At 68.2% G+C, this 53,077-nt stretch carries 63 protein-coding genes, 1 tRNA gene and 1 pseudogene (2 of these 65 running past the window's edge); 36 read left to right on the forward strand and 29 right to left on the reverse strand.

From position 1 onward, the window contains the following. Together K5880_RS13065 and K5880_RS13070 are read left to right on the forward strand one after the other, a co-directional pair. Positions 1–29: the 3' end of a F0F1 ATP synthase subunit epsilon gene (locus K5880_RS13065; protein WP_297652812.1), read on the forward strand. 388 nt of this gene lie to the left of the window's left edge; the window shows 29 of its 417 coding nt (coding positions 389–417); the start codon falls outside the window, past its left edge; its stop codon occupies positions 27–29. Positions 30–155: 126 nt separating this feature from the next. Next, complete coding sequence (locus K5880_RS13070) at positions 156–731, forward strand: cyclic nucleotide-binding domain-containing protein (protein WP_297652815.1); 576 nt, start codon at positions 156–158, stop codon at positions 729–731. Between the two features lie 4 nt (positions 732–735). Here K5880_RS13070 and K5880_RS13075 read toward each other — a convergent pair whose 3' ends face one another. The 3 genes from K5880_RS13075 to K5880_RS13085 are packed head-to-tail and all read right to left on the reverse strand — an operon-like array spanning position 736 to position 2,808. Beyond that, positions 736–1,263, reverse strand: coding sequence for a TPM domain-containing protein (locus K5880_RS13075; RefSeq protein ID WP_297652818.1), 528 nt, complete (start codon positions 1,261–1,263; stop codon positions 736–738). Positions 1,264–1,279: 16 nt separating this feature from the next. Next, positions 1,280–2,200 (reverse strand): TPM domain-containing protein, encoded by a 921-nt coding sequence (locus tag K5880_RS13080; RefSeq protein ID WP_297652821.1) that lies wholly within the window; start codon positions 2,198–2,200, stop codon positions 1,280–1,282. Beyond that, positions 2,197–2,808 (reverse strand): LemA family protein, encoded by a 612-nt coding sequence (locus K5880_RS13085; RefSeq protein WP_297652824.1) that lies wholly within the window; start codon positions 2,806–2,808, stop codon positions 2,197–2,199. The genes K5880_RS13080 and K5880_RS13085 overlap by 4 nt, the downstream gene beginning before the upstream one ends. A gap of 124 nt (positions 2,809–2,932) precedes the next feature. Between K5880_RS13085 and K5880_RS13090 the strand changes: the two genes are divergently transcribed. From K5880_RS13090 to K5880_RS13105, 4 genes are read left to right on the forward strand one after another with little or no spacing between them, the layout of a single operon-like run. Beyond that, positions 2,933–3,370 (forward strand): nuclear transport factor 2 family protein, encoded by a 438-nt coding sequence (locus tag K5880_RS13090; protein WP_297652827.1) that lies wholly within the window; start codon positions 2,933–2,935, stop codon positions 3,368–3,370. After that, a complete protein-coding gene (locus K5880_RS13095) occupies positions 3,367–4,368 on the forward strand; it encodes an alpha/beta fold hydrolase (protein ID WP_297652830.1) in 1,002 nt (333 codons plus the stop codon). Before K5880_RS13090 ends, K5880_RS13095 begins: the two co-directional genes overlap by 4 nt. Positions 4,369–4,379: 11 nt before the next feature. Further along, on the forward strand, positions 4,380–4,895 hold the full coding sequence (locus K5880_RS13100) for a DUF2946 family protein (RefSeq protein ID WP_297652833.1): 516 nt from the start codon (positions 4,380–4,382) through the stop codon (positions 4,893–4,895). Positions 4,896–4,919: 24 nt separating this feature from the next. After that, on the forward strand, positions 4,920–5,129 hold the full coding sequence (locus tag K5880_RS13105; protein WP_297652835.1) for a helix-turn-helix domain-containing protein: 210 nt from the start codon (positions 4,920–4,922) through the stop codon (positions 5,127–5,129). Between the two features lie 67 nt (positions 5,130–5,196). On the opposite strand, the gene K5880_RS13110 is transcribed toward K5880_RS13105, so the two are convergent. After that, positions 5,197–6,051 carry a c-type cytochrome gene (locus tag K5880_RS13110; protein ID WP_297652838.1) on the reverse strand — a complete coding sequence of 285 codons (855 nt, stop codon included), beginning with the start codon at positions 6,049–6,051 and terminating at the stop codon, positions 5,197–5,199. Positions 6,052–6,288: 237 nt separating this feature from the next. Here K5880_RS13110 and K5880_RS13115 point away from each other — a divergent pair. From K5880_RS13115 to K5880_RS13125, 3 genes are all read left to right on the forward strand, one after another. Then, positions 6,289–6,364, forward strand: a tRNA-Arg gene (locus tag K5880_RS13115). Positions 6,365–6,420: 56 nt separating this feature from the next. Then, on the forward strand, positions 6,421–6,801 hold the full coding sequence (locus K5880_RS13120) for a hypothetical protein (RefSeq protein WP_297652841.1): 381 nt from the start codon (positions 6,421–6,423) through the stop codon (positions 6,799–6,801). Beyond that, entirely contained in the window at positions 6,794–7,396 is a 603-nt protein-coding gene (locus tag K5880_RS13125) for a DedA family protein (RefSeq protein WP_297652844.1), read from the forward strand. Before K5880_RS13120 ends, K5880_RS13125 begins: the two co-directional genes overlap by 8 nt. Before the next feature lie 12 nt (positions 7,397–7,408). On the opposite strand, the gene mdeB is transcribed toward K5880_RS13125, so the two are convergent. Then, positions 7,409–9,991 (reverse strand): alpha-ketoglutarate dehydrogenase, encoded by a 2,583-nt coding sequence (gene mdeB, locus K5880_RS13130; protein WP_297652847.1) that lies wholly within the window; start codon positions 9,989–9,991, stop codon positions 7,409–7,411. A 101-nt stretch (positions 9,992–10,092) separates the two neighbouring features. On the opposite strand from mdeB, the gene K5880_RS13135 reads away from it, so the two are divergent. Together K5880_RS13135 and K5880_RS13140 are read left to right on the forward strand one after the other, a co-directional pair. Further along, complete coding sequence (locus K5880_RS13135) at positions 10,093–10,578, forward strand: Lrp/AsnC family transcriptional regulator (RefSeq protein WP_297652849.1); 486 nt, start codon at positions 10,093–10,095, stop codon at positions 10,576–10,578. 23 nt (positions 10,579–10,601) lie between these two features. Then, positions 10,602–12,200, forward strand: a complete 1,599-nt coding sequence (locus K5880_RS13140) for an MFS transporter (RefSeq protein ID WP_297652852.1) — start codon at positions 10,602–10,604, stop codon at positions 12,198–12,200. A 30-nt stretch (positions 12,201–12,230) separates the two neighbouring features. On the opposite strand, the gene K5880_RS13145 is transcribed toward K5880_RS13140, so the two are convergent. From K5880_RS13145 to K5880_RS13160, 4 genes and pseudogenes are all read right to left on the reverse strand, one after another. Continuing rightward, entirely contained in the window at positions 12,231–13,001 is a 771-nt protein-coding gene (locus K5880_RS13145) for an SDR family oxidoreductase (protein WP_297652855.1), read from the reverse strand. Between the two features lie 66 nt (positions 13,002–13,067). After that, a pseudogene (locus tag K5880_RS13150) lies at positions 13,068–13,343 on the reverse strand (chemotaxis protein); the annotation flags it as partial. A gap of 109 nt (positions 13,344–13,452) precedes the next feature. After that, positions 13,453–13,905, reverse strand: coding sequence for an SRPBCC family protein (locus tag K5880_RS13155; protein ID WP_297652858.1), 453 nt, complete (start codon positions 13,903–13,905; stop codon positions 13,453–13,455). Positions 13,906–14,074: 169 nt separating this feature from the next. After that, a complete protein-coding gene (locus K5880_RS13160; protein ID WP_297652861.1) occupies positions 14,075–14,725 on the reverse strand; it encodes a GntR family transcriptional regulator in 651 nt (216 codons plus the stop codon). Between the two features lie 136 nt (positions 14,726–14,861). Between K5880_RS13160 and K5880_RS13165 the strand changes: the two genes are divergently transcribed. Genes K5880_RS13165 through K5880_RS13190 form a run of 6 tightly spaced genes read left to right on the forward strand, consistent with a single transcriptional unit; the run spans position 14,862 to position 20,332 of the window. Then, positions 14,862–15,416 carry a TRAP transporter small permease gene (locus K5880_RS13165; RefSeq protein ID WP_297652864.1) on the forward strand — a complete coding sequence of 185 codons (555 nt, stop codon included), beginning with the start codon at positions 14,862–14,864 and terminating at the stop codon, positions 15,414–15,416. Next, entirely contained in the window at positions 15,413–16,702 is a 1,290-nt protein-coding gene (locus K5880_RS13170) for a TRAP transporter large permease (protein WP_297652867.1), read from the forward strand. Before K5880_RS13165 ends, K5880_RS13170 begins: the two co-directional genes overlap by 4 nt. Before the next feature lie 43 nt (positions 16,703–16,745). Beyond that, positions 16,746–17,747, forward strand: coding sequence for a DctP family TRAP transporter solute-binding subunit (locus K5880_RS13175; protein WP_297652870.1), 1,002 nt, complete (start codon positions 16,746–16,748; stop codon positions 17,745–17,747). Beyond that, positions 17,744–18,715, forward strand: coding sequence for a C-terminal binding protein (locus tag K5880_RS13180; protein ID WP_297652872.1), 972 nt, complete (start codon positions 17,744–17,746; stop codon positions 18,713–18,715). The genes K5880_RS13175 and K5880_RS13180 overlap by 4 nt, the downstream gene beginning before the upstream one ends. A gap of 34 nt (positions 18,716–18,749) precedes the next feature. After that, positions 18,750–19,397 (forward strand): RraA family protein, encoded by a 648-nt coding sequence (locus K5880_RS13185; protein ID WP_297652875.1) that lies wholly within the window; start codon positions 18,750–18,752, stop codon positions 19,395–19,397. Beyond that, the gene (locus K5880_RS13190; protein ID WP_297652878.1) at positions 19,397–20,332 is read left to right on the forward strand and encodes a sugar kinase; all 936 of its coding nucleotides are present in this window, start codon (positions 19,397–19,399) and stop codon (positions 20,330–20,332) included. Before K5880_RS13185 ends, K5880_RS13190 begins: the two co-directional genes overlap by 1 nt. A 29-nt stretch (positions 20,333–20,361) precedes the next feature. On the opposite strand, the gene K5880_RS13195 is transcribed toward K5880_RS13190, so the two are convergent. From K5880_RS13195 to K5880_RS13220, 6 genes are all read right to left on the reverse strand, one after another. After that, complete coding sequence (locus K5880_RS13195) at positions 20,362–21,654, reverse strand: four-carbon acid sugar kinase family protein (RefSeq protein WP_297652880.1); 1,293 nt, start codon at positions 21,652–21,654, stop codon at positions 20,362–20,364. A gap of 7 nt (positions 21,655–21,661) precedes the next feature. Next, positions 21,662–22,945 carry a RuBisCO large subunit C-terminal-like domain-containing protein gene (locus K5880_RS13200; RefSeq protein ID WP_297652883.1) on the reverse strand — a complete coding sequence of 428 codons (1,284 nt, stop codon included), beginning with the start codon at positions 22,943–22,945 and terminating at the stop codon, positions 21,662–21,664. Continuing rightward, positions 22,945–23,487, reverse strand: coding sequence for a VOC family protein (locus tag K5880_RS13205; protein WP_297652885.1), 543 nt, complete (start codon positions 23,485–23,487; stop codon positions 22,945–22,947). The genes K5880_RS13200 and K5880_RS13205 overlap by 1 nt, the downstream gene beginning before the upstream one ends. A 106-nt stretch (positions 23,488–23,593) precedes the next feature. Further along, positions 23,594–24,874: a TRAP transporter large permease gene (locus tag K5880_RS13210; protein WP_297652888.1), complete on the reverse strand. Its 1,281-nt coding sequence runs from the start codon at positions 24,872–24,874 to the stop codon at positions 23,594–23,596. Beyond that, positions 24,868–25,413: a TRAP transporter small permease subunit gene (locus K5880_RS13215; RefSeq protein ID WP_297652890.1), complete on the reverse strand. Its 546-nt coding sequence runs from the start codon at positions 25,411–25,413 to the stop codon at positions 24,868–24,870. The genes K5880_RS13210 and K5880_RS13215 overlap by 7 nt, the downstream gene beginning before the upstream one ends. After that, positions 25,413–26,423, reverse strand: coding sequence for a TRAP transporter substrate-binding protein (locus K5880_RS13220; RefSeq protein WP_297652894.1), 1,011 nt, complete (start codon positions 26,421–26,423; stop codon positions 25,413–25,415). Before K5880_RS13220 ends, K5880_RS13215 begins: the two co-directional genes overlap by 1 nt. A 120-nt stretch (positions 26,424–26,543) precedes the next feature. On the opposite strand from K5880_RS13220, the gene K5880_RS13225 reads away from it, so the two are divergent. Beyond that, a complete protein-coding gene (locus K5880_RS13225) occupies positions 26,544–27,581 on the forward strand; it encodes a LacI family DNA-binding transcriptional regulator (RefSeq protein ID WP_297652897.1) in 1,038 nt (345 codons plus the stop codon). Between the two features lie 7 nt (positions 27,582–27,588). On the opposite strand, the gene K5880_RS13230 is transcribed toward K5880_RS13225, so the two are convergent. The 4 genes from K5880_RS13230 to K5880_RS13245 form a co-directional block, all read right to left on the reverse strand. Next, complete coding sequence (locus K5880_RS13230; protein WP_297652899.1) at positions 27,589–28,395, reverse strand: carbon-nitrogen hydrolase family protein; 807 nt, start codon at positions 28,393–28,395, stop codon at positions 27,589–27,591. An 11-nt stretch (positions 28,396–28,406) separates the two neighbouring features. Then, positions 28,407–30,086 carry an NAD(P)/FAD-dependent oxidoreductase gene (locus tag K5880_RS13235; RefSeq protein ID WP_297652902.1) on the reverse strand — a complete coding sequence of 560 codons (1,680 nt, stop codon included), beginning with the start codon at positions 30,084–30,086 and terminating at the stop codon, positions 28,407–28,409. Between the two features lie 17 nt (positions 30,087–30,103). Continuing rightward, complete coding sequence (locus tag K5880_RS13240) at positions 30,104–30,733, reverse strand: LysE family transporter (RefSeq protein WP_297652904.1); 630 nt, start codon at positions 30,731–30,733, stop codon at positions 30,104–30,106. Positions 30,734–30,896: 163 nt separating this feature from the next. After that, on the reverse strand, positions 30,897–31,481 hold the full coding sequence (locus K5880_RS13245) for a TetR/AcrR family transcriptional regulator (protein WP_297652907.1): 585 nt from the start codon (positions 31,479–31,481) through the stop codon (positions 30,897–30,899). Between the two features lie 102 nt (positions 31,482–31,583). Here K5880_RS13245 and K5880_RS13250 point away from each other — a divergent pair, with 102 nt between their 5' ends. Further along, positions 31,584–32,000, forward strand: a complete 417-nt coding sequence (locus tag K5880_RS13250) for a VOC family protein (RefSeq protein ID WP_297652910.1) — start codon at positions 31,584–31,586, stop codon at positions 31,998–32,000. A 1-nt stretch (position 32,001) separates the two neighbouring features. Next, positions 32,002–33,432, forward strand: a complete 1,431-nt coding sequence (locus K5880_RS13255; RefSeq protein WP_297652913.1) for an MATE family efflux transporter — start codon at positions 32,002–32,004, stop codon at positions 33,430–33,432. A gap of 56 nt (positions 33,433–33,488) precedes the next feature. Here the strand turns inward: K5880_RS13255 and K5880_RS13260 are convergent, their stop codons facing one another. Genes K5880_RS13260 through K5880_RS13270 form a run of 3 tightly spaced genes read right to left on the reverse strand, consistent with a single transcriptional unit; the run spans position 33,489 to position 35,512 of the window. Further along, complete coding sequence (locus tag K5880_RS13260) at positions 33,489–34,103, reverse strand: YdeI/OmpD-associated family protein (RefSeq protein WP_297652915.1); 615 nt, start codon at positions 34,101–34,103, stop codon at positions 33,489–33,491. Positions 34,104–34,106: 3 nt separating this feature from the next. Then, complete coding sequence (locus tag K5880_RS13265; protein ID WP_297652918.1) at positions 34,107–34,526, reverse strand: VOC family protein; 420 nt, start codon at positions 34,524–34,526, stop codon at positions 34,107–34,109. A 23-nt stretch (positions 34,527–34,549) separates the two neighbouring features. Further along, positions 34,550–35,512, reverse strand: a complete 963-nt coding sequence (locus tag K5880_RS13270; RefSeq protein ID WP_297652921.1) for an alpha/beta hydrolase — start codon at positions 35,510–35,512, stop codon at positions 34,550–34,552. A gap of 326 nt (positions 35,513–35,838) precedes the next feature. On the opposite strand from K5880_RS13270, the gene K5880_RS13275 reads away from it, so the two are divergent. The 4 genes from K5880_RS13275 to K5880_RS13290 all read left to right on the forward strand — a co-directional run bounded on the left by K5880_RS13275 (position 35,839) and on the right by K5880_RS13290 (position 38,347). Then, positions 35,839–36,249 carry a hypothetical protein gene (locus K5880_RS13275; protein ID WP_297652924.1) on the forward strand — a complete coding sequence of 137 codons (411 nt, stop codon included), beginning with the start codon at positions 35,839–35,841 and terminating at the stop codon, positions 36,247–36,249. Next, complete coding sequence (locus tag K5880_RS13280; RefSeq protein WP_297652927.1) at positions 36,246–36,911, forward strand: dihydrofolate reductase family protein; 666 nt, start codon at positions 36,246–36,248, stop codon at positions 36,909–36,911. The genes K5880_RS13275 and K5880_RS13280 overlap by 4 nt, the downstream gene beginning before the upstream one ends. Before the next feature lie 72 nt (positions 36,912–36,983). Continuing rightward, positions 36,984–37,469, forward strand: coding sequence for a MarR family winged helix-turn-helix transcriptional regulator (locus K5880_RS13285; RefSeq protein WP_297652930.1), 486 nt, complete (start codon positions 36,984–36,986; stop codon positions 37,467–37,469). Between the two features lie 77 nt (positions 37,470–37,546). Further along, complete coding sequence (locus tag K5880_RS13290) at positions 37,547–38,347, forward strand: helix-turn-helix domain-containing protein (RefSeq protein WP_297652933.1); 801 nt, start codon at positions 37,547–37,549, stop codon at positions 38,345–38,347. 45 nt (positions 38,348–38,392) lie between these two features. Here K5880_RS13290 and K5880_RS13295 read toward each other — a convergent pair whose 3' ends face one another. From K5880_RS13295 to K5880_RS13305, 3 genes are all read right to left on the reverse strand, one after another. Further along, positions 38,393–38,608: a DUF1330 domain-containing protein gene (locus K5880_RS13295; protein ID WP_297652936.1), complete on the reverse strand. Its 216-nt coding sequence runs from the start codon at positions 38,606–38,608 to the stop codon at positions 38,393–38,395. 130 nt (positions 38,609–38,738) lie between these two features. Further along, the gene (locus K5880_RS13300) at positions 38,739–39,335 is read right to left on the reverse strand and encodes a glutathione S-transferase N-terminal domain-containing protein (protein ID WP_297652940.1); all 597 of its coding nucleotides are present in this window, start codon (positions 39,333–39,335) and stop codon (positions 38,739–38,741) included. A gap of 37 nt (positions 39,336–39,372) precedes the next feature. Continuing rightward, the gene (locus K5880_RS13305; RefSeq protein WP_297652943.1) at positions 39,373–40,302 is read right to left on the reverse strand and encodes a hypothetical protein; all 930 of its coding nucleotides are present in this window, start codon (positions 40,300–40,302) and stop codon (positions 39,373–39,375) included. Between the two features lie 135 nt (positions 40,303–40,437). Here K5880_RS13305 and argP point away from each other — a divergent pair, with 135 nt between their 5' ends. Continuing rightward, on the forward strand, positions 40,438–41,346 hold the full coding sequence (argP, locus tag K5880_RS13310) for an HTH-type transcriptional regulator ArgP (RefSeq protein WP_297652946.1): 909 nt from the start codon (positions 40,438–40,440) through the stop codon (positions 41,344–41,346). A gap of 19 nt (positions 41,347–41,365) precedes the next feature. On the opposite strand, the gene K5880_RS13315 is transcribed toward argP, so the two are convergent. Together K5880_RS13315 and K5880_RS13320 are read right to left on the reverse strand one after the other, a co-directional pair. Further along, complete coding sequence (locus K5880_RS13315) at positions 41,366–41,746, reverse strand: tautomerase family protein (RefSeq protein ID WP_297652951.1); 381 nt, start codon at positions 41,744–41,746, stop codon at positions 41,366–41,368. A 13-nt stretch (positions 41,747–41,759) separates the two neighbouring features. Next, positions 41,760–41,966, reverse strand: a complete 207-nt coding sequence (locus tag K5880_RS13320; RefSeq protein ID WP_297652954.1) for a hypothetical protein — start codon at positions 41,964–41,966, stop codon at positions 41,760–41,762. A gap of 116 nt (positions 41,967–42,082) precedes the next feature. Here K5880_RS13320 and K5880_RS13325 point away from each other — a divergent pair, with 116 nt between their 5' ends. From K5880_RS13325 to K5880_RS13375, 11 genes are all read left to right on the forward strand, one after another. Beyond that, positions 42,083–42,994, forward strand: coding sequence for a LysR family transcriptional regulator (locus K5880_RS13325; protein ID WP_297652957.1), 912 nt, complete (start codon positions 42,083–42,085; stop codon positions 42,992–42,994). A gap of 12 nt (positions 42,995–43,006) precedes the next feature. Continuing rightward, the gene (gene argS, locus K5880_RS13330) at positions 43,007–44,680 is read left to right on the forward strand and encodes an arginine--tRNA ligase (protein WP_297652959.1); all 1,674 of its coding nucleotides are present in this window, start codon (positions 43,007–43,009) and stop codon (positions 44,678–44,680) included. Between the two features lie 14 nt (positions 44,681–44,694). After that, positions 44,695–45,354 (forward strand): SPOR domain-containing protein, encoded by a 660-nt coding sequence (locus K5880_RS13335; RefSeq protein WP_297652962.1) that lies wholly within the window; start codon positions 44,695–44,697, stop codon positions 45,352–45,354. A gap of 84 nt (positions 45,355–45,438) precedes the next feature. Beyond that, the gene (locus K5880_RS13340) at positions 45,439–46,089 is read left to right on the forward strand and encodes a thiol:disulfide interchange protein DsbA/DsbL (protein ID WP_297652965.1); all 651 of its coding nucleotides are present in this window, start codon (positions 45,439–45,441) and stop codon (positions 46,087–46,089) included. 106 nt (positions 46,090–46,195) lie between these two features. Next, a complete protein-coding gene (lptA, locus tag K5880_RS13345) occupies positions 46,196–46,834 on the forward strand; it encodes a lipopolysaccharide transport periplasmic protein LptA (protein WP_297652968.1) in 639 nt (212 codons plus the stop codon). 5 nt (positions 46,835–46,839) lie between these two features. Next, on the forward strand, positions 46,840–47,631 hold the full coding sequence (lptB, locus tag K5880_RS13350; protein WP_297652971.1) for an LPS export ABC transporter ATP-binding protein: 792 nt from the start codon (positions 46,840–46,842) through the stop codon (positions 47,629–47,631). Positions 47,632–47,635: 4 nt separating this feature from the next. Next, complete coding sequence (gene rpoN / locus K5880_RS13355; RefSeq protein ID WP_297652974.1) at positions 47,636–49,270, forward strand: RNA polymerase factor sigma-54; 1,635 nt, start codon at positions 47,636–47,638, stop codon at positions 49,268–49,270. Beyond that, positions 49,267–50,655, forward strand: coding sequence for a THUMP domain-containing protein (locus tag K5880_RS13360; protein WP_297652977.1), 1,389 nt, complete (start codon positions 49,267–49,269; stop codon positions 50,653–50,655). Before rpoN ends, K5880_RS13360 begins: the two co-directional genes overlap by 4 nt. Before the next feature lie 49 nt (positions 50,656–50,704). Continuing rightward, positions 50,705–51,121, forward strand: a complete 417-nt coding sequence (locus K5880_RS13365) for a putative toxin-antitoxin system toxin component, PIN family (RefSeq protein WP_297652980.1) — start codon at positions 50,705–50,707, stop codon at positions 51,119–51,121. Further along, positions 51,111–52,229: a hypothetical protein gene (locus K5880_RS13370; RefSeq protein ID WP_297652982.1), complete on the forward strand. Its 1,119-nt coding sequence runs from the start codon at positions 51,111–51,113 to the stop codon at positions 52,227–52,229. Before K5880_RS13365 ends, K5880_RS13370 begins: the two co-directional genes overlap by 11 nt. Positions 52,230–52,267: 38 nt before the next feature. Next, on the forward strand, positions 52,268–52,654 hold the full coding sequence (locus K5880_RS13375) for a DUF488 family protein (protein ID WP_297652985.1): 387 nt from the start codon (positions 52,268–52,270) through the stop codon (positions 52,652–52,654). A gap of 2 nt (positions 52,655–52,656) precedes the next feature. Here K5880_RS13375 and K5880_RS13380 read toward each other — a convergent pair whose 3' ends face one another. Then, a complete protein-coding gene (locus K5880_RS13380) occupies positions 52,657–53,064 on the reverse strand; it encodes a putative toxin-antitoxin system toxin component, PIN family (RefSeq protein ID WP_297652988.1) in 408 nt (135 codons plus the stop codon). Between the two features lie 2 nt (positions 53,065–53,066). Next, on the reverse strand, positions 53,067–53,077 hold the 3' end of the coding sequence (locus K5880_RS13385) for a type II toxin-antitoxin system prevent-host-death family antitoxin (protein ID WP_297652991.1). Its footprint extends 265 nt past the window's final position; only the last 11 of its 276 coding nucleotides appear in the window; its start codon lies beyond the right edge, outside the window; it ends in the stop codon at positions 53,067–53,069.

The raw sequence follows: 53,077 nt of genomic DNA on the forward strand, positions 1-53,077 counted from the left end.
CGCTGCGCAAGTACCGCCAGAAGAAGTAAGCGTCTCGCGGCGCCCCGCAGAAATGGACCGGCCTTGCGCCGGTCTTTTTCTTGGTCTTGCCAGTCGACATGCTTCATAGCGAATAACATCCTGAAACGATCCAAGCAAAAGGGACCGAGCACGACATGTCTTCCATATTCGAGAGTCCGGACACCGCTCCCGAGGAAGTGGCGGCCCGCCTGCTGGTCACTTCTTCTGCACTGGCCGATCTGACACTGGGCGACGCCCTGAAAATCGTGGGGTACATGCGACCCAAGCTCATCAAAGCCGGCACCGTGATCATCCAGGAAGGCGAGGTCAAGCAAACCGACTACATGCTGCTGGTGCTCGAGGGCGATATCGCGGTAGAGAACGAGTTGCCCGGCCTGCATGAGAGCATGGTGGTGAACATCATGGGGCCCGGTCACCTGATCGGCGAGATGGGCGTGCTGGATGGTGCGCCGCGCTCGGCCACCTGTACCGCCAACACCGACATTGCCGCGGCCGTGCTTTCGCGCACGGCCCTGATGCGTCTGCTCAAGGAGGACCCCAAGCTGGGGTCGCGGCTGTTGCTGGCGATTTCCAAGCGCATGGCCGACCGCTTGCGTGAGACCACGCGCAAGCTCAAGACCTTCGCCCAGATGAACAAGGCACTGCAGCAGGAGCTCAACGTGGCGTTGAACAGCCGCGCCACCCCGGACAAACGCGGCGGGCGAGGCTGACGATTCAGCGGCGCACGACGCTGTCGGCCAGTTCGTTGCGCCGATCCTTCTCCGCCTCGGCGGGGAAGTGCAGCACCAACAAGGCAGACACCTCTTCCAGGGCCTGCGTCAATCCGTCCTCGAACGCGCCTTCGCGCAGGCGCGTACCCAGCCGGTCCACGATTGCCTGCCACTCGGCCTGGCCCACGCGCTGCGCGAGTGCACGATCGGCCACGAACTCGATCGCATGCTCGGCCAGCAAGAGGTAGATCAGCACGCCGTTGTTGTGCTCGGTGTCCCAGATGCGAAGACGACCGAACCAGGCCAGCGCTCGCTCGCGAACCACTGTCGCCAACGGCGTACGGGCATTGATGCGCCACAGGTAGCTGGTGGGCAGCGATGCCTCCACGCACAGGCGCACTTCGCCGCAGTGCCGTTCCTCGCTGGCTGCGACGCGGCGCGCCAGGCGTTCGGCCATGTCGTCGGGCACCGCACGCCGGGTATCTGAAGCGTCCAGCCAGCGGTGCTTGAGGATGCGGATCAGCGTGTTCATGGCGTGGTTGTCTCCGTCACCATCCGCCAGACGCGCCACCGCCGCCAAAATTGCCACCGCCGCCGGAGCGGAATCCGCCACCACCACTGAAGCCGCCGCTGCGGCCTCCGCCTCCGAACCCACCTCCACCCCAGCCGCCGTGCCCGCCTCGGCCCGAGGACCGGGGGGTGTTTGCTGGCATGAACTGCATGAACAGCGCGGCCAGCATGCCCAGCAGGCCCGCGCCAATGGCCACCCACACCACGGCGGTCAAGACCCACGCCAACCCACTCGCGCTTGCGCCGGTAAGCAAAGTGCCCAGCTTGTTGCCGAACAGGCCACGCAGCATCACCGAGAACATGGGCACGGCGAACACCAGAAACACCAGCACCTCCAACCCGTCGAATGGGTCCCCGCCGCTGGCCGCAATGCGGCCCTGTGCATCGGGCAGTGGCAGTTCTTCTCCGCGGATGCGCGCCAGGATCTGCTCCACGCCAGCCTGGATGCCCGCTGCGTAGTCGCCGCGCCGGAACGCGGGCGTGACCGCGCTGTCCAGAATGCGCCGCGCCATCAGGTCGGGAATGGCCCCTTCGAGCGCCTTGGCGGTGGCGATGCGCAGGCGGCGATCGTCCTTGGCGATGACGAACAGCACGCCGTCCCCCACGTCACGGCGTCCGATCTTCCAGGCGTCGCCCAGACGCTGCGTGTAGTCGGCAATGTCCTCTGGTGCCGTCGTAGCGACCATGACCACCACCACCTGGGAGCCGTGGGACTGTTCGAAAGCGGCGAGCGTGGCTTCGATCGAGGCCACACTGGCCGCGTCCAGCGTGCCGGTCTGATCGATCACGCGCGCGCGCAGTTCAGGCAGCGGCTGCAGGCCTTGCGCCATGGCCCACTGGGGCAAACACCACAGCCCCAGCGCCAGCAGCGACCGGGCCAGTCGCGCTGGAATGTTCATGGCTTCTTGTCGAAGTCCACCGTGGGCGGTGTCGATAGGGCAGCTTCGTTGGCGACCTGGAAGTTGGCCTTGGCCGTGTAGCCGAACACCATCGCCGTGAGATTGGTCGGGAAACTGCGCGCCAGCACGTTGTACTCCTGCACGGCCTGGATGTAGCGGTTGCGCGCCACCGTGATGCGGTTCTCGGTGCCTTCGAGTTGCACGCGCAGGTCGCTGAAGCCCTGGTTGGCCTTGAGGTTGGGATACTGCTCAACCACCACCATCAGGCGGCTGAGCGCGCTGCCGAGCTCGCCCTGCGCGGCCTGGAACTGCTGCATGGCCGCCGGGTTGTTCAGCATCTCGGGGGTCACCTGGATGGCGGTGGCCTTCGAACGTGCCTCGATCACGCGGGTGAGCGTCTCCTGCTCGAAGTTGGCCTCGCCCTTGACGGTGGCGACGATGTTGGGGATCAGGTCCGCGCGCCGCTGGTACTGGTTGAGCACCTCGGCCCAGGCGGACGTGCTCTGCTCGTCCAGGCGCTGGAAGTCGTTGTAGCCGCAGCCGGTGAGGCTGGAGGCGAGCAGCAAGGCCGCAGCCCAGAAGAACAGCCGTTGGATGATGGCGCGCATGAAACCTCCGCTGAAATGGGTGCCCCGACCAGCGGCACTATACCCCCCGGGTCCGCGACGGTGGCGGGGCGCCAGGCGGACGCGGGATGGGACCGATGCCCGCGCAGGCGGCAAAATACGCCGCATGCGCAAACCCAAACTTCCTCCCGGCTCGCCGGACGATACGGAGGCCGCGTTCTACGACGCCATGCAGCACGCCGATATCGAGCGGCTCATGGCCTGCTGGGCGGACGAGGACGATATCGTCTGCGTGCACCCGGGCGGCCCTCGCCTGGTCGGGCACGCAGCCGTGCGCGCCGCCTTCGAGGCCATGTTTGCCAATGGCAGCGTACAGGCCCATGCCGAGAAGGTGCACCGCATGGACGCCGGGGGCTGCAGCGTGCACAGCGTGGTTGAGCGCGTGGCCGTGATGACCGACGACGGCCCGCAGCATGCCTGGGTCGTCGCGACCAACGTGTACGCCAAGACCGCGCAGGGCTGGCGCATGGTCGCCCACCACGCAAGCCCGGGCGCGCGCGCGGAGCCGCTCGAAGTGCTTGCCGTCAGGCCGGTGCTGCATTGACGCACGGAGACGGCTTTCCCTACCGCGCGCCGTGGTGGTTGCCCGGTGGCAACCCCCAGACCTTGTGGGCCGCGCTGGTGGCACGCCGCCACTTCGGGCCCGCGCCTCGCTGGCGGCGCAGCCGCTGGAGCACGCCTGACGGGGACTTCGTCGACGTGGATGAATCTTTGCACGCGAGCGATTCGCAAGCGCCGCTGCTGGTGCTGTTTCACGGTCTCGAAGGCTCGTCGGCCAGCCAGTACGCCGTGGCCTTTGCCGACTTTGCCGCGGCTCACGGGCTGGCCTATGCGGTGCCGCATTTCCGTGGTTGCTCGGGTGAACTCAACCACGCGCCACGCGCCTACCACTCGGGCGACTTTGCCGAGATCGACTGGATCCTGCGCCGCTTCGCCACCGAGAACCCCGACCGCCCGCTGCTGGCCGTGGGTGTGTCGCTGGGAGGCAATGCGCTGATGCGCTGGGCCGGGGAAATGGGGCAGGAAGCGCAGCAGCGTGTGCGCGCCATCGCCTCGGTGTGTTCACCACTCGATCTTGCCGCTGGCGGCTGTGCCATCGGGCGGGGCTTCAACCGGCTGGTCTACACCCGCATGTTCATGCGTTCCATGGTGCCCAAGGCGTTGCAGAAGCTGGAGCAGCATCCTGGTCTGTTCGACCGCGAGGCGCTGCTGGCGGCGCGTGATCTCTATGAGTTCGACAACCTTTTCACGGCCCCGTTGCACGGCTTTCGTGACACCGCGGACTACTGGGCCCGCGCTTCGGCCAAACCGGTTCTGCAGCGCATCCGTGTGCCCGCGCTGGCCTTGAATGCCCGCAACGATCCTTTCGTGCCGGCTGCGTCGTTGCCCGGCCCGCAAGACACCAGTGCCAGCGTCGTGTTGTGGCAGCCCCCGCAGGGGGGCCATGTCGGATTCCCGGTGTCACAAGGACCCTTCGGCCTTCCCGGCCATGTGCGCGCCATGCCCGAAGCCGTGGGAAACTGGCTGCTCGCCCACCTCTGACAATCACCGCCATGGACGACATCGTCAAGGCCGCAATGGCCAAATGGCCCAACGTGCCGCATTGCTTCGGCTGGCTGGGGCTGGACGCGCGCGGCAACTGGTACATGCGCGACGACCGCACGCAGGCAGCCGGCCCGTTTCCCGCCAGCAAGGGTTCGCTGTTGCGGCACGAAAAACTGATCGACTTCATCCATCGCAACTACGCCGCAGACGAAGAAGGCCGCTGGTACTTCCAGAATGGGCCACAGAGGGTGTATGTGGATCTGGAGGACACGCCCTGGGTCTGGCGCCTGCAGCCTGACGGCCGTGTGCTTGCGCACACCGGAGCAGAGGCGCAGACGCAGGAAAGCCTGCTGGACGAATCCGGCAGGCTGTATCTGGTCACCGATGTGGGAGTCGGCCTGGTGCACAGCGCCGACATGGGCCTGGCGGCCGACTGGGTGGCCGATGGGCGCTGGACACCCACCGAGGTTGAAAACGCGGCGCTGCCCAGACGTTATGGGTTTGTGCAGCGCCCGCGCGGCTGATCAGAGTTTGGCGCTGGTGATTTTGTGCGGGTCCTTGACGCAAGCCGGCGCGATCTCGCCAATCCCCGATTGCTGGAACAGAGCGTGTCCGACATCGCGTTTTCCTGGGGCTTCAACAACGCCGCGCATTTCAGCCGCAGTTTTCGAGATGAGTACCGGATGACGCCACGCGAATGGCGCGACGCGTCCCTGCGCATGTCCTGGCCGAAACCGATCAGCGAGAACCGTGTCTAACATCTGACTGCACATGAAAAAGCCGGCTCGAGGCCGGCTTTTTCATGTGTGGCTCAGAGTGTGCCGCTTACTGCACCGCCGCCAGCATGTACTGCACGGCGGCCTTGATGTCCGCGTCCGACGCGGTCGAACCGCCCTTGGGCGGCATGGCGCCCTTGCCCTTGATCACCGTGGCGGTCAGGGCGTCCAGGCCCGTTGCGACTCGTGGCGCCCAGGCGGCCTTGTCGCCGAGCTTCGGCGCGCCAGCCACGCCAGCCACGTGGCACACGGCGCACGCTTGCTTGTAGAGCGCCTCGCCTGTACCGGCGGCCACGGTGGTGGCTGCAGCAGGGGCGGGTGCAGCGGTGGTGGGCGCAGGCGCTGCGGCCGTGGTCACCGCAGAAGGTGCCGGCGTGGCGGCCGGGGCGGCTTCGGCAGCTGCCGGTGCCGGCATTTGCGGTTCCGGGAACTTGCCGCCCGAGGCGTTGGCCATGTGCACCACGGCGCGACCGATCTCCGCGTCGCGGTAGGCGCCTCCGCCTTGTGCGCCCATGGCCCCCTTGCCCTTGAGTGCCGAAGTCAACAGGGCGTCGTAGCCGGTGGCAAGGCGCGGTGCCCAGGCGGCGGTGTCGCCGAGCTTTGGCGCGCCAGCCAGACCAGCACCATGACAGGCCACGCACTGCGCGGTGTACACCGACTCGCCAGAAGCCAGGGGGCGGTTGGCGTCGCGCAGCTCTACCGTGCCCACGCGCTGGATGCGCTGTGCCGTGGCCAGCTCCACGTCCACCGCGCCGGCTGCGGGCTTGTTGCCCGACACCACGTAGTACACCAGACCAATGATGATGAAGATGGGGGCGACAAACGCAAAGAAAGACGTCCAGAGCAGCTGCGTGGGCGTCTTGATCGGGCCAGTGTGGTGTTCGTCGTGCGCGTGGTCGCTCATGGTGTCCTCAAGGTGGCGAATCGGTGCCGGAAAGGGAGTGGGGCGTGCCTGTCGGGGAGCAGGGCAAAACAGCCTTGGATTATAGCCAAGGCCCTCCTTGCCACACGGTAGCGAGGACCCCGCCTGATAGAATCGCGGGCGTTGCGGCTGTAGCTCAGTGGATAGAGTATCGGCCTCCGAAGGCTGTCGTCATGGCAGCTGGTAGCAACGAAACGAGTATTGGTCTTTTTACAGCATGCGGCTGTAGCTCAGTGGATAGAGTATCGGCCTCCGAAGCCGAGGGTCGTGGGTTCGATCCCCGCCAGCCGCACCAGCATCAAAGACATACGGAGGGTGCTCGCGACCCATGAAGTCGTCGAATGAGGACCCATGTCGCAACATTCTCCTTCCGGTCTCTTGCAGCGCACGAGGCGCTGGCTAGGCGTTCTGGCTATCGTGGCTGGGCTGGCGCTGCTTGCTCTATTTGGCGCGCGCGCCTGGCACCAGTACCAGTACGCGCAGCGCGTGGCGGCGGGGCAGATCAAGGTGGAAACGCTGCGCGGCTGGATGACACTGCCCTACATTGCCAAGGTGTATGGCGTCCCCGAATCGCGCTTGCGCGAAACCCTGGGCTTGCCTCCCACCGGGGATGAGGACCGCAGTCTGCGCAGCTGGCTGGATCTTCAGGGCATCGACCCCGTGTCGGGGCGTGCCCGCATCGAGGCGCTCATCCTGGCCGAAACCACCCGACGCGAGGCGCCGGGTGACTGAAGTCAGCGAGTGGCTGTTGACGGCCCTGCTCAACCACGGCAATGCATTGCTGGGGGGCACGCTGTTTCTCGCTGCGTTCGGCGTTCCGCTGCCTGCCACCATGATGCTGATGGCCGCCGGTGCCTTCACCCGCCAGGGCGTATTGCCGCTTGAAGGCGCTCTGCTGTCGGCCTGCGTGGGTGCCATGGCTGGCGACGGCTGCAGCTACCTGCTTGGGCGAACCAGTATGAAACGGGTGCCACGAAGCGTCACCGGTTCTCAGGGTTGGCAGCATGCGGCAGCACTGTTTTCCGTCTGGGGTGGTTGGGGTGTTTTTGTCAGCCGCTTCCTGCTCACACCGGTGGCGCTTCCGGTCAATCTGCTGGCGGGGTCGACCGGCTATCCCTGGCCGCGTTTTATGTCGGCGGTCGTGGCTGGCGAAGCGATCTGGGTCGTCCTGTTTGGCGGCCTCGGGCACCTGTTTGCGCACCAGTGGGAAGAACTGAGTCAACTCGCCGGTGATGCCGTGGGGCTTTTGATGGGCGCTGTTCTGGTGTTGGGCGGCATCTGGGCGCTCGTGTCCAGTCGCCGTCGCCGACCTGGCGCAGGCCGTTGATGTCCACCTGGCTCACGCGCCTGCCGTGCGCGCCTGTTGCACGATGCTCGCCGCATCCACCCGGAAGAACGCGCGCAGCGCGGCGCGTGTGTCGCTGCGGCCGAAGCCGTCAGTCCCCAGCGTGAGGTAGCGCCGGCCTTCGGGCACGAAGGCGCGCACGCTCTCGGGCACGGCGCGCACGTAGTCGGTCGCGGCGATCACCGGCGCCGTGCTGCCGGCAAGCAGCTGCGTGATGTGCGCGGCATCGGGATGCGCGAAATCGTCGCGCGCGAGTTCGCTCCAGCTGGTGACGCTGATCACGTCAACGCCGAAGCCCTCGTCGGCCAGTGTCTGAGCGGCCTTGATCACTTCGGTCAGGATCGCGCCCGAGCCGAGCAGGGTGACGCGCCGTGTCGCTCCCTGTGATCCGTACTGTCCGAAGCAGTAGCCGCCCTTGAGCACACCCGCGGCCGCGCCCTCGGGCAGGTCGGGGTTGGCGTAGTTCTCGTTCATCAGCGTGACGTAATAGAACACGTCCTGCTGCTCGACCAGCATCTCGCGCATGCCCGCGTCGACGATCACCGCGAGCTCCCCGGCGAAGGCCGGGTCCCAGGCCTTGCAGTTGGGGATGGTCGCGGCCACCAGGTGGCTGCTGCCGTCCTGGTGCTGCAGGCCCTCGCCGCCCAGCGTGGTGCGCCCCGACGTGGCGCCCAGCAGGAAGCCGCGCGAGCGCTGGTCGGCCGCGGCCCAGATCGCGTCGCCCACGCGCTGGAAGCCGAACATGGAGTAGTAGATGTAGAACGGCAGCATGGCCAGGCCGTGCACGCTGTAGCTGGTGGCTGCGGCCGTCCAGCTCGCCAGCGCGCCCGCTTCGCTGATGCCTTCTTCCAGGATCTGGCCGTCCAGCGCCTCACGGTAGCTCAGCACCGAGCCGATGTCTTCCGGCGCGTAGCGCTGACCCACGCTGCTGTAGATGCCGACCTGCTTGAACAGGTTGGCCATGCCGAAGGTGCGCGCTTCGTCGGCGACGATGGGCACTATGCGCGGGCCCAGTTGCGCGTCTTTCAGCAAGCCACCGAGCATGCGCACAAAGGCCATGGTGGTGCTCATCTCCTTGCCGTTGGCCTTGAGCGCGAAGCCGGCGTAGGCGTCGATCGCGGGCACGGGCACCGCCTCGCAGGTGGTCTCGCGCCGGGGCATGGCGCCACCGAGTTGCTCGCGGTGCTCGCGCAGGTAGCGCATCTCGGCGCTGTCCTCGGGCGGTTTGAAGAAGCTCAGGCTGGTGGCCTGCTCGTCGGTCAGCGGCAGGTTGAAGCGGTTGCGGAATTCGATCAGGTCGGCGCCCTCGAACTTCTTCTGGCTGTGCGTGGTCATCTTGCCCTGGCCCGCGCTGCCCATGCCGTAGCCCTTCTTGGTCTGCGCCAGGATCACGGTGGGCTGGCCCGTGTGCGCGGCCGCTGCCGCATAAGCCGAGTGGATCTTCACCAGGTCGTGGCCGCCGCGCTTCAAGCGGTCGATCTGCTCGTCCGTCATGCCCTGCGCCAGGCGCGCGAGCTCCTCGTTCTGGCCGAAGAAATTGTCGCGGTTGAAGCGACCGTCCTTGGCCGCGAAGGTCTGCATCTGGCCATCCACCGTGCCGGCGAAGGCGCGCACCAGGGCACCGGTGGTGTCGCGCGCGAACAGGCCGTCCCAGTCGCTGCCCCACACCAGCTTGATCACGTTCCAGCCCGCGCCGGCAAAGAGCTTTTCCAGTTCGTCGATGATGCGGCCGTTGCCGCGCACCGGGCCGTCCAGGCGCTGCAGGTTGCAGTTGACCACCCACACCAGATTGTCCAGGCGCTCGCGCGCGGCCAGCGTGAGCGCGCTCATGCTCTCGGGCTCGTCCATCTCGCCGTCGCCGAACACGCCCCAGACCTTGCGGCCTTCGCAGTTCAGCAGGTTGCGGTGCGAGAGGTAGCGCATGAAGCGCGCGTGGTAGATCGAGCTGATCGGGCCGATGCCCATGGAGCCGGTGGGGAACTGCCAGAAGTCGGGCATGAGCCAGGGGTGCGGGTAGCTGGAGAGGCCGCGCGCACCGCTGGCCGGTGCGGTGATCTCCTGCCGGTAGTGCAGCAGGTCGGCCTCACTCAGGCGGCCTTCGAGGAAGGCGCGCGCGTACACGCCGGGCGCGCTGTGCGGCTGGAAGAACACCAGATCACCATCTCTTCCGGCACGGAAGAAGTGGTTGAACCCGGTCTCGAACAGGTCGGCCGCGCTGGCGTAGCTGGCGATGTGACCGCCGAGTTCGCCATATGCCTGGTTGGCGCGCACCACCATGGCCAGTGCGTTCCAGCGCATCAGCGAGGCGAGGCGTTCTTCCACCGCGAGGTCGCCGGGGAACGCGGGCTGGTCCTCCACCGCGATGGTGTTGACGTAGGGCGTGTTCAGCTCGGGCTGCCAGCCAATGCGCTGCTGGCGTGCCAGGCGCGCGAGCTCGTCGAGAATCTGGCGCGCGCGCGCCGAGCCCTGCGTGGCCGCCAGCGAGAGCAGGGCCTCGCGCCATTCCAGCGTCTCGGCCGGGTCGGGGTCGGTGCCTGCGGGTTCGTCGAAATACCGCTGTCTTGAAAGGTCGTTCATGGTGGTGCTCCGTGGAGCGGTCACTGTAGGCGCGGTGGACAGGCAGTTGCTGCCAAAGCGAGGTAACAAGTGCTTGTTCTGGCGCATAAAATTCCGCAGACATGAGCACATCCAGCACAAATGACCTTGATGCGACCGATCTGAGGATTCTTGGCGAACTGCAGCGCGACGCCAGCCTGTCCAACGTGGAGCTGGCCCGGCGCGTGCACCTCTCGCCCTCGCCCTGCCTGGCGCGGGTGCGCGCGCTGGAGTCGCGCGGGCTGATCCGCCAGTACGTGGCGCTGCTGGATGCGAAACAGCTCGGGCTGCACCTCAACGTCTTCATCTCGATCAGCCTCAAGCAGCAAAGCCGCGAGGCGCTGGAGGAGTTCGAGGCACGCATCGGCATCCGCGACGAGGTGATGGAGTGCTACCTCATGACGGGCGACGCCGACTACCTGCTGCGCGTGGCCGTGCCCGACATGCCCGCGCTGGAGCGCTTCATCCTGGAGCAGCTCTCGCCGATCGCGCAGGTCGAGAAAATCCGCTCGAGCTTCGCGCTCAAGCAGGTGCGCTACAAGACCGCGCTGCCGCTGCAGCAGGGGTGACGCGCACCCGCTACAGTTCCGGCATGCCCGGTCCCGACGACAACCTGTCCCCCATCGCGCCTTTGCGCCTGCCGGTGTTCCGGATGTTGTGGACCACCTGGCTCATGGCCAACGTCTGCATGTGGATGAACGACGTGGCCGCCGCGTGGATGATGACCTCGCTGACCACGTCCCCGATCTGGGTCGCGCTGGTGCAGACGGCGTCCACCCTGCCGGTGTTCCTGCTTGGCCTGCCCAGTGGCGCGCTGGCCGACAACCTGGACCGCAAGCGGTATTACCTGGTCACGCAGCTGTGGGTGGCGGTGGTGGCCACCTTGCTCAGCGTCGTCGTGTTCCTGGGTGTGGTGACGCCCGCGCTGCTGCTGGCGTTGACTTTCGCCAACGGCATCGGCCTGGCCTTGCGCTGGCCGGTGTTCTCGGCCATCGTGCCCGAGCTCGTGCCCCGGGCTCAGCTGCCGGCCGCGCTGGGGTTGAACGGGGTGTCGATGAATGCTTCGCGCATCATCGGCCCGCTGCTGGCCGGTGCGCTGATCGCGAGCGCCGGCAGCGCCTGGGTGTTCCTGCTGAACGCGCTGCTCTCGCTGGGAGCGGCCGTCATCATCACCCGCTGGCACCGCGAACACAAGCCGAACCCGCTGGGGCGCGAGCGCCTCATGACCGCCATGCGCGTGGGCTGGCAGTACGTCACGCAGTCCTACCTGCTCAAGGGCGTTCTGCTGCGCATCTGGATCTTCTTCTTTCACTCGACCGCGCTGCTGGCCCTGCTGGCGCTGCTGGCGCGCGGCATGCAGGGCGGAGGTGCCGGCACCTTCACGCTGCTGCTGGCGTCCATGGGAGCGGGCGCCATCGTGTCCACGGCGTTCCTCCCCCGGCTGCGCCGCCGCTACTCGCGCGACGGCCTTGTGCTGCGCGGCGCGGCCTTGCAAGGGCTCGCCATGGCGGCCATGTCCCTGACCGACCAGGTGGGGGTGGCGGTGCCCGCCATGTTTCTGGGCGGTGCGGCCTGGATCACCACCGCGAACACGCTGAGCGTGTCGATACAGATGGGCTTGCCCGACTGGGTGCGCGCGCGCGGCATGTCGATCTACCAGATGGCCATCATGGGCGCGAGCGCCAGCGGGGCCGCGCTGTGGGGCCAGATCGCCACATGGACCAGCGTGCCCGTGACCCTGGGCATCGCGGCGGTGAGTGGCGTGGTGGCGATGGCGCTCGCCAATCGCCTGATGCCCGACGCCGGCCTGGAGGACGACCTCACGCCCAAGCGCATCTTTCCCGCGCCGCTGATCGAGGCGCCCCCCGCGCAAGGGCACGTCATGGTGATGGTCGAATACCTCGTCGATCCCTTGCGCGCGGCCGACTTCCGCCACCTCATGGTCAACGAGAGCCGACGCAGCCGCCTGCGCCACGGCGCGCTGTCCTGGGAGCTGCTGCACGACATCAACGACCCGGGCCGCTTCGTCGAGGTCATCGTCGACGAGTCCTGGACCGACCACCTGCGGCGCTTCGACCGCGTCACCGCCGCCGACGTCGCGCTGCGCGACCGCAAGCTGGCCTTCCATCTCGGCGAGGCGCCACCGCGCGTCACGCGCAGCCTGATGGAGTCGACCGTGCGGGCTGGTTGAACAGGCCCGCGTTGCCGGCCTGCCCGGCGCTCAGCCGCGGCCCACGAAGGGCATCTGGCTGGCCATCACCGTCATGTTGAGCACGTTGGTCGAGAGCGGCAGCCCGGCCATGTAGCGCACCGCCTCGGCCACGTGCTGCACGTCCATCATCGGCTCGGCGGCGATGCTGCCGTTGGCCTGGCGCACGCCCTTGGTCATGCGCTCGGCCAGCTCGGTCAGCGCGTTGCCGATGTCGATCTGGCTGCACACGATGTTGAATTCGCGGCCATCGAGCGCAATGCACTTGGTCAGGCCCAGCACCGCGTGCTTGCTTGCCGTGTAGGGGCTGGAGAACGGGCGCGGCGCATGGGCCGAGATGGAACCGTTGTTGATGATGCGCCCGCCCTGCGGGTTCTGCCGGCGCATCAGCGCGAAGGCCGCGCGCGCACACAGGAACACGCCGGTCAGGTTGGTGTCGATCACGTCCTTCCAGGCGTCCAGCGGCAGTTCGTCCATGGGCACCGCCGGGGCATTGACGCCGGCGTTGTTGAACACCACGTCCAGGCGGCCGAAGTGCTGCTCGGTCTGGTCGAACAGCGCCTGCACGCTCTGCGCATCGCGCACGTCGGTGGGTACTGCCAGTGCCTGCTGGCCGGCAGCGGTCGCGGCTTCGACCATTGCATCCAGCGGCTCGGGCCGGCGCCCGGCGAGCACGACACGATAGCCGTCCTGCAGCAGGGCCAGGGCCACGGCGCGGCCGATGCCGCTGCCAGCGCCAGTGACCAGGGCCACCCGTGGGTTCTTGTCCGAAGTCGTCGTCATGTGTTCTCCAGTGCTGGCGGGTCTTGCCCCGGCCAGTGTAGGGGACACGCGCGGCGACGGGTCCGTTCAACGCGCCGCGGATGTCACGGTGTCGCCCCCGACGCGGAATACCGAGACCGTCTCCACCAGCTCGCCGGCCTGGTAGCGCAGGCTGCTGGCGGCGGCGGCCATCTGCTCCACCAGGGCTGCGTTCTGCTGCGTCACCTGGTCCAACTGCGTGACCGCCTCGCCGATCTGCGACACGCCCGAACTCTGCTCGACGCTGGCCGCGCTGATCCTGGCCATGACGTCCGTCACCCGGCGGATGCTGTCGATCACGTTGGTCATGGTGCTGCTGGCCCGGGTTTTGCCGGTGAAACATCACCGTGCGAGAGCAGGCTGTCAGGCCCTGCTCCGCTATCGGCATGAGGTGCGCAATCTGCAGGACGAGACCCGGTGGGGCCCGCGCGGCTCAACCCGGAATGTCGGGCTCGACCAGCGTGGCCAGCTGCGCCAGCGACTCCTGCCAGCCGAGGTAACACATCTCCAGCGGAATCAGCTCGGGAATGCCGTCCTGCACGATGTGGAGTTCGGTACCGCACGACACCGCCGTGAGCTGCACGTCCACCTGCAGTTCACCCGGCAGGTTGGGGTCGTCGAAACGGTCGGTGTAGCGGATGCGCTCATGGGGCACCAGTTCCAGGTATTCGCCACCGAACGAGTGCCCGTTGCCGGTGGAGAAGTTGTGGAACGACATCCTGAACGTGCCGCCCACGCGGGCCTCCATGTGGTGCACCTTGCAGGTGAAGCCGTAGGGCGGTATCCACTTGCTCATGGCATCCGCCTCCAGGAAGGCGCGGTAGACCTTCTCGGGCGGGGCGCGCAGCACGCGGTGGAGTCGGACAGTGCGGGACGGGGACGTCATGGCGGAGTTCCTTTCAAGCTGGAGGGGTTCATCGAGCAGGTCGGACATTCGACCTTGCCTGTACGACGATCCGTCACAGTGGCATTCGACAACGGAGTGCGAAGACTGATCCGAAGGACCGTGACTTCACGAAAAGCCCGATCGATAGGACTGCGTCGCCCCGTGAAGCTCAACCCAGCTCGCACGCCGCCCGGTAGCGCGGCTCGTTGTCCAGGATGTGTTCGGTCAGCAGCGCGCAGGCCGCTTCCACGTCGCCGTCGCCCACGGCGTCCACCAGAACCTGGTGGCTCTTGACCGCGTTGGTGATGGGTGAGCGGTAGCGCAGCGCGGTGAGCTGGGAGCGCAACAGTTCGTAGGCCGAGACCACGTACTGGCTCGGACAGGCCTCGAACATGTTCCAGTGAAAGGCCATGTCGATGCGCGCCAGCGCGGGCAGGTCCTGCGCGGCCTCGGCGCCCTTCATTTCCTTCACGCACTGCCGGAAGCCCTTGATCAGCCGCGCGCGTTCGCTGGCCATGGCGGCGCGCAGCGCCTCGGTTTCCACCATCACGCGGAAGCGGCAGAGGTGGCTCACCTCCTCGGGGGAGAGGCGGAACACGAAGGTGCCGCGTTGTGGATGGATCTGCACCAGGCCCTGGCCCTGCAGCCGCACCAGGGCTTCGCGCACCGGTGTCTTGCTCACGCCCATCAGCGCGGCCAGCTGCGCTTCGGATACCTGTTCACCGAGCTGCAGGTCGCCCTTGACGATGGCTTCGCGGATGCGTTCGCCGACCACCTCGGTGAGCAATCGCGGTCGCTGCAGCTCAAGTTGTTTCGTCATGGTCGTGGCCGTGGATGAGAAGCGTGAACGGACGCTGTAGCCGGCAGTGTAAGGGTTTCCCATCATGGTATATCTGAGATATCAGATACGATACCGGCAAAACCCTTGGTACCGAATTGCAGGAGACACCCGGCCCATGGCCCCACAGGACATCACTGCCCGCCCCTCCAGCCGGGCCGCCCGCCTCGAGCACGGTTTCGTGCGCCTGAACCAGGGCCTCGTCATCGCGCTGATGGCCTCGATGGCGGTGCTCGTGTTCGCCAATGTGGTCATGCGCTACGTGTTCAACCAGTCGATCTTCTGGGTCGAGGAATTCACCCAGGTGCAGATGATCTGGGTGGCTTACCTGGGCGCGGGGCTGGCGCTGCGCGAAGGGCGCCACGTGGCGGTGGACATGCTGCAGGACCGCCTGCCCGTGCCTTGGCGCAAGGCGGTGCGCGCATGCATCGCGGTGGCGATCGCGCTGTTCCTGCTCACACTGGTGGTGCTGGGCGTGCAGATCGCGGTGTTCACCTGGAGCCAGGAAACACCGGCCCTGGGCATGCCCGCTGGCCTGCCCTATCTGGGCATTCCCCTGGGCGCGGCGGCCATGCTGCTGCACCTGCTGCTGTTCTGGCGCCAGTTCATCGCGCGCGAGTTCGTGCACGCCGAGGAGATTGGCGACGGGCATGGCGAGGAGGCCACGGCATGAGCGCGGTGCTGTTCATCGTCTTCGGGATCGGTCTGGCCATCGGGGTGCCGATCGCCTTTGCCATGGGCGGAGCGGGACTGCTGGCGCTGGCCATCGACGGCAACCTGTCGCTGCTGTCGGTACCCCAGCGCTTCTTCGACGGCATCAACAGCTTTCCGCTGATGGCCGTGCCCTTCTTCATCCTGGCGGCCGACCTCATGACGGCCAGCGGCATCACCACCGCGCTGCTGCGCTTCGCCGGCGCCATGGTCGGCCATGTGCGGGGCGGCATGGGCCATGTGAACGTGGTCACCTCGGTGATGTTCGCGGGCATCAGCGGTTCGGCGCTGGCCGACGCGGCCGGCCCGGGCGCGATCGAGACGCGCATGATGGCCCGAAGCGGCTACGACAAGGCCTACGCCGCTGCGCTGTCGGCGGCCACGGCGGTCATCGGGCCCATCATCCCGCCGTCCATCGTGATGGTGATCTATGCCTTGACTGACAGCCGCGTCACGGTTGCCGGCTTGTTCCTTGCGGGCGTGGTGCCCGGCCTGCTGATGGGTGGGGCCCTGATGGCCGTGAACCACTGGTTGTCGGCCAGGCGCGGCTATGGCACCGTGGGCACGCCGCCCGGCTGGGGCGAGCGGCTGCGCGCGCTGTGGAAGGCCCTGCCCGTGCTGTTCATGCCGGCCATCATCATCGCGGGCATTCTCACGGGCCTGTTCACCCCCACCGAGGCCTCGGCCGTGGCGGTGTTCTACGCGCTCTTCATCGGGCTGTTCGTCACGCGCACGCTCAATACGCGGCTCATCTGCCGCGTGCTGCTGCAAAGCGGCCTGGTCACCTCGGCGGCGCTGATCATCGTCTCCATGGCCTCGCTGTTCGCCTGGCTGCTCACACTGCTGCAGATCCCGCAGACCATCGGCGCGGCCATCGGGGGCATGACGACCGACCCGATGACCATCATGCTGATCGTGATGGTCTTCGTGCTGGCCTGCGGCCTGTTCATCGACACGCTGCCGGCTGTGATCATCCTGGTGCCCGTGCTCGCGCCGCTGTCCGAGCAGTTCGGCATCCACCCGCTGCACTTCGCCATGACCATCGTGCTCAACCTCACGATCGGCCTGGCCACGCCCCCGGTGGGCGGGGTTCTGTTCGTCATGAGTTCGGTGGCGCGCCTGAAGATCGAGGAGATCACGCGCGCCATCCTGCCGCTGCTGGCCGCGTTGCTGGTGGTGTTGCTGGCGGTGGTGTTCATCCCTGCGTTGAGCACCTTCGTTCCCGCCCTGTTCGGCTACACGCGGTAGCCATTCCTCCCTCCATTCCGTCAACCACAAGGAGACATCGACCATGAAGTTCAAGACCCTCGTCGCCGTGATGGGCCTGGCCCTGCTGCTGCCCGCGGCCCATGCGCAGAAGACGCTCAAGTACGCGCACTTCCAGCCCGCCAGGGACGACCAGCCCAAACACGTGGCCGCGCTGGCCTTCAAGGAGCACGTGGAGAAGGCCACCAGCGGCTCGATCAAGGTCGAGATTTTCCCGGCTGGCCAGTTCGGCAAGGACCAGCCCACCATGGAAGGCCTGCGCCTGGGCACGCTGGAGCTGGCCGTGGCGCACGACGGCGCCATCGGCACCGTGCACAAACCCATCGGCGTGCTGGGCATTCCCTTCCTGTACGACAACCACGAACACGCCTGGCGCGTGTACGACTCGGCCTGGCTGCAGGGCTTCTCGGACGACATGATCAAGAAGACCGGCATCCGCATGCTGGGTCTGGCCGACAACGGCGTGCGCCACTTCACCAACAGCCTGCGCCCGATCCAGACACCGGCCGACATGAAGGGCATGAAGATCCGCATCCAGCCCTCGCCGGTGTTCAAGGCGCTGGTGGAATCGCTGGGCGCTTCCGCCTCGGCCATTCCATGGGGCGAGTTGCCCACGGCACTGCAGCAGAAGGTGGTGGACGGCCAGGAGAACGGCGTGACCAACATCCTGGCGGCCAGCCTGTACCAGCATCAGAAGTACGCCACGCTGGACGGCCACGTCTGGTCCGTGCACGGCTACCTGGTCAACGACCGCTTCTACACCCGCCTCACCGACGTCGAGAAGAAGGCCGTGAACGAGGGCGTGCAGAAGGCCATGGCCATCCACCGCAAGATGACGGCCGACCAGGACAGGAACGCGAAGAAGATTCTCGAGGGCGTGGGCATGCAGGTGTACGAGCCCACCGCCGCGCAGGTCGCCGAATTCCGCAAGCTGGCCCAGCCGCCGGTGCGCCAGTGGGCCGAAGGCGAGATCGGCAAGAACTACGTGGATGCGCTGTTCAAGGCCGTGGAGGCCACCCGCAAGTGAGCGATACCGGGACGGAACTCGCGCGCCTGGTGGTGGCGCTCGACGACGGCTATGCCGCCTACGACCAGGAGCAGGCGCTCCTGGCCGAGGTGGGCGCGCGCTTCGAGCTGCGCCCGTGCAGACGCAACGAAGGCAAGGCGCTGGAAGCCGTGCGCGATGCGGACGTGGTGCTGGTGCGCGAGTCGCCGGTGAGCCGCGCCGCTATCGAGGCCATGACGCACTGCAAGGCCATCATCCGCTACGGCATCGGCGTGGACAACATCGACCAGGCGGCCGCCAGCGAGCGCCGCATCATGGTGGCCAACGTGCCCGACTACGGCACCGACGAGGTGAGCTCTCATGCGGTGGCCCTGGCCCTGGCGGTTTCGCGCCGCCTCTGGCTGCACGACCGTGAGGTGCGCGCGGGACGCTGGTCCACCGGCGTGCTGCAGCCCATGTTCCGTCTGCGCGGGCGCACGCTGGGCCTGGTGGGATTTGGCCGCATCGCGCGCATGACGCTGGAGAAGTTCGCCGGCTTCGGCTTCGGCCGCGTGCTGGTGCACGACCCGCGCGCTGACCTGCCCGAGGGCGTGGAGCGCGTCGACATGGACACGCTATGCGCCGCGTCGGACGTGATTTCCCTGCATGCGCCACTCAACGACCACACGCGACACATGCTCGATGCGCGCCGCGTCGCCCTGATGAAGCCCACCGCCATCGTGATCAACACCGCGCGCGGCGGCCTGGTGGACACCGACGCGCTGTACGAGGCGCTGGCGGCGCGCCGCATCCTGGGCGCCGGGCTGGATGTGTTCGAGCAGGAGCCGCCCGGCATCCACAAGCTGTTCAGCCTGGACAACGTGGTGGTGACCAACCACATGGGCTGGTACAGCGAGGAGGCCATGCGCGATCTGCAGCGCAAGACGGCCGAGGAAGCTGCGCGCGTGCTGCGCGGAGAAACGCCACTGAACTGGCTCAACCGGTGGTGACCCCACCCATTTCAAGACGAGAGAGAAGATGAACATGACCGACCTGATTGCCGGCTTCAACAAGGTGGCCGTGGCCTCCGTGGCCGATGCGGTGGACAAGGTGTGTGGCCGGCGTGGCTACATGGAATGCGCCATCAAGCCGCGCATCAACGACCAGCGCATCTGCGGCCCGGCCGCCACGGTGCTGGAGGCCGCCACGGACGAATTCGTGCCGCCGCAGCACGCGCTGGACCTGATCGACGAAGCCCCGGCGGGCAGCGTGATCGTGATCAGCATCGAGGGTGGAGAGCCCGACGTGGCGGTGTGGGGCGGGCTCATGACGGCAGGCGCCGTGGCCAATGGCCATGTTGGCGCCGTGCTCGATGGTGGCGTGCGCGACCTCACCGAGATTCGCCGCGACTACGGATTCCCCGTGTACGCGCGCGCCGTGAGCCCGGGCACCACGCTGGGCCGTTTCCGCACCGTGGCCTCCCAGGTGCCGGTGCGCGTGGGCGGCATCATGGTGCACCCGGGCGACCTCGTGGTGGGCGACGTGGACGGCGTGGTGGTGGTGCCGCAGGCGCATGCCGAGGAAGTGCTCCGGGTGTCGATCGAGATCGACGAGCGCGAACTCGAACAGGCCAAGCTCATCATGGCCGAGAAGTCGCTGCGCAAGGGCCTGGCCAAGTACGGACGCATCTGATGGCCGAGGGGCAGGCTGTCGACATCGTTGCGCTTGGCGAGGCGATGGTCGAGTTCAACCAGACGGGCGAGGGCGGCGGGCGCCAGTACCTGCAGGGCTTCGGCGGCGACACGTCCAACTTCGCCATCGCCGCGGCGCGCCAGGGCGCGCGCGTGGCCTACCTCAGCGCGCTCGGCGACGACCCCTACGGCCAGATGCTGCGCGCGCTGTGGGATGGCGAAGGCGTGGACCACGCGGAGGTGGCCACGAATGCCGAGGCCTTCACCGCGATCTACTTCGTCACGCACGATGCCGGCGGGCACCGATTCAGCTTCTTTCGCAGTGGCTCGGCCGCCGCGCGCATGACGCCGGCGCAACTGCCGCGCGCGCGCCTTGCATCGGCGAAACTGCTGCACCTCTCGGGCATCTCGCTGGCCATCTCACCCTCGGCATGCGACACGGCCTACGCCGCCATCGAGGTGGCGCGCGCGAACGGTGTGAAGGTCAGCTTCGACACCAACCTGCGCCTGAAGCTCTGGTCGATCGACCGCGCGCGCGCCGTGATGAACGACGTGATCGCGCGCTGCGACCTGTGCCTGCCGAGCTACGACGACGTGGTGGCCATCACCGGCCTGAGCGATCCCGACGCGCTGGTCGACCACTGCCTGCGCCTGGGCGCGAAGGTGGTGGCGCTCAAGCTGGGCGAGCAGGGCGCGCTGGTGGCCGATGACAGGCAGCGCCACCGCATCGCGCCGCACCCCTGCCAGCCGGTGGACGCCACCGGCGCGGGCGACACCTTCGGTGGCGCCTTCGTGCACCGCTGGCTGCAGGGCGATGACCTGGCGCAGGCCGGCCGCTACGCGGCGGCGGCGGCGGCCCTGTCGACGCAGGGCTATGGCGCGGTGGCGCCGATTCCGAACGCACAGCAGGTGCTGGAGAGCCTGCGAGGCCGCTGATGTGATGTGCGGCAGTGCGCCAACTGCCGCTACCCCGTCAGCAGGCGCTGGAACACGTCGGGCGGGCCCATCTGGCCGCCCTTGAGCATCAGTTCCACACCGTCGAGTGCCGGATCGTCCGCGTGCATGCGCAGCAGCGGCACGCCCGGCGCCAGCGACCCCGCCCAGCCCAGCGCCAGCGGCGACAGTTCGCGCAGCGCAAAGCTGGAGGTATCGCCACCGGCCACGCCGACGCGGCGCACCTGTGGAGCCTTCAGCAGCACGCGCCGCAGCAACCGCCCGCAGCCAGCCGCCACGTCCCTGGGCGCGGCACCGCCCGCCTGCGGGGCAACCGTGTGCGCCAGCACCGAACGCCCTTGCTGCAGCAGCGCGGCGGCGCGGGTGGCCAGGTGTTCGATGGCGTCCGCGGTGGTGGCGTCGGGAATGTCAAGGCGCTCATAACCCACCGCGCCGGCCTCGACCTGCGCCGCAGTCACCGGCGAGAGGCTTCCCACCATCAGGAAGACCGGGCCCTGGGCCGCGGCCACGGTGGCCGGAACCGATGGCACAGCGCAGTCGCGCTGCCAGTGGCTGATCAGCGCCTGCGCCACGCTGCTTGCGCCCAGCGCCAGCAGCGGCTGGCGCGCCGCTTGCAGCCAGAGCAGGCGTCCGATGCGGTGCAGGTGCTCGTCGCGCACGGCATCGAACAACACGGCAGCGGGCCGGGCCGCGATGTGCGCGTCCAGCGCGTCGTCGATCTGGTCGTCGCTGGCGCTGTCGAGGCAGCGCAGGTCGATGGACGCGACCGTGCCCATGCCCTGGCGGGCCAGGTGCCGCCGCAGATCGGCCTCAGCCATGGGCGTCACGGGGTGGCGGCTCATGGTCGGGTGGTGGTCGATGCGGTACACCTCGCCGCCGGCCGATGCCGTGGCGTACAGCTCGCCGAAGGCACAGAAGCGGCCCAGGCTCGGCTGTCCGCCGATGATGGGCACCCAGGCCTGGTGTGCCCCGCTGCGCAAGGCCTGCAGGCCGGTGACCAGGTTGCCCACATGCGTCGCGCTGTCGAAGGTCGAGCAGCACTTGTAGTGCGTCACCGCCGGGTGCAGTGCCGCCAGAAAAGGCCGCACCTGCGCCAGCTCCTCGCGCATGTCCTCGGGGGAGAGGGCGCGGGCGGTGCCGGCCACGCCGATGGCGTCCAGGTCACCGAATCGGCCGAGCTGCGCGGCGGTCGGCACGCGCGGGAACAGCACCGCGCGCAGGCCCGCTGCGGCGAGCGTGGCGAGGGTGTCGGACGCGCCCGTGAAATCGTCGCCGTACCAAGCGAAGCGCAAGCCGTCGCTCATCGTCGGGTCAAACGGCCGGGCGTTCGAAGAAAGCCAGTGCCGCCTGCAGCTCGGGCGAGGCATTGGCCGCCTGCTGCAAGGGCGTGCCGTCGCGCCAGGCGCGCCAGGCCGCACGCACGCTCGCCACGCCCGCGGCCGCGCCCTGCGGGTGCGCGAGTATGCCGCCGCCACACATGAACAGCAGATCGCCGCTGGGCACCGCGTCCAGGGTGGCGGACAGCGTGCCGGCCCACTGGCCGGAACTGAACGCTGGCATCACCACGTCGGCGTGGTCGGTGGCGTCGATGGACAGTGGCGCCAGGCAGTCGCGGGCCGAGGCCTTCACCTCGCTGTCGTCCTGCGCAAACTTGCCGGCCAGGCCGTGCACATGCATGTGGTCCACCCCGGTCAGGCGCCACAGCGCCGCATAGGGCTGGAAGTCCATGCCCAGCGCCGGGTGGCGGGCCCACATGCCATAACCGTTGCGGTGGCCGTGCAGCACCAGATCGCTCGCTCGGCGCAGCGCCTGCACCGAGGCTGGCCCGGTCCAGTTCATCGACACCATGGCGCAGGTGCCGCCCTCGCGCTGGAGCAGCTCGGCGTGGCGCAGCATGGCGTCGTGTTCGTCGCTGATGTTGATCGCCACCATCACCTGCCTGCCGGTGGTGTCGCGGTGCGCGCGCACCGCGGCCATCACCGCGCGGATGCGATCGGCCACGGGCGCGTGCTCGGGATCGCCGCAGCACTCATCGTCCTTGATGAAATCGACACCTGCGCGGCAGAGCTCGGCCACCAGCGCGCCGGTCTCGTCGGCGCTCAAACCCACGTTGGGCTTGATGATGGTGCCCACCAGCGGTCCCTCGGCCACGCCGGTTGCGGCGCGGGTGCCGGCGATGCCATGGCGGGGTCGCTCGAAGCGGTCGCGGAACGTGCGAGGCATCGACAGGTGTTCCAGCCGAAGGCCAGTCGTCTCGCCCAGGTCGAACAGGTTGCCGGCCACGGTGGCCGCCAGCGTGGGCAGATTGCGGCCGATGTTGGCCAGAGGGAAGTCCACCTCGATGCGGGCACGCCGCCATGGCCCGCCCAGGTGCTGGCGTTGCAGCCAGGCGCTGGGCAGGCTGGGCGCGGGCAGCGGTTCGAGTTCGTGCAGCGCGTGCACGATCGCGCGCGATCGCTGGCGCAGCGCGTCGGTCTCGCCGGCCACGCGCACGAAGGTGCCGCTGCTCTGTTCGCCCGCCAGCACCTCGGCCACGCGGGCCGGGTCCAGCGGTGTCTCCACCAGGTAGGTGGCGCGCAGCGTGTCGTGCGCCATCACAGCCGGCTCAGGTCGGGGAAGGGGCGCACCGGGTCGCGGCCGTCCCACTTCACCGAAGCCTCGCGGATCAGCTTGAACATGCGTCCCTTGGGGCCAGCCACTTCCGAGAGTTCGATCGTGGTGCCCGGCAGCGCCGACCGGTCTTCGAAGTAGACGAAGCGGCCGTTCTCGCCGACCTCGCCGCCCATGCAGACCGTGAAACCCGCGGCCTGCGCGCGCGCCAGGTCGGCGTCGAAATCCTCCGTCCAGTAGGCCACGTGCTGTACACCCTGGTGCCCGGCGCGCAGGAAGTCGCGGTACATCGAGGGCACGTCGTTGCGTGTCTGCAGCAGTTCGATCTGCAGGCTGCCAGCGTTGGCCAGCGCCACTGAGTTGTGCGGCTCGAAGTGCTCGCCGCGGTAGTGGTAGTTGCGGATTGGCACCCTGGGGTTGTAGAACCACGGGCCGACACCCAGCACGCCGGACCAGTGGGCCATGGCGGCCTCGATGTCGGGGACGATGTAGGCGACTTGACGGATCTCTCCAAAAAAACGACTCATTTCGATGGCTCCAGGTTTTTCTCCAGAGGCACCACGGAACCGGCTTGGCCGGGCCGCAGGTGCCGCCCCCTTGAGGGGGTCGCGCGTAGCGCGGCGGGGGTGTTGTTCATCCCAGCATCAGGTTGGGCAGCCAGGTGGAGGCTGCGGGAAGGAAAGTGACGGCTGCGAGCGACAGCAGCAGGCAGACGATCCAGGGGATGGCGGCGCGCATGACGCCGGCCACCGGCATGCCTGAGACCGTGCTCACCATGTAGAGGCTCATGCCCACCGGGGGCGTGAGCAGGCCGATCATGAGGTTGAGCACGACCACCACGCCCAGGTGAACCGGGTCCACACCCGCAGCGACCAGCGCGGGCACCAGGATGGGGACCAGGATGAGGATGGCGGCGATCGTCTCGAGCACCATGCCCACCAGCAACAGCAGCACGTTGACGATGATGAGCAGCACCCACGGGTTGTCGGACAGGCCGAGCAGCAGGCCGGCCACCCGGGACGGCACCTGATCGATGGTGAGCACCCAGGCGAACAGCGCCGCGGCACCCACGATGAACATGATGCTGGCCGTGGAGCGGACCGTCTCGCGCAATGCGTCGACGAAGCCGCGCCAGCTGAGGGCGCGGTAGAAGAAGATGCCGGCGGCCAGGGCATAGACCACGGTGACGGCGGCGGCCTCGGTCTCGCCGAAGATGCCCAGCAGGATGCCGCCGATCAGCACCACGGGCGCCAGCAGCGCGGGCGTGGCGAACCACAGGCGGCGCAGGAACACGCTGCGCGAGACCTCGATCGTGTCGCGCGGTAGCGCCGCACGACGCGCCACCCACCACACCATGACCATCAGGAAGCCCATGATGATGAGGGCCGGGATGATGCCCGCGATCAGCACCTTGACCGGCGAGACCTCAGCGGCCATGGCGAAGATCACCAGCGGAATCGAGGGCGGAAAGATGGGGCCCAGCGTGGCCGCGGCCATGCAGATGCCGGCCGAGAAGCGGTCGGGGTAACCTTGCTCGCGCATCATGCCGATCTGGATCTTGCCGAGCGCGCCGATGTCGGCCAGCGCGGCACCCGAGACCCCGGAGAACACGAGGTGGGTGAGCACGGTCACGTAGCCCAGGCCACCCCGGATGCGGCCGATCACCATGCGGATGAAGTCGAACAGCTGCGCAGTGAGACCGGTTGCGTTGAACAGGGCCGCCGCGAAGATGAACATGGGCACCGCGAGCAGGGTGGTCGAGTCCAGCGCGTTGACGATGCGTTGCGCGACCACGGCGATGGGCATGTCGAAGAACCACAGCGCCGCGGCCGAGCCCATGCCCAACGCGATGGCCACCGGGGCGCCGGTGAGCAGCAGCACGATGAACAGGGTGATGGCGATCAGACTCAGCATGAGCGCGCGTCCTCAACGTCGGCCTCGCGGCCCCCCAGGATGCCGAGCACGCGGTCCAGCGCGACCAGCGTGGTGAGCACCATGCCCGCGATGGCGGGCAGGTAGTACCAGAGGTTGGGCATGTCCAGCGCCGGTGTGGAGAAGCGGCCCGCGCGCTGCATGAACCACCAGCACGACACCAGGAAGGTCGCGCAGAAGGCCAACGTGGCGAGTTCGTTGAGGATGGCCAGCAAGCGGTGCGCGCGGCCCGTGGCCATGAGGTGGAACATGTCCACCCTCACGTGGGCGTCACGCGCAAGCAGCAGCGGCACAGTGAGGAAGATCACGCCCAGACCGGCGTACCTGGCGATTTCGCCGATGGCCGGCAAGCCGACCTGCAGTACGCCGCGTGCGACGACCTCGGTCATGATGGACGCCGTCGCTACCGCCAGCATGACCATGGCCACCCACTCGAAGTAACGGCACAAGGGCCGCAGCAAGGGGCGCAAGGGACCTGCCGGCACGCGCGTGGCGGCCGGTTCGGTGCTCGCCTGCGACATCAGCGTGTGGCCTCGATGGCCTTGTAGAGATTGCCGTACTGGGCGCCGAACTTCTGGTCTACCGCCTTGCGCACCGAGCTGCGGAAGGCCGCGAGATCCAGCCCTTCGGCCGGGCCGATGATGGTCATCTTGTGCTTCTTCAGTTCCTCGGTTTCGGCGGCCTCCTGGCCACGCACCATCTCGGTCGCCTTGCGGCGCACCTCGGCCGCGGCGGCCGAGACCTGCTCGCGCAGCTGTGGCGACAGGCTTTGCCAGCTTCGTTCGTTCACCACGATGACTTGGGCATTCATGATGTGGCCGGTCTGCATCAGGTGCGACTGGGACTCGTACAGCTTGGATGACAGCACCACGTTGACCGGATTCTCCTGACCGTTGACCTTGCCCGTGGCAAGTGCGGTCGGCACTTCGGACCAGTCCACCGGCACCGGCACCGCGCCCATGGCCTCGACCGTGGTCATGTAGATCGGGAAGGGAATCGCGCGGATCTTCTGACCGGCCAGATCGGCTGGCTGCTTCACCGCCTTGTTGGTGGTGAGGTGGCGCGTGCCGAAGTAGTAGGCGTAGAGCACCCGCACGCCGGCGTCCTTGACCAGGCCGTCGTTGAGCTGCTTCATCACCGGTGAATTCACGTCCATCACCTTCATGAGGTGGTCGACGTCGCGGTACAGGTAGGGTGTGTCAAGCGCGGCGAAAGGCGCGTGCAGGGAACCGATGGCCGCCGCCGTGTTGTGCGACAGCGCGATCGTGCCCGTGGACACCGCCTCGGCCAGCTCCTGCAGCTTGCCCAGTTGCGACGAGGGGTACACGGTGACCTTGATGCCGCCGTTGGTGCGTTTGGCCACTTCCTCGGCCAGCCACTGGGCCTGCATGCCCGCGGCGCTGCCCGGCGGGTTCATGTGGCCGTAGCGCCATTCGAGGGTCTTCTGGGCCTGGGCGGGCAGGGCGAACGCGCTGGCGGCGGCCAGGGCGAGCAATGAGCGACGGTGAAACAGGGCGAGGGAAGGCCACATGATTTGTCTCCTGGCTGGTTGTGATTGCTTTTGATGCGTCACCATGCAGCGCATGTTGCATCTGCACCGAGGATAGTTTTATATTCGTCCGTCCTCAATCGTTTGATTTGATGTTTTTTGATGGATTCTTCAGAGCGCAGCCGCATCCCCGACATCGCCCGCGCCGCCGGCGTCTCGACCGCCACGGTCGACCGGGTGCTGCACGGGCGCCTGTCGGTGCGGCCCGCCACCGCGCAGCGCGTGCTCCAGGCCGCCGCCGAACTGCGTTACCTGCCGGACACCCAGCTCTGGCGTTCGCTGCGGCCGCCGCCGATGTCGCTCGTCTTCCTGCTGCCGGCCGGCACCAACCGCTACCTGCGCATGCTGGGCGACAGCATTGCTGGTGCCAGTGACGTGCTGGCGCCGTACCACGTGCAATGCCGCGTGCAGTACATCGACAGCTTCGACCCCGAACGGGTGGCCGCCGCCCTGAGGCGTTGTGCGCGGGACGCGCAGGGACTGGCCTTCATGGCGCTCGAACACCCGCTGGTGCGCGATGCCGTGGACGAACTGACCGGGCGCGGCGTGCATGTGCTGACCCTGATCTCGGACCTGGCGCCGTCGCAGCGCGAGGCCTACGTGGGCATGGACAACCGGGCCGCGGGTCGGACCGCCGCCATGCTGATCGGGCGCTTCATGGGGCAGCGCACGGGCTCCGTGGCCATGATCGCCGGCTCGCTGGCCTACCGCGGTCACGAGGAGCGGGAAATGGGCTTTCTGCGCCTGATGCAGGACGAATACCCGGCGCTCAAGGTTGTTGGCGTGCGCGAAGGGCGCGACGACGCGCAGACCAACTACACGCTCACGCTGGCCTTGCTCAAGCAGCATCCCGATCTGGTCGGGCTCTACAACATCGGAGGTGGTGCCGAAGGCGTGGGGCGTGCGCTCAAGGAGCAGCACCGGGACCCGAGGGCGATGGTGTTCGTCGCGCACGGCCTGACGCCTGACACCCGCGCGCTGCTGATCGATGGCACGCTGGACGCGGTCATCAACGTGAACCCGCAGACCGTGCTGCTCAACGCGGTGCGCATCTTCACCAACCTGCGTGACGGTCGCAGCGCCAAGGCGGGCATCGAGCCTGTGCGCATCAGCATCGTGCTGCGCGAGAACCTGCCCTGACGGCCCGTCAGGCAGGTGGCGCGGGGCCGTCCAGGTCGACCCGCCGGTCGGGTAGCTGCGAGCCCGTGCGCGCTGTTTGCAGGTCGGCGCGTGACAGTGTCGCCAGCAGCAGCGACTCGTCGCGCTCGCCCTGCGCGAGCGCATCGCCCTCGGGTCCGAGCACTGAACTCAGTCCGCCGTAGCGCGTCGCCCTTTCGGTGCCACACGCGTTCGCATACGCCACGCACACGCGGTTCTCCAGCGCGCGCGCCGGCAGCAGCACGCGCTGCACTTCGTCGAACTCGATCATGTTCGCGGTGGGCACCAGGATCGCGTCGGTGCCTTGCAGCGCGAGTGCGCGCGCGGGTTCGGGGAATTCGATGTCGTAGCAGATCAGCAGGCCAAGCCGCCAGCCGTTCCAAGCGAAGACCGTGGGCGCGGCCTCGCCGGGGCTGAATTGCGCCCGGTCGATGTCGCCGAACAGGTGGGTCTTGCGGTAGTTCGCCAGGCGCTGGCCACCGGCATCGATGAACTGCGCGGCATTGAATGGCTTTTCGCCTTGCGGATGGAGTTCGGGGTAGCCGAAGACGATGGCGATGCGGTGGCGCTGCGCGATCGCGGCTACTGCTTGCGCGAGCGGGCCATCGGCGGGTTCAGCGATCGCGGCGACCCGGTCGGCACCGATCTGGTAGCCGGTGAGCGACATCTCGGGGCACACCAGCAGGTCGGCGCCTTGCGCGCGGGCCTGCGCGGCGGTGGCATCGAGCAGCACCAGGGCCTGGGCGGCATGTGCCGCGTAGGGGCACTGCCAGAGCGCGAGCGTGAGGGCGTCCATGTGTGCGGGGCTCAGTCCGGCAATGCCATCGGACCGAGTTCGGCGAACCGGTCGCCCGGCCCGGGGTTGGCCGCGTGCGTGGCACCACCCAGGTGGCGCACGATGCCCCACACCGCGTTGAGCGAGGTCTGCACCGCGCCTTCGACCCAGGCGGGCGTGAACGAGACGTCGTCGCCGGCGATGAAGATGCCGCGCTCGGCGGGGGCGAAACCGTCCTGCATGAAGTGGCTGTACATGCGGTGGTTGTAGCGATAGTGGCCGGGCAGGGCGCCCTTGAAAGCGCCGAGGAAGTGCGGGTCGGCTTCCCACGAGATGCTGATCGGGTCGCCAACGATGTGGCTGGCGATGTCCACGTCCGGGTAGATCTTGCGCAGTGCCTGCAGCGCAAGCTGCACGCGCTTTTCGGTGCCGTGCGGCAGCATCTTGAGCGCGTCGCCCATCCAGGCGTAGCTCAGGCAGATCACGCCCGGCCGGTCCGGCCCGTTGTCGAACAGGTAGGTGCCGCGTGTGAGCCGGTCGGTCAGCGTCATGCCCATCTGCGGCCAGCCGCTGGAGCGTAGCTCGTTCCAGAACGGGCGGTCCACCATCACGAAGGTCTTGGACGACTGCATGTAGCGCGTGCGGTCCAGCGCCATCCAGTGCTTGTGCGAGAACAGCGACTCTTCCACCGCGATCTGCGTCGTCAGCAGCCAGCTCTGGCAGGTGGTGAGCACGGCGGGGTAGCTCTGCGTGTTGCCCCAGGTGTCGGTGACCACAAGGTCCTGCCCATTCGCCGCGCGCGCGATGGCGGTGACGCCCCCGCGTGGCGCGCCCTGGTGCAGGCCGGCCAGCGTGGTGCCCGCGGGCCAGTGCCGCAGCTCGTGCGCGGCGGGCGCGTGCTGCCACAGGCCCAGCGGCACCTGCTGCACGCCGCCCACGATGAGGTGCTGGTTCTCGTCGCAACCGGTGAGCACCACGCGCAGGATCTCCAGCATGGAGTTGGGAAAGTCCGAGTCCCAGCCGCCGGTGCCGAAGCCGACCTGGCCGAACACCTCGCGGTGGTGGAACGAGAGCTCCGCGAACGCCTTCGAGGTGGCGACGAAGTCGTAGAAAGTGCGGTCGTCCCAGAGTGGCACGAGCCGGTCCCACAGGGCCTTCAGCTTCGGTGCGTCGCGCTCGCGCAGCGCCTGCTGCAGGCCGGTGAAGCCGGCGCCTTCTTCCAGCGCCTGTGCCCAGGCCCCGGCCACTTCGCTGAAGAGCGGCGGCAGGTCGGCCAGGGTGCGCGCCCAGTGCGTGCGGCCTTCGAGGTCGACCACGGTGCAGCCGGCCGCGGGCGTGAGCGGGTTGGGAAAGGGCTGCGTCTGCAGACCGAGCCGGTTGACGTAGTGGAAGAACGCCGTGCTCGAGGCCGGAAAGCGCATGCCGCCGAGCTCGGCCACCACGCCCTGGCCACCTTCAAAAACCTGCGAGCGCAAGCGCCCGCCCATGCGCGAAGCCTCGTAGACGACGGGCTTCAAACCGAGCTTCATCAACTCGTAGGCCGCCACCATGCCGGCCATGCCCGCGCCGACGACGGCCACCTCCTGCCCCAGGCGTTCGGCGGGGATGGCGCCCAGGCCCTGCGGGTGGGCGATCCAGTCGTCGAAGGCGAACGGGAAGTCGGGCCCGAACAGGGTCACGGGCGCGTCGGCGCCGCGCGGTTGGCGTTGCATCGCGAAACCTCCGGGGGTCAGAACAGGCTGGTCAACAGCCAGCCCGCCGTGCCCCACATCATCAACGCAACCAGGCCGTCCAGCGCACGCCACACATGCAAAGAGTTGAGCCGGCGGCCCAGCCAGAAGGCGGCCGCGCCCAGCGAGACGAACCACACCAGCGAACCGGTGGCCGCGCCCAGGCCGAAGGTCGTGCTGCCCTGGCCGTACGCCAGCGAGGCGGTGCCGATCAGCACCGCAGTGTCGAGCCAGGCGTGCGGGTTCAGGAAGGAGAAGGCCAGCGCGGACAGCACGGCCTTGCGGGGCGACACGGGCTCGGCCGCCACGCGGCCACCGTCGTCGAGCACCAGGGCGCGCGGACGCAGGAAACGCTGGAACGCCTGCCAGCCGTACACCGCAAGGAACAGCGCGCCCGCACCCACCAGCGCGCCCAGCAGCTTGTCCGACAGGCCGCCGAGCTGCGCAAGCCCGAGCACGCCCAGACCGATCAGCACCACGTCGGCCAGCGCGCAGGTGAGCACCGTGAGCCACAGGTGCTGGCGCTGCAGGCCCATGCGCAGCACGTGCGCGTTCTGCGGGCCGATCGCCATGATCAGCGACATGCTCAGCACCATGCCGGCGGTGAAGGTAGGGAAGGCGAGGGTCATGGCGAGCTGCTCCGGAAGCCGTGGATGCCCGCCCAGGCGTGGCGGGTGAATGCAACGGAGTGTGCCCGCACGGCACCATCATTTAAATGCAATCAATCAAAACTGCATTCAATCAATTTTTTATTGAGTGATCAGGGCGGGCAGGCGAATTCCGGGAACGGGGCTATCGCGCGAGCGCCTGCCAGAAGCCGCGCACCGCCCGATGCCATTGCCGCGCAGGGGGGAGCGGCACGGCATTGCCCACCTCCAGGGCCAGGGCGTTCAGCGCGCCGTTGGCCATGGTCGTCAGCAGTTCGGGGTCGCCGTCGAAGCTGAGTTCACCGGCGCTGATGGCGTCCCGCAGCGCGGCCCGCAGCGCGTTCACGCTCAGGCGGTCGTCCAGCGCATGCCAGCGTTGCCAGCCGAGCACGGTGGGGCCGTCCACGAGCAGGATGCGCCTCACGTCGTCGCGGGTGACGAATTCGATCCAGGCGATCGACCCCCGTATCAGCGCGTCGAGCGCGCCGCGGGCCCTGGCCGTGGCGGCATCCACCGCGGGCAGCGCCTCCTCGACCAGTTCCATGCACACCGCCTCGAACAGCGCCGCCTTGTCCGTGAAGTGGTGGTAGAGCGCGCCACGCTTGACGCCCGCGCCAGCGAGGATGGCCTCGGTCGAGGTGGCGGCGAAACCTTGTTGCGCAAAAAGGGCGCGCGCGACGCCCAGCAGCTGCGCGCGGGTGTGCGCGGATCGTTCGGGATTGGTGGCCATGACCCGGATGGTAATAGACAGGCTGTCTGTTTGTTGAGATGATTACACATATACAGACAGTCTGTTTGTATTTTGGCGCTTCAACCTTTCATGGAGAACCTCATGCGATTCAGCGACCGCTATCCCATCATCGTCACCCCCCACAAGAATGCCTGCCGCGACTTCTGGGTCCATCACTTCGATCTGCAGGTGGGCTTCGACAGCGACTGGTTCGTCTGGCTCACGGCCGCCGACGGCTCCCTGTCGATGGCTTTCATGACCCCCGACCATCCTTCGGCGCCGCCCGGGCCCGAGGCCTTCTCCGGCACCGGCATGTGCTTCGAGCTGCAGGTGGAAGACGCCGAAGCGGAGCACGCGGCGTTTCTCGCCGCGGGTGGCCACGTGGCGTATCCGCTCGCCGACGAGGCCTTTGGCCAGCGGCGCTTCGGTTTCGCGGACCCCTCGGGCCTGTGGGTCGATGTGGTGCAGCAGATCGATCCCGCCGCGGGCTACTGGGACCGCTACATGCAAGGCCAGTGAAATGACCACACTGACCCGTCGCGCCGGCGCGCGGCGCGCGCCCATGGGTCGGTTCGCGAGCGACCTGCGCTCGCTGCTCGCCCTGGCGCTGCCCATCGTGGCCGGGCTGGTGTGCAGCGCGCTGATGGGCCTGGTGGACAGCGCCGTCGTCGCGCCGCTGGGCCACGCGGCGCTGGCCGCCGTATCGATCACCGCGTCCGTGATGCTGGTGTTCATCGCGACCCTGTACGGCTTGATGAACGCCACTGGCGTGCTGGCCGCGCAGGCTTTCGGCGCCGGCGACGCGGCCGGTGTGTCGAGCCAGCGGCGGGCCGGCTGGCGACTCGCCATGGGGGCGGGCCTGTTGGCAGCGGCGCTCATGGGCGCGGCCTGGCCGCTGCTGCCCGTTCTCGGCCAGCCGCAGGACGTGCTGGCCGCGATGCCCGGCTACTGGGCCTGGTCGGCTGCGACCCTGGTGCCGCTGGCGGTGCTGTTCGCCTGCAAGCAGTTGTTCGACGCCATCGACCGGCCCGGGTGTGCACTGGCCGTGCTGGCCGCGGCGGTGCCGCTGAACGCGGCGTTCAGCGGCTGGTTCGTGCACGGCGGCCTCGGGCTGCCCGCGCTCGGTCTGGCGGGCGCGGGGCTGGGCAGCTTCATGGCGAACGCCGCCGCTGCGGCGGGGATGGCGCTGCTGGCGCACAAAAGGGCCGACCTGCGGCACTGGCTGCACACGCCGGCGCCCTGGCGCGATGCCTGGCGCCGCCAGCGCACCGAGGGCACGCCCATGGGGGTGCAGTACCTGTTCGAGACGGGCGCCAACGCGGTGGCGGGTCTGATGGTCGGCGCGTTCGGCGCCGTGGCGCTGGCGGCCAACCAGATCACGATGTCGGTGACGATGGCGCTGTACATGGTGCCGCTGGGCATTGCGTCGGCGGCGGGCCTGCGCATTGCACAGGCCGTGGGTGCCGGCGAGCGGTCGGCCTGCTGGCCGCTGGCGCGTGCGGCGCTGGTGGTTGCCACCGCCTGGATGGGCACGGCGGGCGCGGCGCTGGCGCTGTGCGGCAGCAGCGTTGCCCGCGCATTCAGTGCCGACGACGCCGTGATCGCGACCACCGCCGCGCTGTGCGTGGCGGTGGCGCTGATGCAGGTGGCAGACGGGGTGCAGAGTGTCAGCCTGGGCGCGCTGCGCGGCCTGCTCGACAGCCGCTGGCCCACCCGCGTGTCGCTGGCCTGCTGCTGGGGCCTGGCGCTGCCGGCCGCATGGGCCCTGGCGCATCCGCTGGCGCTCGGGCCGGCGGGCGTGTGGTGGGGCTTCGGCATCGGGCTGGCGGTGGCGGCTGCGGCGCTGACCCTTCGCCTCTACCAGGTCACACGTGGTGCTGCGGGCGCCAGCACCGTCCACCCGCTTGAACAGGTCGGGCGACTGACGCCGGCAGACCCTGTCATCGAATGAAGGTCAAGACCATGGACAGACATCCGGGCAGGTGGCTGGTCCCATCGACGTCGGCATCACCCGTACTTCCAGAACCGGCTCTTGCCCTCGGCCATCCACGCCAGGGCCTGCTCCACGCGCTTCTCCCGTGTCGCCTCGGTCCTGGCGTCGAGGATCCAGACGAGGTACTCCTTCCGGAACGATGGGGACTTGCTCTCGAACACGGCTCTGGCTTCCGGGTGGGCAGCGAGCCTCTCCGAAAACCAGAGGGGCACCGCCGGCGCCTGCGGCGATGCGGGCTTCCTGGGCGGCAGTTTCACGCCTTGCTTGTTCAAGGCCATCGCTTCCTGGATGAGCACCACCAGTTCCTGATCGGAGGGCAGATCGGCCAGTGAAGTGAGCTTGCCCAGAAAACGTTTCGATGCCGGCTTGTCGGGGTTCTCTTTCAACCGGGCGTCGCTCATGATCGATGCCTTCCAGAAGCTGAAGGAGCAGTGCTTCGTGTAGGCGGCCAACATGCACATCATCTCGCCGTGGTAGTCGAAGTGCGGAATACCCCACTTGATCTGCTCCACCACGTCCGGGCAGGTCTTCCACAGGAGATGGCGCACATGCGCCAGGATGGGCTGCGCGAAAGGCGCTGCATTCGCGATGTACGCATCCACCTCCGGATGGGCCTGGGGCGCTTTCATCGCTCAGCCCGCTGGATCGCCCGAAGGCATGGCCGAGAGGTCCATCCACATGGCTTCCCATACGTGGCCGTCGGGGTCCATCAGATTGCGGTTGTACATGAAGCCGAGGTCCTGCACCGGGTTCACATCGGCCGTGCCACCGTGCTTCGCCGCGGCCTTGTTCATGGCGTCCACCGCCTCGCGGCTGTCGCAGGAAAGGGCCAGCATGACCTCGCTGGAGCTTGCGGGTGCGATGGGCCGGCTCGTGAAGGTGCGCCACTTGTCATGGGTCATCACCATGACCTGGATCGCCTCGCTCCACACCATGCAGGCCGAGGTGTCGTCGCTGAATTGAAGGTTCTGCTCGAAGCCCAGCGCGCGGTAGAAGGCGATCGACGCCTTCAGGTTGGCGACGGGCATGTTGACGAAGATCATCCTGGACATGGGAACTCCTGTGAATTGAGTTGCTATCGGGAATTGCTGGAGGTTGGGGGTGCAGGCACGGGGCGGATCTCTGCGCTCAGAAACGGCAGCGCCGTGTCGGCAAGCGCGGGTGACGAGAAGCCCTCGTAGTGCGTGAGGTCCGGCAGGATGGCCAGCCGGTTCCTCGACATGTGCTCGCGCTGCCAACCGGCGTCCCTCAGGCCACCGCCGAGCAACTGATAGAACCTGACGATGTGCTCGGGGCGCACCATGTCACTGTCGCCGTAGATCAGCATCACGGGCATGGGGAGCTTCTTCACGTCATCGGCCCAGTCGTAGGGCTGGCGCATGAGCTCACCCATGCGATCGAGCAGGCGCGGAAAGTCCTGCGGCCTCGGCGCCACGGCGGCGTAGTTCTGGTACATCGGCGTGTCCTTCATGTGCTCGGCCATCGCCGCGTTGACCGAGGCCTGCATCGGCAGCATTTCGGGAAACCAGCCGTCCCGGGCATACGGCGCCGCTGCCACCACGAGTCGGCGCACACGCTGGGGATGCTGCACGGCCAGGCGCAGGGCGATGGCGCCGCCCATCGAGTAGCCCATCACATCAAAGCGCTCATGGCCGAGTTGCCTCAGGACGATCGCCAGGTCGTCGGCCATGTCGACGTAGCTGATGGGTCGATCACCGAGCGCGGTGCGGCCATGACCATGCAGATCGACACCGATCACCTTGCGCTGCCTGGCGAGTGCGCCGAGCACCGGACCGAAACTCTCTATCTGGCCCAGGCCGCCGTGCAGCAGCAGCAGCGGCGCGCCCCTGCCATGGACCTGGTAGTGGTAATTGACGCCGTTGACCGCGATGTGGCCACTCTGGACCGGCTTGCTGGCCAGGGATGAATCGGTGGGCGCGCCGCGCTGGCCGTCCGCGGCATGAGCGCCGGGGGCCGCGGCCACCGCAGTCACTGCGAAGGTGAGCAGCGTCGCGAACAGGGATTGGCGAAGGGTCATGGGAGTCTCCTGAGAACGTGTGCCCGATACCGTCGGGCGGTCACAGGGTCGACGAACCAGAGGCACCTGTTTCGACACACCGCCGCGACCGAGTCGATGGCCGGCACCGGGCCCTGATGTTCATCCCGTCTGGATGGCATGTCGACTACCTGCCGCGTCAACTCTGTCGCCCTCCCGGCCAGCGCATGAGCTGCTGCAATCCCGGGCGATTGCTCACGATGGAGAGCGATGCATGACCTGCAAGGTAATCGACACGCCGCCGGCGCCGGCTGAAGATGCCGCCATTGCCTCGTTGAACAATCTCCTCTGATGCGGAAGGAACCACCATGAACGCCATGACCGATCCCACACCCACCCTGCCCACCGCAGCTGCCCGCCCGGGTCTCGCGGCTGTGCTGCTCTTCGACGCCTTCACCTGCGCGGTGATGGGCGTCGCCCTGCTCGTGCTGACGTCGTTTCTGGCCGCGCTGCTGGGGCTGCCCGGGGCGCTGCTGACCTGGGCCGGCGTGCTGCTGCTCGCCAGTGCCGTGCTGATGCTGGTGGCGGGGCGTCAGCGCCCGCCGGCCGTTGCGCTCGTGATGCTGATCGTGCTCGGCAACGTCGCATGGGCGATCGCCAGCGGCTACGTGGCATTTGCCATCGACGGCATCACTGCCGTGGGCCGCGTCTTCGTCATCGCCCAGGCCCTCGCGGTGCTGGTGCTGGCCTGGCTGGAGTGGCGCGGAGGGACGAAATGAGAAGGATCGTCGTCAGCGCATTCGTGAGCCTGGATGGCGTCATGCAGGCCCCGGGTGGGCCGGAGGAAGACACCAGCGGTGGCTTCAGACACGGTGGCTGGACAGTGAAGCTTTTCGACGAAGCCCTGGGAGCCTCCGTGGGCGAGATCTTCGCCACACCGTTCGACCTGCTGCTCGGCCGCAAGACCTACGACATCTTCGCCGCCCACTGGCCGCGCCTGGCGTCGGAGACGCCCCCTGCGGGCATCGACGAAGGGGAAGTGTCGTTGGCCAGGATCTTCGACGGTGCCACCAAACATGTGGCCACGCACCGGCCTGAAACGCTCACGTGGCGCAACAGCGAGGCACTCGGCAGGGATGTCGTGGCACGGCTGCGCCAGCTCAAGGAAAGGAAAGGCCCGGTCCTGCTCGTTCAGGGCAGCAGCGACCTGATCCAGACCCTGCTGGCCGACGATCTGATCGACGAGTTCCGCCTGTTCATCTTCCCCCTGGTACTGGGCAAGGGAAAGCGCCTGTTCGGCGAAGGCACGGTGCCCGGCGCGTTCAGACTCGTCGAGTCGACCACCTCCCCCACCGGGGTACTGGTGGCCACGTACCAGCGGGCGGGAGCCGTCCAGACCGGGTCCTTTGCACTCGATACACCCACCGACGCAGGGGCCTGAAAGCGCGGGCGTCCCAGCGTGCCGAAGAAACAACTGCTTGCATAATGCAGTTATTTCTTGAGGCCACGCTTCATGCCGACACCACAGCGCGCCAAAGCCCTTCAACTGGAGCGCAGCCTGCTCTACCACTGCGCGGGGATCATCAACCGCGTAGGCGGCAGCGTGCACGCGCTGTGCCGTGAGCGCTACGGCATGTCGCCGGCGGCCTGGCGCGTGATGGCGCATGTCGGTGAGCTCCAGCCGATCACGGCGAAAGAAATCGGACAGCGGGCGGCCATGGACAGCGTGAACCTCTCGCGGGCACTGGGCCAGCTCGATGGGCTGGGCTTCGTCCAGCGTCACATCGACACTGCGGACCGCCGCCGCATCATCCTCCAGCTGAGCCCGGCGGGGCAGGCGGTGTACGACACCGTGGCACCACTCACCGTGAAGGCCGAGCAGACCCTGCTGGCCGAACTGAACGCGCAGGAGCGCGCCACGCTGCGCGAGCTCACACGCCGCGTCTGGGAGCGCTCACGCCAGCTTTTTGACGGCGCCGAAAGCGATACTGCCTACTGATCGAAATAGTTGCATATTGCAGCTAAATGGCGATAATGACAGCCACCAGTCGGCGGTGTGCCGTCGGTGGAGGTGGTGTGGCTTCGGAACTCTCTGGACTGCTGCGGACGGTGCGGATCGACGCGGGTTGCTCGCAGCTTGAACTCGCGCTGCGGCTGGACGTCTCGCAGCGGCATGTCAACTTCATCGAACGCGACCGCGCGCGCCCGAGCCGGTCGCTGTTGCTGGCCTGGTTGCGCGAAGTGGGAAGCAGCACGTCGCTGGCCAATGCGGCCTTGCTGAACGCAGGCTACGCACCGCTGCCCCCTGCCACCCGCCTGCCCGCGAGTCCGACGCGCTGCGACGAAGTGGCCTTGCGCACGATTGCGCTGCACCACCCGAACCCGGGCCACGTCTTCGACGCCGACTGGAACATCGTGCAGGCCAACCCGGCCGGCCGCTGGTTGTGCGATGTCGTGATGCCGGGCGTGTGGGAGGGCGACCGGCTCGACATGCTGGCCTCACTGGCGGACCCGCGTGGCTGGTTGTCCTGTGCGCGTGCGCCGGAAAAGATTGCGGCCGCGCTGCTCGGGCAGTTGCGCGCGGAGCAGTGGACCCGCCCCAGTCTGCGGCCGCGCATCGACGCGCTGGCGAAGGTCCTGGAGTCGCGTTACGGATGCCTGGATCTGCCGGTGCAGCGCGACGCACTGGCCACCAGCTTCGACGTCACCCTGGACACCCGTCTCGGTGTGCTGAGCTTCTGCGCCGTGCAGACCGTGGGCGGTCTGCCGCATGACGCCACAGGCACCCGGCTGCGGGCCGAGCTGTGGTATCCCACGGACATGCACACCGCGTGCCTGTTGCGCCAGCGGGCCGAGAACGTTGATGAACCGGCGTAGCGAATGACGTCAAGCGCAGAACCCCGGTGTGCTGAGGTAGCTGGGTCAGTACCGCGACAGCAGATGGGATGCGGCATAGCCCGGCCCGACACCGTCCAACAGCATGACCGCACTCGTCGAGTTGTCGCGGCGAAGGGGCAGGATCTCCTGGTTGGCCTTCGAAAAGTACCAGCCGCGGGCCTGCTCCATGCTGGGGAATTCGACGACCACGAGGAGACTGGCGAACTGACCGTCCATGACCACGGGGTTGTCGCCGTGCACGAGAAACCGGTCGCAGGGGATGGCCCTGGCTGAACGCCTGGCGGGATCCTGGGCAATCAGGGTCTTGATGACTCGCCGAAAACGGACCCCTGCATCGCCGGCGCATCCGTCAACGTGCCCTTCCGAAATCTCAGGCCGCAAACAGCGGTGCTTCGTCTTCGATCGCCAGCACCATCGCCACGGAGGTCCTGCGCTCGACCCGCCGCGCCAGGGCGGTCAGGCTGGTCGGCAGTTCGATGCCGTCCAGCGCGGCCCAGCGCAGCATGCCGTAGGCGAAGGCGTCCGCCGCGCAGAATTCGGCGCCCAGGAGGTACTCGCCCTGCTTCTGTTCGCCGAGCCAGTTGAAGCGCTTCACCAGCGTCGCGCGAATCTCCACCTTCTCGCTTTCGTCGGAGGCAAACAGCGAACGGACGTAGGGCTTCTGGACCTCGGTCGACAGGAAGGCCAGCAGTTGCAACTGGCGCGTGCGGCCCCGTTCGCCGGGCGGCACGAGCCCCGCCTGCGCCGCGATCCAGTCCAGGATCGCGACGTTCTCCGTGAGCAGCATCCCGTCGGGAAACACCAGTGCGGGGACGTAGCCGTTGGGATTGACGAGGGCGTAGGGCCGGCCGTCCTCCACGGTGCCCGAGAAGATGTCGACCTTGTGCGCCCTGTGTTCAATGGCGGCCTCGTGCAGGAGGATGTGCGCCGCCTGGCTGCTGCTTTTGGGGAAGTAGTAGAAGTCCATGTGAAGTCTCGATGTTGTCGATGTGTTTCGAAGCCCGTCACGGCAGCGTGATCGGGCGGCAGTGTTCGTCGAGGTTGCCGCCCGCGTCGATGGCGTTCACGCGTTCGTCGGGTAACACGCGCCCTGCAATGCCACGCTGGACCACCGTGTTCCTGAACGTGGTGGGATGGCCCAGGTAGAGGGTGAACTGCCCGGTGGCCGGTTGCGCGCCTGCCGGCAAGGGGGCCGCGATGATGGCCGAGTCCTCGAAGCGGACGTCGGCGGCTTTGGAGAACACCACGGCGGTCTGCGCATTCGTGAACACGCCGTTGTTGCGGAACACCACCCGGCGAAACGTCTGGTCGCGACCGCCCAGCATCTGCATCGCCTCCGAGTGCGCGGGCGGATGCGTCTGCCCGATCTCGACGACCGAGTCTTCCACCAGCAGCGGTCGGCGGTGCGCGGCGTCGTACAGCGTGCGCCCGTTGGGCCGCAATCCGACGGTCTGACCGCGACCCTGGATGTGGGTGTGGCGGATCGTCCAGCGCGCCAGCTCCGGATCGGTGGACCACGACGGCATCCACCCCGTTTCCTGCGCGACGCTGCCCTCGATCGTGCAGCGCTCCAGCGTGAGCTTGCCCACCCACACCAGGGAGCCACGAATGACGCAGTCGCTCAGGGAAAGAGACCGGTCGGGCGCCAGTTGCGACACGTTTCCCGTGATCTCGACACCCCGCCACGTGCCCCCCGCCTGGGCCACGTGGGGCGCGAGCGGTGTCAGGGTGGCCTGGGACGGCCCCACGCTGGGCGACGGAATGCAGGAGGCGGGTGGCTGCGCGCTGTCACCACCACCGGAGCCGCCCCCACTGCCACCGCCACTTCCTCCGCATCCGGCTGCTGCCGATACCAGCACGGCAGCGATGCCTGATCTGACCTGAAGGGATGTCCTGGTGATGACGGATTGCATGGGCACCGGGTGTCTGTTCATGGGATACCCGACACGCTATGCACCAAGGACTCTTCGATCAACTACCTCGCAGGTACTCGCCCGCCGCATGCCGGGGGCGCCGGGATTAAACTGAACCTGATCAAACCCCCTCGGGTTGAGTTTTTCTCAAGCAGCATGCTCGACGCCCGCCAACTCGAAGCCCTCAACGCCGTGATCGAACACGGCGGCTTCGGCCCGGCCGCCAAGGCCCTCTCGCTCACGCTCGCCGCCGTGTCGCTGCGCATCAAGTCGCTCGAGGACACGCTGGGCCAGCGCCTGCTGGTGCGCGGCAAGCAGGTGCGCGCCACGCCGGCCGGCCAGGCGCTGCTGGGTCACGTGAAGCAGGTGCGCTCGATGGAAGCCGATCTGCTCGCGGGCCTGCAGGGCGGCGGCGCGGGCAAGGCGGGTGCGCGCTGGCAGAGCCTGTCGGTGGCGATCAACGCCGATTCGGTGGCCGGCTGGTTCCTGCCCGGCGTGGCGGCGATGGTGCAGCGCCACCGCCTGCTGCTCGACATCATGATCGACGACCAGGACCACACGCACGCCGCGCTCAAGAGTGGCGACGTGATGGGCTGCGTGACTGCGCTGGCCACGGCCATGCGCGGCTGCGTGGCCGAGCCGCTGGGGGTGATGCGCTACCGCTGCGTGGCGGCGCCGGCCGTGGTGCAGCGCTGTCGCACGCCCGGCGGCGCGGTCTCGCCGCACCGGTTGCTGGCCCAGCCCGCGATCATCTTCAACCGCAAGGACGCCCTGCAGGACAGCTTTCTCGAACAGCATTTCGGCCTGCGCCAGCCGAACTACCCGCGCCACTTCGCGCCCGCCGTGGAAGCGTTCGAGACCGCGATCGAACTCGGCCTGGGCTGGGGCATGGTGCCCGAGCAGCACCTGCAGGCACGCCCCGGCCTGCAGGAGATCCTGCCCGGGGCGACGGTGGACGTGGTGCTGTACTGGCAGCACTGGGCGCACGAGTCGCTCTCGGCCCAGCGGCTCACGGCGGCGGTGAAGGCCGCGGCGCGCGAACGGCTGCGGCCGGTGCCGGCGTAGCGGCGAAGGCGTCAGGCGCTCAGACGTGGGGCTGGCGCCCGCCGCCGAAGGACCAGTTTTCCCAGGCCGTTTCCTGGAACACCACCATCACGTGCTCGGTGTTCAGGCCCAGGCGCGAAAGCGAGGCCATGAGCCGGTCGAGCAGGGCGCGCTTGACCCGCACGCTGCGGCCCACCGACCAGAGGATCTCGATCAGCACGAAATCGGCCGTGCGCGGTACCGTGAGGTCCGGGTAGTGGGGGTCGATGTGCGCGTCGGCTTCATCGAGCGTGAAGACACGCTGGAAGCGGTCCGTCTCGGGCACGCCGGCAGACACCAGCGCGGCGTGCACCGCGTCGAGCACGTCGGTCTTGAAGGCGGGAGGCCGGGGTTGGCGCAGGGTGAGGGTGACCAGGGGCATGGTGCGGCTCCGTTCAGGCGTGGGCGCTTTGCCGCTGCTGCAGGCGGGCCTGCAGGCGCTGCGTGCTGCGCGCCAGGCGGGCGCGGGCGTCCAGGCACGCGCGGGCCAGTGCGGCGTCGGCGCCGCGCCAGAAGTCGTCGGTGGCTTCCTGGCGCAGGTGTTCGGCTTCGCGGCGGGCGCCGGCGAGGTCGTGCGGGTCGGGGCGATCGGTATGGGACATGGCGGGCTCCTGGGCAGCGGGTAGGAGCCTCACTGTATTGATATGACCAACCGACGGAAACGCCTTGAAACGTCAAATGGCTTTGCATTTATTGCAAAACAAGCACAATGCCGGCCATGAAGCTCGATCTGGATGACGCCGCCCTGTTCCTGCGCGTGGCCGAGCTGGGTTCGCTCTCGGCGGCCGCCCGCGAGCGCCACGCGCCGGTCAGCCAGGTCTCGCGCGCGCTGGTGCGCCTGGAGGAGCGCTGCGGCGCGCGCCTGATGCACCGAAGCACCCACGGCCTGAGCCTGACCGACGAGGGCGACACCTTCGCCGCCCACGCGCGCCGGCTGCTGGACACGCGCGACGAACTCGCCGCCGCGTTCCAGCACAAGCGTGCCGGCCCCAGCGGCTGGGTGCGCGTGAGCGTGAGCCCGGTGCTGGCGCAGACCGCCATCGTGCCCAGCCTGCCGTCCCTGTACGAGGCGTGTCCGCACCTGCAGGTGGACGTGCTGGCCGACGACCGCATCAGCGACATGGCGCGCGACGGCGTGGACATCGCCATCCGCACCGGTGCGATCACCGGCGACAACCTCGTGGCGCGCCAGATCGCGGAGCACGGCCGCCGCCTGTGCGCCTCGCCCGCCTATCTGGCGCAATTCGGCACGCCGCAGCACCCGGACGAACTGGCCGCGCACCACCGCCTCATCACCAACAGCGCCAGCCCGGTGCTCAACCGCTGGCCCTGGAGCGCGCGCGCCGGTCAACCCAGGGGCGAGGCCTATCTTGCGCAAGGCCACACGCGCAGCGACAACTCGGTCGTCCTGCTCGAACTGGCCCTGCGCGGCGTGGGCATCGCGCGCGTCAATGACCTGCTGTCGCAGCCGCACATTGCCCGCGGCGATCTCGTTCCCGTGCTCGACGACTGGTTCGACCGCAGCCGCATTCCGATCTACGCCGTGATGCTGCAGGAGCGCCACCGCCTGCCCAAGCTGCGCGCCTGCATCGAGCACTGGGCGCGCTGGCTCGAGGGGCCTGCCGCCTAAAATCCCACCCCTATGCTCAAGATCAAACAGGAACTGCTCGACGGCCTGGCCGTCGCGCTCGAAGGCCTTTCCCCGGGCGCCGGTGCCAAGGCGGCGTTCGAATCGCCCAAGGTGGCGGCCCATGGCGATTTCGCCAGCACCGCGGCCATGCAGCTGGCCAAACCGCTCAAGCTCAACCCGCGCCAGCTCGGCGAAACCCTGCGCACGGCGCTGCTGGCGCAGCCGGTCTACCAGCGCTGGGTGTCCGGGATCGACCTCGCCGGCCCGGGCTTTCTCAACATCCGCCTCACGCCCGAGGCCAAGCAGCAGATCGTGCGCGAGGTGCTGCTGGCCGCTGATGGCTTTGGCACGCAGCCGGCCAACGGCCAGCGGCTCATGGTCGAGTTCGTCTCGGCCAACCCCACCGGCCCGCTGCACGTGGGCCACGGCCGCCAGGCCGCGCTGGGCGACGCGATCTGCAACCTCTACGCCACCCAGGGCTGGGCCGTGCACCGCGAGTTCTATTACAACGACGCGGGCGTGCAGATCGGCACCCTCGCCACCTCGACGCAATTGCGCGCCCAGGGGGTGAAGCCGGGCGACGCCGGCTGGCCCGAAGCGGCCTACAACGGTGACTACATCCAGGACATCGCCGACGACTTCCGCGCGAAGAAGACCGTGAAGGCCGACGACCGTTCGTTCACCGCCAGCGGTGACGTGAACGATCTCGACGGCATGCGCCAGTTCGCCGTGGCCTACCTGCGCCACGAGCAGGACCTGGACCTGCAGGCCTTCGCCGTCAAGTTCGACCACTACTACCTCGAATCCAGCCTGTACACCAGCGGGCGCGTGGCGGCCACGGTGCAGAAACTGGTCGACGCCGGCAAGACCTACGAGCAGGACGGTGCGCTGTGGATCAAGTCCACCGACTACGGCGACGACAAGGACCGCGTGATGCGCAAGTCCGACGGCTCGTTCACCTACTTCGTGCCCGACGTGGCCTACCACATCGCCAAGTGGGAGCGCGGCTTCAGCAAGGTCATCAACATCCAGGGCACCGACCACCACGGCACCATCGCGCGCGTGCGCGCCGGCCTGCAAGCTGCGGGCGTGGGCATTCCCCAGGGCTACCCGGACTACGTGCTGCACACCATGGTGCGCGTGGTGCGCGGCGGCGAAGAGGTCAAGATCAGCAAGCGCGCGGGCAGCTACGTCACGCTGCGCGACCTGATCGAATGGACCAGCAAGGATGCCGTGCGCTTCTTCCTGCTCAGCCGCAAGCCCGACACCGAATACACCTTCGACGTCGATCTCGCGGTGCAGAAGAACAACGACAACCCGGTGTACTACGTGCAGTACGCGCACGCGCGCATCTGCTCGGTGCTGGCCTCGTGGGGTGGCGACGTGGCCACGCTGGCCGATGTCGACCTGTCCGCGCTCGACAGCGCGCCGGCCCAGGCCCTCATGCTGCTGCTGGCGAAGTACCCGGCCATGCTGGGCGACGCGGCGCGCGACTTCGCGCCGCACGACGTCACCTTCTACTTGCGCGAGCTGGCGGCCAGTTACCACAGCTACTACGACGCCGAGCGCATCCTGGTGGATGACGAAGCCGTGAAAAAGGCGCGCCTGGCGCTGGTCGCCGCGACCGCACAGGTGTTGCACAATGGTCTGGCAGTGCTGGGCGTCAGTGCCCCGCAAAAGATGTGATGGTGAACCCAGCGATGAAAAAGAAACCGGCTTCCTCCCGAAGCACCTTCGGCGGCACCCTCATGGGTTTCGTCATCGGCCTGCTTGTCGGCCTGGGCGTGGCGCTTGCCGTGGCGGTGTACGTCACCCGCGTGCCGATCCCGTTCGTGGACCGCAACCTCTCGCGCAACGCCGACCAGGATGCGCTGGAGGCCGAGCGCAACAAGGGCTGGAACCCGAACCGCTCGCTCAGCGGCACGCCCGCCGCACCCGCCACGCCTGCCGCGCCCGCCGTCCAGACGCCCGGCGCGATCGTCGTGCCACCGGACGCCAGCGCATCCCGGCCGGCGGCCGATCCGCTGGGTGACCTGGTGCAGTCGCGCATGGCCCAGCAGCCTGCCGCGGCGCCACCGGCCGCTGCTCCTGCTGCCTCCGCTGCCGCGGCACCCGGCGCCGACCCGTTCACCTACTTCGTGCAGGCAGGCGCGTTCCGCACGCCACAGGACGCCGAGACCCAGCGCGCCAAGCTGGCCATGCTCGGCATCGATGCCCAGGTCACCGAGCGCGAGCAGAACGGACGCACCGTGTTTCGGGTGCGCGTGGGCCCGTTCAACCAGAAGGCCCTGGCCGACCTGACGCAGGAGCAACTGCAGGTCAATGGCGTGGACGCGGCGCTGGTGCGCGTGCAGAAGTAACCCGCCCTGCGTCGCCTTCGGCGTCCTGGGAACTTTTGCCCGCACCCCTGGCCCCAACCGGGTCATCCACAGGAGTCTGATTTCATGCAACGTCGCGAATTTTCCCGGTCCCTGCTGGTGGCCGGCACCACCGCCATCGGCGCCGCCAGCGGCCTCGCCCTGACGCCCGCGCTGGCACAGCGCGTGGGCCCCAAGGAAGGGGTGGACTACGTCCGGCTGTCCACGCCGGCGCCGGTGGAGAGCCCGGCCAGCCAGATCGAGGTGCTGGAGTTCTTCGCCTACACCTGCATCCACTGCTACAACTTCGAGCCCGTGTTCGAACAGTGGATCCAGCAAAAGCCCTCCCACGTCACCGTGCGGCGCATGCCGGTGGCTTTCAGCCCGGCCTTCGTGCCGATGCAGCGCCTGTACTTCGCGCTGGAGGCCATGAACCTGGTCGACCGGCTGCACGCCAAGGTGTTCCAGGCCATCCATGTGGATCGCCTGCCCCTGACCACGCCGCCGGCCATCATCGACTGGGTGGTCAAGCAGGGCGTGGACCGCGCGGCGTTCACCGAGGCTTACAACAGCGGCCCGACCGGCAGCAAGGCGCAGCGCGCCGCGCAGTTGCAGGACGCCTACGGCGTGGAAGGCACGCCCTCGCTGGGCATCGCCGGGCGCTACTACCTACAGGGCCAGGGCCCTCGCACCCTGGTGGTGGCCAACGCACTGATCGCGGAGCTGCGCAAGGGCTGAGAGTGGGTCCCGCCCCCTGACACCCAGGCCCGCCGCGTGCGGGCCTTGTCATTCATGGGCCTGGGTGGCCGCTACAATGAATGCAAGTTTCGTGCCCTCACATTCCATGCCTGCCACCCACTTTTTCCGCCGCACGCTGCCCCGGGCCCTGTGCCTGAGTGCCGCCCTGTGGTGCACCGGCGCCGCCCTGGCGGAACAAGCCGACCGCAACCAGCCACTCAACGCCGAAGCCGATGCCCTGCGCTACGACGACGCGCGCCAGACCAGCGTGTTCACCGGCAACGTGGTCATCACCAAAGGCAGCATCCTGATCCGGGGTGCCCAGGTGGAGGTGCGGCAGGATGCGCAAGGCAACCAGTTCGGCATCGTCAACGGCAACCCGGGCTTCTTCCGCCAGAAGCGTGATGGCGTCGATGAATTCATCGAAGGCACGGCGCAGCGCATCGAATACGACAGCAAGGCCGACACCGTGCGCTTCACCGGCAAGGCTGTGCTCAAGCGCTTCAAGGGCGCCGAGCTCAACGACGAGACCACCGGCAACGTGATCGTCTACAACAACACCACCGACGTGTTCACCGTCGATGGCGGCGGTGCCGCCGGCAGCACGCCACTCAACCCCACGGGACGGGTGCGCGCCATGCTCACGCCGGTGCCCAAGGAAGGGGAGACGCCTGTCGCTCCCGTGACGCCCCCGCCGCCGGCCACGCTCAGGCCCAGTCCGCAGCTCCAAGAGGGTCGCCAGTGACGGCCATGCCCTCCCGCCCGGCGACCGGCCCCGACGGTCGCCCCGCCAGCCCTGCCGTCAGCCGCCTCGAGGCGCGTGGCCTGCAGAAGGCCTACGGCAGCCGCAAGGTGGTCAAGGACGTGTCGCTGGCGGTTTTCAAAGGCGAGGTGGTGGGCCTGCTCGGCCCCAATGGCGCGGGCAAGACCACGTCCTTCTACATGCTGGTGGGTCTTCTGCGTTCGGACGCCGGCAAGATCCTGCTCGACGAACAGTCCATCGAGGGCCTGCCGATCCACCGCCGCGCGCGGCTGGGCCTGGGCTACCTGCCGCAGGAGGCCTCCATATTCCGCAAACTCAGCGTGGCCGACAACGTGCGCGCCGTGCTGGAACTGCAGGTGGACGAGCGGGGCAAGCCCCTGGGTGCGGACATGATCGAGAACCGGCTCGACGCCCTGTTGCAGGACCTGCACGTGGACCACCTGCGCGACTCGCCCGCGCCCGCGCTCTCGGGGGGCGAACGCCGCCGTGTGGAGATCGCGCGCGCGCTGGCCACCGACCCGCGCTTCATCCTGCTCGACGAGCCCTTCGCCGGCATCGATCCGATCGCCGTGATCGAGATCCAGCGCATCATCGGCTTCCTCAAATCCCGTGGCATCGGCGTGCTCATCACCGACCACAACGTGCGCGAGACGCTGGGCATCTGCGACCGCGCCTACATCATCAACGACGGCCACGTGCTCACCAGCGGCACGCCGGCCGAGATCGTGGAAAACGCCGACGTGCGCCGGGTGTACCTCGGCGAACATTTCCGGATGTGAGGCTGTGAAACAAGGCCTGTCACTGCGCGTCTCGCAGCACCTGGCGCTCACGCCCCAGCTGCAGCAGTCCATCCGCCTGCTGCAGCTCTCCACGCTGGAGATGGCGCAGGAAGTCGAGCAGATGCTCGACGAAAACCCGTTCCTCGAACGCTCCGAGGAGATGGCCGAGCGCGAGACCTTTGGCCTGGAACAGACCGACGTGCCGGTGAGCGCGGGCGAGCAGATCGCAGATGCCTCGGTACCCGAAGTCACTGCCAGCCCCGCGCCGTCCTCCCCCGATTCCGTCAGCGCAAGCACCGACGCCGCCGGTGACGGCGACGGCCTGGAGGGCAAGCTCGATGGCGCCACGCCCGTGGAAGAAAGCTGGGAGGGCGACGGCACGGTGGAGATCGCGCCCGACGACAGCGAGTGGGGCGGCGACGCGCCCGCGCGCAACAGCGGCTCGGGCGACGGCGACGACAGCGCCACCGCGGCGGACCTGGCGCGCGCGCCGGTCAGCCTGCAGGACCACCTGCACGAACAGGCGCGCTGCCTGCGCCTGTCCGAGGAAGACCGCGCCGCGCTGTATTTCCTGATCGAATCGCTCAACGACGACGGTTACCTGGAAGAGCCACTGGCCGAACTCGCCGACGCCTGGCTGCACCTCTCGGGCACGCCCCAGCTCGTGGGCGATCCGCAGGACAGCCTGGAAGCGCGCGAGGCGCTGACGCAGCGCCTGGGCGTGGCGTTGCAGCTGCTGCAGCACATGGAGCCCTCCGGCGTGGGCGCGCGCGACCTCGCCGAATGCCTGCGGCTGCAGATCCTGGAACTGCGCAACACGGCCGAGGCGCGCGCCGCGCTGGCCATCTGCGGGCAACCGCTGGAGCTCATCGCCAAGCGCGACGTGAAGCGCCTGTGCAATCTCTGCGGCATCGACGACGAGACCGTGCGCGCCGCGCTCGGCCTGATCGCGCGCCTGGAGCCCAAGCCGGGGCGGCGCTTCGTCGACGTGGAGCGCAACGTGGTCGTGCCCGACGTGATCGTCACGCACGCCGGGCGCGGCTTCAAGGTCACGCTCAACCCCGATGTGATGCCGCGCCTGCGCGTACACGACGTCTACGCCAACGCCATGCGGCAGAACCGCGGCGGCCGCGACAACGGGGGCGAGGCGGGCCACGCCGCGATGCAGCAGCGGCTGCAGGAAGCGCGCTGGTTCATCAAGAACATCCAGCAGCGCTTCGACACCATCCTGCGCGTCTCCAGCGCCATCGTCGAGCGCCAGCGCAACTTCTTCATGCACGGCGAACTCGCCATGCGCCCGCTGGTGCTGCGCGAGATCGCCGACGAACTCGGCCTGCACGAATCCACCATCAGCCGCGTGACCACCGCCAAGTACATGGCCACGCCCTTCGGCACCTACGAGCTCAAGTACTTCTTCGGCTCCTCGCTGGGCACCGAGACCGGCGGCAATGCCTCCAGCACCGCGGTGCGCGCGCTGCTCAAGCAGTTCATCGCCGCCGAGGAGGCGGCCAGGCCGCTGTCGGACAACCAGCTCTCCGACCTGCTGCGCGAACAGGGCATCGAGTGCGCGCGCCGCACCGTGGCCAAGTACCGCGAGGCGCTGCGCATCGCGCCGGCCAATCTCAGGAAGTCACTTTGAATCAGTTGCAGGTTTTCTTGCCCTGCGCCGCCGGCGTGGAGGACATGCTCGCCGCCGAGGTGCAGCGCATCACCGGTGAGACCGAGCCGCCTTACAAGGCGCGTGGTGGTGTGGCGCTCAACGCCTCGTGGCGCGACGCCCTGCGCCTGAACCTGCACAGCCGCCTCACGCAGCGCGTGCTGGTGCAGCTATGGCATGGTGGCTACCGCAGCGAGCAGGACCTGTACAACGCCGCTGGCGAGGTGGCCTGGGAAATCTGGTTCACGCCCGCCGAGACCATCAAGGTCGAGATCACCGCGCAGCACAGCCCGCTGACCTCGCTGAACTTCGCCGCGCTCAAGGTCAAGGACGCGATCTGCGACCGCTTCCGCGCCAAACGCGGCGAACGCCCCAGCGTGAACACCACCTGGCCCGATGTGCGCATCTACGTGCACCTCACCACCGACACCGTGAGCCTGTACATCGACACCTCGGGTGAGCCACTGTTCAAGCGCGGCTGGCGCGAGGACAAGGGCGATGCGCCACTGAAGGAAACCCTGGCCGCTGCCATGATCGCCGCCACCGGCTGGCCCGGCACGGGCGAGGTGGCGCTCGACGACATCCCTCCGCTGTACGACCCCTGCTGCGGCAGCGGCACGGTGGTGATCGAGGCCGCGCAGATCGCTCTCAACATCGCGCCCGGCCAGCTGCGCCGTTTCGCCTTCGAGAAGCTGCTGCCGTTCCAGCCGCACGTGTGGCAGGCCATCAAGGCCGACGCGCTCAAGCAGCAGCGCGAATGGCCGGCCGGCCACGCGCCCATCGTCTTCGGCAGCGACGTGTCGTTCCGCATGGTCGATTTCGCGCAGCGCAACGCCGAGCGCGCGGGCGTGGCGCACGCCATCGAGCTGCGTGGCGGTGACGCGCTGCAGCGCACCCCGCCCACCAGCCGCCCCGGCGTGATGCTGCTCAACCCGCCGTACGGCGAGCGCATCGCCGCCGCCGGCGTCGCCGGTGAGAACGCGAGCGCGCGCGCCCAGCGCATGGCACCGCGTGCCCCGCGCACCTTCACCGTGGGCCAGGCCGCGCCGCCCGCGCCAGGCCAGGGCCGCGGGGATGGCGAGGTCTCGCGGCAGGGCCGCGAGAGCGCCCAGATGGCCGATGGCGGTGACGGCAGCGATTTCTTCAACCAGCTCGCGGCGCACTGGAAGACCCACTACGCAGGCTGGAGCGCCTGGCTGCTCACGCCCGACCTCAAGCTGCCGGGCAAGATGCGCTTCAAGGAGTCGCGCCGCGTGCCGCTGTGGAACGGCCCGATCGAATGCCGGTTGTTCCGCTTCGACTTGACCGCAAGGCGGGAGGCACCCCCGCCGCGCTCCGAGCGTCCCCCTCAAGGGGGCGATGCCTAGGACCGGCAAAGCCGGATCCGCGACAACTCTGAACCGAGAGGCCACGCCCGTGAACCCGCTCGTGCTCGACACCAACATCGCGCTGGACCTGTTCGTCTTCGAAGACCCGGCCACCGCGCCGCTGCGCGCGGCACTGGCCGGGGGCGAGTGGATTGCCACCGCCGCGATGCGCGAGGAACTGGTCCGCGTGCTGGCGTATCCGCAGATCGCGCGCCGCCTGGGCGCGCAGGGCCGGCCCGCGCAGCAGGTGCTCGATGCGTTCGACCAGCACACCCGCCTCGTGCCCGAAGCACCCAAGGCGCCCTACACCTGCAAGGATGCCGACGACCAGAAGTTCATCGACCTGGCCGCCGCGCACCGCGCCACGCTGGTGAGCAAGGACGACGCCGTGCTCTGCATGGCCCGGCGCCTGTCGCGCGTGGGTGTGCGTGTCTGCAAAGAGTGGGGTGCTGGCCATGCGCCTTGAACCGCTGCTGCTGGGCGTTCTGCTGGTGTTCACCGGGCACGTGTGGGCCATTCCGCGCTGCGAACTCAACGGCGAGCGCGTCAGCCCCAGCAACGGCCACACCACCGCGGGCAAGAGCGGCGTGATGCGCTGCACCGACGAGGATGGCGCGGTGCGCCTGCGCGAGCAGACCTTGCGCGACGGGCGCTTCGTCGGCCCGGTGGTGATGGTGCTGCGCGACGGCGAACGCCGCGAATACAGCGTCAATGAACGCGGCAACCGCCACGGCCTGGCGCGCACCTTCGACAACAAGGGCACGCTGCGCAAGGAAGAACACCTGGAAGACGGCAGCGCCGTCGGCGTGCAGAAATTTTTTGCCGAGGACGGCCACCTGCAGCGCCTGGACTTCGCCGCCGGGCGCCGCACCGTGCTCAGCATCGGCTACCTGGCCGACGGCACGCTGAGCGAACTGCGCTGCGCCGCGGTGACGCTGCTGCCGCAGGACCGCGAGGTGTGCGGCCACAACGGCCGCGCGAGCGCCGTCACGCTGTACCGCGCGCCCGGCGAGGCCTCCGGCACGGTGAGCTTCCTCAAGGGCGAGATGCAGCGCATGGCGGTGCTGGGCGAACAGGGCCGCACCGTGCGCAGCGAAGAACTCAAGGACGGGCGGCGCATCAAGCGCGTCTTCTTCCCATCGGGTGCGCTGCGCTCCGAGGCCGATTTCATCGAGCGCGACCCCAACAGCGCCGAAGGCCGCGAGGGCATGTCACGCGAGTGGGCGCAGAGCGGCCAGCTCACCCAGGAAACCACCTGGGCCGATGGCTACGAACAGCGCATCGAGCAGTGGTACCTGAACGGCAAGCGCAAGCTGCGCCAGCAGATTCGCCGCGAGGGCCGCAACCAGGAGCGCGTTTCCGAAAGCTTCTGGGACAACGGCCAGCCCGCCGCCGTCAACACCGAGCGCAACGGCCGCCTGTGGGGCTGGCAGAAGTACTTCAACGAAGACGGCGTGCTGCTGCGCGAGGACGAACACGGCGAGCGCGGCGTGCTGCTGCGGCGCAAGCGCTACAACGCGCAAGGGGTGCTTGAGCGCGAGGAACGTTTTCTGGAAGACGGATCGCGCATCTGAGACGATGGCGGTTCGGGCAACAACGCGAGGAGACGGCCATGGCCATACGGGTGGTGCGACTGGGCAGCGACAGGGCGGAGGGCGAAGGCCTGCGCATCGGCACGGTGCGGCGCCCGCCGCGCGGTGTGCCCAAGGCGCAGTTCGCGTCAGGCAACTGGTACGACGTGTGGTACCCCAACCTCGCCCCCAGTGTGGACACGATGAAACTCGGACAGGAAGCGCAGACGCCCGCGCAGTGGCAAGGCTTCACGCGCAAGTACCGCACCGAGATGGCCACGCCCGAGAACAGCCGCAGCATCGAACTGCTCGCCGCGCTCTCGCACCAGACCGATTTCTCCGTCGGCTGCTATTGCGAGGACGAGGCACGCTGCCACCGATCGGTGCTGCGCGAACTGCTGCTGGAACACGGGGCCCGGCTGGCCTGAGCTCACTGGCCGTGGGCCGCCCAGAATTGCGTCGGCGTCACCACCGGATAGCGCGGCGCAAGCGCCAGCAAAGCCTTGTCGCCGGTGATCAGCGCGTCGGCTTTCGCGCTTCGCAGCGTGCCCAGGACCGGTTGATCGAAAGCATCGGTCAGCGCGGGCTCGACGGTCGCGTCGGGTTCGACCAGTTCTGCCTCAAACGCCAGGCAGTCCACCAGGTCGGCGATCTCGGTATCGCTCAGGCCGTGGCGTGCTCGCAGGCGAGGCAGCACGCGCCGCAGTTCGTCGAGGATGAAATGGCTCAGCACCACCTCGAGTGCGCCATGGCGCCAGGCCGAGTCGATCTTGCCCGGCACGCTGCCCGGGTAAGCCAGGCCGGACAGCAGCACGTTGGTGTCCAGAACCACCCGCACGTTCAGCGCTTCG

Origin of the sequence: Hydrogenophaga sp., from assembly GCF_025699295.1 — a bacterium.
GTDB lineage: Bacteria > Pseudomonadota > Gammaproteobacteria > Burkholderiales > Burkholderiaceae_C > Hydrogenophaga.

Coding starts and splice junctions, on each gene's coding strand:
- K5880_RS13135 (WP_297652849.1), top strand. CDS start 10,093: ATGAGCACATCCAGCACAAATGACCTTGATGCGACCGATCTGAGGATT.
- K5880_RS13375 (WP_297652985.1), top strand. CDS start 52,268: ATGGCCATACGGGTGGTGCGACTGGGCAGCGACAGGGCGGAGGGCGAA.
- K5880_RS13190 (WP_297652878.1), top strand. CDS start 19,397: ATGGCCGAGGGGCAGGCTGTCGACATCGTTGCGCTTGGCGAGGCGATG.
- mdeB (WP_297652847.1), bottom strand. CDS start 9,991: ATGAACGACCTTTCAAGACAGCGGTATTTCGACGAACCCGCAGGCACC.
- K5880_RS13340 (WP_297652965.1), top strand. CDS start 45,439: ATGCAACGTCGCGAATTTTCCCGGTCCCTGCTGGTGGCCGGCACCACC.
- K5880_RS13235 (WP_297652902.1), bottom strand. CDS start 30,086: ATGCAACGCCAACCGCGCGGCGCCGACGCGCCCGTGACCCTGTTCGGG.
- K5880_RS13305 (WP_297652943.1), bottom strand. CDS start 40,302: ATGAACAGACACCCGGTGCCCATGCAATCCGTCATCACCAGGACATCC.
- K5880_RS13300 (WP_297652940.1), bottom strand. CDS start 39,335: ATGGACTTCTACTACTTCCCCAAAAGCAGCAGCCAGGCGGCGCACATC.
- K5880_RS13250 (WP_297652910.1), top strand. CDS start 31,584: ATGCGATTCAGCGACCGCTATCCCATCATCGTCACCCCCCACAAGAAT.
- K5880_RS13240 (WP_297652904.1), bottom strand. CDS start 30,733: ATGACCCTCGCCTTCCCTACCTTCACCGCCGGCATGGTGCTGAGCATG.
- K5880_RS13110 (WP_297652838.1), bottom strand. CDS start 6,051: ATGAGCGACCACGCGCACGACGAACACCACACTGGCCCGATCAAGACG.
- K5880_RS13335 (WP_297652962.1), top strand. CDS start 44,695: ATGAAAAAGAAACCGGCTTCCTCCCGAAGCACCTTCGGCGGCACCCTC.
- K5880_RS13245 (WP_297652907.1), bottom strand. CDS start 31,481: ATGGCCACCAATCCCGAACGATCCGCGCACACCCGCGCGCAGCTGCTG.
- K5880_RS13140 (WP_297652852.1), top strand. CDS start 10,602: ATGCCCGGTCCCGACGACAACCTGTCCCCCATCGCGCCTTTGCGCCTG.
- K5880_RS13185 (WP_297652875.1), top strand. CDS start 18,750: ATGACCGACCTGATTGCCGGCTTCAACAAGGTGGCCGTGGCCTCCGTG.
- K5880_RS13085 (WP_297652824.1), bottom strand. CDS start 2,808: ATGCGCGCCATCATCCAACGGCTGTTCTTCTGGGCTGCGGCCTTGCTG.
- K5880_RS13285 (WP_297652930.1), top strand. CDS start 36,984: ATGCCGACACCACAGCGCGCCAAAGCCCTTCAACTGGAGCGCAGCCTG.
- K5880_RS13120 (WP_297652841.1), top strand. CDS start 6,421: ATGTCGCAACATTCTCCTTCCGGTCTCTTGCAGCGCACGAGGCGCTGG.
- K5880_RS13270 (WP_297652921.1), bottom strand. CDS start 35,512: ATGACCCTTCGCCAATCCCTGTTCGCGACGCTGCTCACCTTCGCAGTG.
- K5880_RS13260 (WP_297652915.1), bottom strand. CDS start 34,103: ATGAAAGCGCCCCAGGCCCATCCGGAGGTGGATGCGTACATCGCGAAT.
- K5880_RS13155 (WP_297652858.1), bottom strand. CDS start 13,905: ATGACGTCCCCGTCCCGCACTGTCCGACTCCACCGCGTGCTGCGCGCC.
- K5880_RS13265 (WP_297652918.1), bottom strand. CDS start 34,526: ATGTCCAGGATGATCTTCGTCAACATGCCCGTCGCCAACCTGAAGGCG.
- K5880_RS13100 (WP_297652833.1), top strand. CDS start 4,380: ATGGACGACATCGTCAAGGCCGCAATGGCCAAATGGCCCAACGTGCCG.
- K5880_RS13160 (WP_297652861.1), bottom strand. CDS start 14,725: ATGACGAAACAACTTGAGCTGCAGCGACCGCGATTGCTCACCGAGGTG.
- K5880_RS13170 (WP_297652867.1), top strand. CDS start 15,413: ATGAGCGCGGTGCTGTTCATCGTCTTCGGGATCGGTCTGGCCATCGGG.
- K5880_RS13205 (WP_297652885.1), bottom strand. CDS start 23,487: ATGAGTCGTTTTTTTGGAGAGATCCGTCAAGTCGCCTACATCGTCCCC.
- K5880_RS13215 (WP_297652890.1), bottom strand. CDS start 25,413: ATGTCGCAGGCGAGCACCGAACCGGCCGCCACGCGCGTGCCGGCAGGT.
- lptB (WP_297652971.1), top strand. CDS start 46,840: ATGCCCTCCCGCCCGGCGACCGGCCCCGACGGTCGCCCCGCCAGCCCT.
- K5880_RS13075 (WP_297652818.1), bottom strand. CDS start 1,263: ATGAACACGCTGATCCGCATCCTCAAGCACCGCTGGCTGGACGCTTCA.
- K5880_RS13080 (WP_297652821.1), bottom strand. CDS start 2,200: ATGAACATTCCAGCGCGACTGGCCCGGTCGCTGCTGGCGCTGGGGCTG.
- K5880_RS13325 (WP_297652957.1), top strand. CDS start 42,083: ATGAAGCTCGATCTGGATGACGCCGCCCTGTTCCTGCGCGTGGCCGAG.
- K5880_RS13175 (WP_297652870.1), top strand. CDS start 16,746: ATGAAGTTCAAGACCCTCGTCGCCGTGATGGGCCTGGCCCTGCTGCTG.
- lptA (WP_297652968.1), top strand. CDS start 46,196: ATGCCTGCCACCCACTTTTTCCGCCGCACGCTGCCCCGGGCCCTGTGC.
- K5880_RS13200 (WP_297652883.1), bottom strand. CDS start 22,945: ATGGCGCACGACACGCTGCGCGCCACCTACCTGGTGGAGACACCGCTG.
- K5880_RS13145 (WP_297652855.1), bottom strand. CDS start 13,001: ATGACGACGACTTCGGACAAGAACCCACGGGTGGCCCTGGTCACTGGC.
- K5880_RS13225 (WP_297652897.1), top strand. CDS start 26,544: ATGGATTCTTCAGAGCGCAGCCGCATCCCCGACATCGCCCGCGCCGCC.
- K5880_RS13090 (WP_297652827.1), top strand. CDS start 2,933: ATGCGCAAACCCAAACTTCCTCCCGGCTCGCCGGACGATACGGAGGCC.
- K5880_RS13275 (WP_297652924.1), top strand. CDS start 35,839: ATGAACGCCATGACCGATCCCACACCCACCCTGCCCACCGCAGCTGCC.
- K5880_RS13320 (WP_297652954.1), bottom strand. CDS start 41,966: ATGTCCCATACCGATCGCCCCGACCCGCACGACCTCGCCGGCGCCCGC.
- K5880_RS13370 (WP_297652982.1), top strand. CDS start 51,111: ATGCGCCTTGAACCGCTGCTGCTGGGCGTTCTGCTGGTGTTCACCGGG.
- K5880_RS13255 (WP_297652913.1), top strand. CDS start 32,002: ATGACCACACTGACCCGTCGCGCCGGCGCGCGGCGCGCGCCCATGGGT.
- K5880_RS13165 (WP_297652864.1), top strand. CDS start 14,862: ATGGCCCCACAGGACATCACTGCCCGCCCCTCCAGCCGGGCCGCCCGC.
- K5880_RS13210 (WP_297652888.1), bottom strand. CDS start 24,874: ATGCTGAGTCTGATCGCCATCACCCTGTTCATCGTGCTGCTGCTCACC.
- K5880_RS13280 (WP_297652927.1), top strand. CDS start 36,246: ATGAGAAGGATCGTCGTCAGCGCATTCGTGAGCCTGGATGGCGTCATG.
- K5880_RS13230 (WP_297652899.1), bottom strand. CDS start 28,395: ATGGACGCCCTCACGCTCGCGCTCTGGCAGTGCCCCTACGCGGCACAT.
- K5880_RS13220 (WP_297652894.1), bottom strand. CDS start 26,423: ATGTGGCCTTCCCTCGCCCTGTTTCACCGTCGCTCATTGCTCGCCCTG.
- K5880_RS13315 (WP_297652951.1), bottom strand. CDS start 41,746: ATGCCCCTGGTCACCCTCACCCTGCGCCAACCCCGGCCTCCCGCCTTC.
- K5880_RS13195 (WP_297652880.1), bottom strand. CDS start 21,654: ATGAGCGACGGCTTGCGCTTCGCTTGGTACGGCGACGATTTCACGGGC.
- argS (WP_297652959.1), top strand. CDS start 43,007: ATGCTCAAGATCAAACAGGAACTGCTCGACGGCCTGGCCGTCGCGCTC.
- K5880_RS13070 (WP_297652815.1), top strand. CDS start 156: ATGTCTTCCATATTCGAGAGTCCGGACACCGCTCCCGAGGAAGTGGCG.
- argP (WP_297652946.1), top strand. CDS start 40,438: ATGCTCGACGCCCGCCAACTCGAAGCCCTCAACGCCGTGATCGAACAC.